Raw genomic sequence first — 57,671 nt, forward strand, 5'->3', positions numbered from 1 at the left:
CACACGCTCACCGGACCCGATCTGGCGCCACGGCTGGTCGTTGCCTGTCCGCCAGCACAAACCGTAGCCGCTGGATCCCCACTGAACCTTGTCAGGATCGGCCAGAGCGGCACATTCGTCGTGATCGAACAGATCCCGATCGTCCATGCCGACGAGTTCATCGCCGAGCCGGTTGGCGGCTTCCCGTTTGGCCGGCACTGCGAATGGCTCCATCGCCCCCTGCGATAGCACCACCGGCACGGGCTCACCGTCGATGTACTCGTCCTCGAAGCAGGCTTCGTGTGCGCGAAGCAGCGCGGCGTCGCGATAGGCAGCGAACTCGGGACTGTCGGTATCGGCCTTGCCGTCAGGTCCGTACGGGATGTCCGGTAGGCCTTCGAGCGGTGGACCGTAGCGGTCGTCGAGGCACGTTTCGATGATGCCGTCGGCGTCTTCGGCGGTGGTGATCGGGATGTGTTGGTACATCCGATCGGACAGTTCCGATGCAGCGGCAAGGCCCGCGTCCGTCGCTCCTGCCTGGGCATGTGGCACGTCCCCTGTTGTTTGTAGGGAGTTGCGCCTGGCTTCGAGAATTGCGGGAGGGCACCGATGCGCCGCCCCGATGAACTGCCCGCACGCAGGGCAGCGTTCCCCTCCGCCCCGGATTTGGGGAGGCGTCCAGTTGTGTGCTCGCTCAGGATTTTCGGAGATGTCGGCTGCCCTGCGCTTCGCCATCCCTCGGATGACCAGTCGGCGTAGATCGCCCGCCCGATCGTGCTGTCCGCATTCCTCGAGAGCTTGCACCTCGAGCAGCAGGTTGTGAGCTCCGCGGGCAGTCGATGCGAACTCGATCTGGCGTTTCTGCAGCTGCCGGCGAGCAGTGGCCAGCTCTTCTGCTGCCTGGTTGATCCACGCCGGTGATACCGGTTGTTTCTGCGCGTAGGACAAGCGACTGTCGTACACCATTTGGAGGCGCTGAGCCTCTGCCTCGGCCCGGTCGAGCCGCTGTGCCGAATGCGGAAAGCACCGACGACCGACTCGGCACACGGCATCTCCCAACTCCTTGGCATCAATGACGCGGCTACCGTAGACAGCCCCGTTCCGGGGATATGAGGTCCCGCGCGCCATACAGAAGCGTCGGCACGTTGCGTGAGTATCCCTGCCGCACACGTCAGAACACGTTCGTACAGTGCCCACTATCGGAGATCACACACGTTAGGGACATCATGGCCAACCGCATCATTACTGCCCGCACCGTACGGAAACCGGAGGGAAACGTCCCAGGTGTTTTGACCCTGTCTCCGTTCGTCGCCATCGATGTCGAAACCACCGGCGTGAACTCGGCGACGGACCGAGTTATCGAAGTCGCCGCGGTGAAAATGAATCACCGCGGCGAGGTCCTGGACTCTTTCACGTCCCTGATGAACCCGGGTTACGACGTACCGCTCAACCCGTATACCCAACGAGTACACGGTATCTCCCCGAACATGGTGTGGTCGGCCCCACCCGCAGAGCAGGTGCTGGCAGCCTTGACGAAATTCGTCGGTTCCTGCGGGGTAGTCGCACACAACCTTTCGTTCGAAAGTCGTTTCCTCGGTGCCGAGTACGAGCGGCTCAGCGCACCAGCACCGTCATGGCAGGGAATCTGCACACTGGCTGCGGCGCGGGCTCATCTGATCGCACCCAACTACAAGCTTGAAACACTGCTCAAGCTGCTGGATCTACCGGCCGTCAACAGTCACCGTGCACACGAGGACGCTCGCGCTTGTGGTCTCCTGATGGCCGCCATGATCGAACGCGCCGGTGTCAGTGATCTGGTGCCGCTGAACGCTCCGACCATCTCACCGACATGTAGCGTACCGACAGCGGCCATCGACCTGACCGGCCGTGATGAACCCCAGGTCATCGACCAGAACGCCGTACGTACCGCGATGGGTGGCGTTGATCCGACAACCGAGCAGACGCGCATCCTGGACGCATTCAACTCTGGTGCCGAACTGGTGATCTGTGCCTTGGCGGGCACCGGAAAAACGTCGACGTTGAAGGGGATCGCGCGTCTTGAAGCGCAACGCCATCCCCGGCGTCATGGTCTGTATCTGGCATTCAACAGGTCGGTGGCGAACGAAGCGAAGTCGCAGTTCCCCGACCAGGTCCAAGCATCGACAGCACACGCCCTGGCACTCCGTCACCTACGCTCCACCGCATACGGACCGCTACTGGCCAAACTCAACGGTGGCCGGGCGACCTTCAGGGAGATCGCCACAGCCATTGATTCACGTTCGATCTACTTCGCGTCACGTGGTGACGGGCCAGCTCTCCTTGCCCAGTACCCGGTCACGCGTTTGGCTTTGGCCACTGTCGAGCGATTCTGCACGACAATGGACGAACAAATCGGGCCGGAGCATGTACCAGCACAGGCCGGCATCGAGGACGGGACCAACCACCGCGCTGAACTGGTCGAGCACATTGTTCCCCTCGCGCGTCGGGCCTGGGCCGCGATCTGTAGCCCACACACCTGGACCATCAAGTTCACCCCGACTCACATGCTCAAGCTCTGGGCCGACATGCACCCGACCATCGGCCGTGAAGGTGACTACTTGATGCTCGATGAGGCTCAGGATGCGAACCCTTTGATCGACAGCATTGTGCGCGATCAAACGCACCTACAGCGAGTCCGTGTCGGCGATCAGAACCAGGCCATCTACGGGTTCACCGGCGCGATCGACGCGATGTCGAACATCGCCGGTGCCACCTATCTGTCGCTGACACAATCGTGGCGCTTCGGTGCGGCCGTTGCGGACGTTGCGAACATTTACCTGCGCAAACTCGGCACCACCTTGCGGGTGGTCGGCAACGACCGGATCGACTCCCGACTGATCACCGATGCAGATCCTGTCGACGCCGTGCTCTGTCGAACAAACGGTGCGGCCCTGCGGGAGTTGATGGCAGCGCAGCACGCAGGGAAGAAGACAGCGTTGATCGGGGACACGCTCGCAGCCACCCGATTCTGCGAGTCCGCAGAACTGCTCAAGGCCGGGCAGTCGCCGCGTGATGCGGACTTGGCGGCTTTCACAACCTGGGGCGAGTTGCAGGACTACGTCGAACATGCGCCCGGGGCCTCCGACCTGAAGACTCTCGTCGAGTTGGTCGATACCTACGGTGTGGACGATGTTCGGTCCGCGATGGGTGCGGTGGTGTCTCCGGGGCGGGCCGAGATGATTGCCGCGACCTGCCACAAGACCAAAGGTCTCGATGATCCCTCCCGGCGTTTCCGGAGAGCTCATGGTGTGAGCGCTTCCTCCGGATTGAGGGTGCGCATGCGATCGTAGTGGAGTTGCTCTGCCCGGTCGGGGGTGAGGTCGTGGCAGTAGCTGTGTGGTCGTTCTCGGTTGTAGAACGCCACCCATTCGGCGGTGCCCAGCGACAACTCAGTGGCTCCATGGAACAGGGGCTGGTTGTCGACCAGTTCGTTCTTGTAGTCCGAGTTCACCGATTCGGCCAGGGCATTGTCGAAACTGTCCCCGACGGTGCCGATAGAGGCCGCGATCCCTTCCTCGGCCAATCGCTGCCCGAACACGATGGCAGTATACTGCGATCCGGCGTCGCTATGATGGACGAGTTTGCTCAAATCGACTACCCCGCAACGTTTTCTGTTGTCGATCGCATTGTTGATCGCATCGGTCACCAAGTTCACCGTCATCTCCGTGGCCACCTTCCAGCCGACGATCTTGCGGGCGAACACGTCAGTCACGAAGGCTGTGTACGCCCAACCGGATTCGGTGCGGCAGTAGGTGAAATCGGCCACCCACAGGCGGTTGGGTGCCGCGGCATAAAACTGCCGGTCGACCAGATCCGTCGGCCGCTTGGCCGCCGCGTCAGGGATGGTCGTGCGCACCCGTTTCTTCTTGATCGCGCCGTGCCATCCCATCTCCCGCATGACCCGTTCAACCGTGCAACGGGCGACATCTAATCCGTTGCTGCGCAGCATTATCCATGTCTTTCGTGAGCCCAGAACGCGGGTCAGGGGTTTGTTCTTGCGGAGCATGAAGATCGCATCGATGACCTGCGCGTCAGCGAGCATACGGGCGCTCGGCCCGCGGTTGATGTGGTCGTAGTATGTGGACGGGGCGATGCGCCAGCCGTGCTCAGAGAGCACGGCGCACATCGAATCGACACCCCAGATAAGACCATCCGCACCCACCCGATGTCCCTGGTGGGTGCGGATGAAGTCCACAATTACCGGTGTGGCCGGTCGATTTCGGCCGCGAAGAAAACCGACGCCGCTTTCAGGATGCCGTTGGCCCGTTTGAGTTCGGCGACCTCCTGTTTGAGCCTGCGGATCTCCTCGTTGTCGGCCCTCGAGGCGCCTTCCGCATCAGCGGCCGGGGCCTTACGAACCCACTGACGGACAGTCTCCGCCGAGGTCACCCCCAACAGATCTGCGGTCTTGCGCATCGCCGGCCACTCCGCCGACCCGTGGGCCACCAACTGGGCCACCATGTCCACGGCGTCTCGCTTCAACTCAGCCGAGTACCGCTTCGATCCTGCTGCCATAGGTTTCATCCTCCCTTGAGAGGAGCCCTCCGGAAATCCCGGGAGGGATCATCCCCACCCAGCCCTGGCGGTATGACCCAGCGGTCGGACCCAAGGAAAGCCTCATCGCTGAGGTGCTCGGCGCGCTGAGTAAGGAGTTCACCGACACTGACCCTGCGGGAAAGGTGGCACTCGAGGGAATCAAAAAACTTGTACGCAAAGTAAACTGGTCGAAGGCAGTCAAGCTCGCCACCAAGACCGCGGTGACGATGCAGATTCCCACACTCGACGATGTTTTCAGCTTGGTCAGTGATGACCCTGAGAGTCTCGACAGCGATAAGGGGATGGCCGGCTTCCGTGAAGCCTTCGAGGAATTGTTGTCGGAACCGGCGCTTGCGCATGTGTCGCGCATTGTGGTGTTGGTCGACGATCTGGACCGCTGCCTGCCGGACACGGTGGTTGACACTTTGGAGGCAATCAGGCTCTTCCTCTCGGCTAAAGGCATGTCGTTCGTCATCGCGGCAGATGAGGATCGGGTTGCCGAGGCGATCCAGCAGAAGTTCAAAACGCCGCCTGCGGCGGGTGAGGAGAATGAGGCTCCGGCCAAGCTGTACCTGCACAAGATCGTGCAGACCACTATCCCACTGCCTGGGCTGAGCCGGTTCGATACGCATGCCTACCTATTCCTATTGCTGGTCCGGAGCGAGCTTGATTCGGAGGACACTTTCACTGCCCTTGTCGAGCAGTGCGACGAGCTCCGCCGTGCCGGTGACAGCATCGATGACCTCGAGCTGCCTCAAGGTTCGGACCTGACGCAGCACCTGGCCACGGCAGCCCGGTTGACCCCGATCCTGTACGAGAAGTTTCACGGCAACCCCCGCCGGATCAAGCGCTTTCTCAATGATCTGAACGTTCGCCAGGCGGTCGCCGGTCGGCGTGGCATCACACTCGAGTCCGATGCCATCGCCAAGCTCATGGTGCTGGAGCGTTTGCTTGCAGATGACTTCGAGACAGTTCTCGACTGGTTGGCAACCAACCAGTTGAGGGATCGTCTGGAGGCTCTCGATGCTCTGGCCAATCAGGTACCGCTGGAGACACCCGTCACTGATACAGACCTCGGCGGCGAGGCGAACGCTGAGGGAACGACGGGGCAACCCGGCCCGGTGACCACACCCGAATCAGAACCCACCACGGAGGCATCGTTCAGCGACACTTTGGTCCGGTGGGCCAAGCTCCCGCCGACACTCGACGCCACCACAATCTCCGGCTATCTCTACCTGGCAGCGTCGTTCGCCAAGATCGAGGTCATCGACACCGGACTGCCAGAGCGGCTCCGCGATCTGGCCGCGGCACTCAGCTCGAGTCTCAAGGTCGAGCGCGCCGGCATCAGCGACCAGATGCTCAGTGGTCTGCCCGAGTCCGACGCTCGGATGCTCGTGAGTCACCTCGGTCGCCGTACACGGGACCAGCCGAGCATTCAGAAGTTCACGGTCGACAGCATGCTCCGCATTGCATACGTTCACCCCGGCACCCAGGCGGGTGTGGTCACTGCGCTTCAAGCCATCCCGGTCGCCGACGTCGAACCCGTGACGGCACTCAAGCTTCGCGCTCTCGATGCCACGACCTACGAACCGGTCCTTGACGTATGGGAAGGTGGCCAGCCGAGCCCTGACTTGAGGAGAACCATCGGGCTTGTCCGCACCAACTGGGGGACCCGTGGGAACTAGTGGATCCTTCGGCGGCAGCGCAGGTCGTGACGCCGCCGACCTTCGGGACTCGATTGCGGACTGGATCGACGGTTTCGATGAGCCCGCGGAGCCGACCGGCAATGCACCGGCTGACGGCACGTCCGGGGATCTCAGCCCTGGCGAGGAGCGCCCGGATTCCGCGCATGGACACCAGATCGACCTGACACCAGCACTGGGGTTGCTGCTGCGTCCGCGCGGCAGTTCCGGTCGTGCTGACGGCCCAGGCAGCGGTAGCGGCGGTGGAGGAACCGTCGGTGGTGGCGGTGGGGGTCGTTCAACCGGAGGCGTCAGCCGCTCAGTCGGCCGGGTCTCGCGTGCGGCCGGGCGCGCCGGACGGCTCGCCGTGGCGTACTCCACCGGGGACCGCGAAACACTCATTCAGGCCGGCCTGAACTACGACGAGCTACGGTCCCTCGGTGACCCCCTGTCGGTCGGAATCAAGATCGTCGAGGCTGCCTTCGAGACACAAGCCGACAGCACCCTCGATGACTCCGAGACACGCGACATCGTGGCCGGGGTTGTGGAGTGGATCCTCGAACACCCTGACGGGCAGGCACCCACCCCAGAGGACATCGTGCGCAAATCGATCGAGATCACAATCGCTGAGGTCGCTCTGACGGAGGTTGCCGCCCGCATCTACGAGACCGGCGCAACCGCCGAGCGGCGACGCGAGACCGAGCAGGCCATCCGTGACCTGGCGGCCGAGATGGCGAGCCAGGCATCGCTGACACCCACTGGGGCCACCGAACAGGAGATGGCGACCGCCATCGAGAACGGTGTCCGGGACCTCGGCGTCATCTACGGGGTGACGTCATGATCCGGTGCCTACTGACCATTTCGGAGCAGGACGCTGCCGACGCGATGACCGGCACCGTGTTCGACGAGGTTTTCCTCTGGTCCCGTTCGGCCAAGTCCACGTTCACCGGCACTCTCAGCCCGTACCTTGAGTGCCTCGGCAAGGTCAACCCACGAAACGTCGACCTCGTGCGGATCGCTCTCGGTGTGCTCGCCGCGGACAGATCCGTGCAGCGGGAAGGCGGCGGAGCATCCTGGAACACCCGCTCCTTCGAGTTACATGTCGAGGTAGGCGACCCAGACATCTGGGCGCGGGAGGCGAGCAACCTGGCGACCTTGGTCGGTTTCCTGACCGGTGACCGGTGGAGTTTCGAGTTCAAGCAGGCAGTGGCAGACGACCTCGACCCACCGCAAATCGAGGAGCTCGACTTCCAACGAACAGTTCTCCTCAGCGGTGGCGCAGACTCCGCAACAGGCGCGCTGATCTCGGCGCTCGAACTCGCGGACGATACCTCGCAAGCACTTGTCTCACAGTATAGTTCGACGGCGCTCTCACCGATTCAACAGGGGCTTGTCGAGGCTATCGTCGGCCATGCGCCCAAGATCCGTGAGGTTCACCACCAATTCCACCTCAACCGTGGCACCCGGCGCCTCGACGGCACGACATTCCGCAACGAGACGTCGACGCGCTCCCGATCGCTGCTGTTTCTGGCACTGGGCCTCGCGGTGGCACAACCTGCCGCCGTCCCGCTGTTGATTCCTGAAAACGGCTTCGCCTCACTCAACCCGCCACTCGGAGCCGACCGTCGCGGCGCACTTTCCACCCACACCACGCACCCGCGATTCCTGCGTGACCTTCAGGCGCTCGTCGAGCGTATCGGTGGTCACGGACGAATCAGCAATCCGTTCGAACGTATGACAAAGGGGGAGATGTTCACTCGGCTTAGAGACGGCATCGGTCGCGGCCCGGCGTCGGTCTACCTCAGCGCTACCAACTCTTGTTCGCACACTGATGCCCGCTACAGCGGTGCTCCGCCGGGGAGTTCCTGTGGTGTCTGTTTCGGATGCCTGGTCCGGCGTGCATCCTTTGCCGCAGCGGATATCCCGGATGCCACCGAGTATCTCTGTGATGACACCACAGGCCGGTTCTCGGGCTTCGTGCGCCAGAAGTCGGTCGTCGAGCCCATGAGAGATTTCGCGGACCGCGGGATCCGCGCGAGGGACATCATGGTCATGTCGTTGCCACCTGACTATCCGGCTAGCGACGCTCTCGATGTATGCCGGCGCGGCATCAGCGAACTACGGAGCTTCCTCTCATGAGACGAGAACTCCCCCCGCTTGATATGCACGCGCACATCGAAACCGGAATCGCGCCGTATGAGCTCGAACGGCTTGGAGCTGTGGTATTCGTAGCCACGCGAGATGCCGACGATTTTGAACATACCCTGAATCGTTCGGATCGGGTGACAGTGTGGGGTCTAGGGTGTCATCCAGGCGTGGCCTCTGCGCTGGCCGGGTTTAATGTCGAGCGCTACACCGAGCTGATTCAGCGGACGCCCTATCTAGGGGAGGTAGGGCTCGACGGTGCCGCAAAGACTGACATGAAGGTCCAGACAAAGACCTTCCGGTCGATCCTCGTTCTCGCAGCACAGACGCCCCGATTGGTGTCGGTACACAGCAAACGTGCCACGGCGCCAGTTCTCGACATCATCGCCGAATGTGGTGCATCGGGTGTCATCCTGCACTGGTGGCTCGGAACGGTTGATCAAACCGCGGAGGCCCTGCAGCTCGGCTGCCATTTCTCGGTGAACCGCAGCATGGACTGTCGCCGCCTTCGCAATGCAGGAGTTCCGCTGACGCGGCTGCTGCCAGAGACAGACCATCCGGCCGGCAATCGAGGAGGGAGTGGTCTTCGGCAGCCTGGGTGGACGTCCGACGTTGAGGTGGCTGTGGCCGAAGCCTATGGAGTCTCCCCAGGAGAGGTCCGGGCCCAGTTTTGGGCCACTTTGGCGGCACTGTCGTGTTCGCTAGGGCTCGACGATTTCTTTCCTCGTCCTGTAAGGGCGATGCTCGCGGTCGCGCGGGGTAGGGGAAGGTAAGGCCGCAGTTGCGGCAGTAGTAAGTCGCGGGCGCGGTTATGGGAAGGTGGCTGCGCGGCAGGGTTTGCGAAACAAGGTCGAAGCTCCACGGGCAGTACCTCTACGGATGGTCGGTGTGGTGACACCCGGCGGCGCGAAGTAGGAGCCGCACCGAACTGGGTGGTGGGCTTGTACTTCGCGCTCGCCGGTCATCGCGCAGCGGCTACTTCCTGCGGGTTTGCTTGGCGACGGTCAAACCGGTCAGACACAGCACCGCAGACGACAGTGCGGTCAACCACAGGCCCCACCCGATTTGTACTCCGACTGTCCGGTCGAAGACCTCGGTGGTCATCGAACTGACGTCCACGATGTCCACGATCGACGTCACCAAGCAGACGACACCGATAGCAACACCGAGCCACCGGTCACCGATGCGGGACTTTCCACCGCGGGCAAGAATCGAGAACAGGGCAATGGCGGAGACGATCCCCAGTACCAAGGTGACCGCGCCGTCCCCGTCGATACCGTTCTTCGACACGGCCATGAACGTTGCCCAGGGGCCGATACTGCCGATGACGATCCCGACGCTCGCGGCAATAGCGGCGATGAGGTTGGGTAGGTAGTTGGTCGTCGACGTCGGTGGCTGTCCGCTGCCGGCGATCTGGGCCGGGGGAGGGGCGAACGGCTGCGCGGTGGCGAACGGATCCGGGTGCGTGGGAATGCTCATGGTGGTGAGCGGGTCGGCCTGGGTTGAAGCAGCTGGAGCTGGGGCAGGGGTGGTCTTCTCAGTCCAGTTCTGCCCGTCCCACCATCGCAATTGTGCAGGGGTAGCGGGATCGGGATACCAACCAGGGGGAGTGTTCATCGGGCATCGGTGCTTTCTCTTGGTTCTGCATTCCTGCATCGAGCAGCACTACCTACCGCGTTACTCCTGTAACCGGACGTAACGGGCATTCTGCAGGTGCGGTCGCCGCAGGATGAGACATCTGTCCACCACCGAACCATCGTCACCACCACAAGCACGCCCGCCCGCAAATTGCCGTGCTGCACCACTTCTCGCGCTGCGAGACCTTTGCTGCGTAAGAAATCGGAACGCAACGAAAGAGGTACCGACATGACGGTAGCGAGAGCTGAAGGATTCGGATCGGTCATCGCCATGATTCCCGCAATGTTCGGGTTCGTGCCGGAGGAATCGATCATCGCCGCAGCCCTCAACGAGGAAAGCCGCGTCGTCTGCACGTACCGGCTCGACATCCACCTCATCGACGACCCCGAGCGACGTCACCAGCTCGTCAACACCTTGGCGCGCGCAGCCACGGTCGATGGACTGGATTCCGTCGTTGTCGTCGCAGTGGGAACCGAAGTCGACGCCCGCCAAGCTCGGCTGAGCCGCGCTGTCGAAACCATCGAACAGCACGGTTACCCCGTCAAGATGGCTGCGCACATCGCCGCCGTCGGCGAAGGCGAACTATGGTGCGAGACCCGTACCGGTACGACCGGACTGCTCGAAGATCCCGCTGTGCACGAACTGGCAGTGGTCCGAGCAGTGGAAGGCGGCACAGTTGCACCGTCCCGAGACGAGCTGACCCGCACGCTCGCCGCATCCGGTGAGGGACTGGATGCTGATGCCCGTCCCGACGACGAGGACATCCTCGCAGCAGTGATGGTCATGTACGACGCGGTCGACACGTGCGCCGCCGGGAAACCTGTGGACAGCAGCGATGTGCAGGCCGTAGCCGGGGCAATCCTCAACCCGAAAGTGCGCGACCTAGCCCTGGGCATGGGGTCCGGCGACCGATCGCACGCAGCAATCGATCTGTTCGCCGACGTGGCGCGACGCACACGGGGACAGGGCCGCGTCGAAGCTCTCGCAGTGGTTGCAGCCCTGACGTACATGACGGGCAACGGCCCGCTTGCAGGGATCGCAATCGCCATGGTCAAACGGCGCAACCCCTTGCACCGACTGGTGGATCTGCTCGATATCGCGTTGCAGAACGGCATCCAGCCCTCGCAGATCAACGAAGTACTCACCGCAGGAGCGACGCAGACCGCGGCGCAACTCGGCATCGACTTCATCAGCTGATCGACGCAGATTGCCCCGCTCAGGCGGGGTCATCACCGCTCCGCATGGACTGTCCGAGATCCCGAGTGGTGACAACCCCGCCGAAGCAGCCCGGGCCAGCGCACCCCCAGCACCATCCCCGGCAGGGGGTCGACACCCTGTCCGACAAGAGCGCCCATCGCCCGTCCTGGGCCAGCGGAAACCCAACTGACCTGCACGTATTCGTGCCCTGCTCACGGCTGAGCGTTCCTACGTTGCGGTGGCATCCAACCCCTTGATCTCGTAGGAGACACCGTTGATCGCAGAGACGCTCCCACTGTTCGACAGCCCCCGAGCACGCATTCCAGGACTCGATGGCCTCAATCACGACGAGTCGATCCCCAAAGTTGTGCTCGGATTCGGAATGGGCGTAGATAGCTGCGCAATCCTCCTACGCTGGCTCACCGACCCCACCAGCCGGAACTTTGATCTCGACGACCTCGCGGTCGTCACCGCTCAGACCGGCGACGAAAAAGCCACCGCGCGTACTGAAATCGAGAAGCTCGTGCTTCCCCTGATGCGAGCGCACCGAATCCGGCTCATTCAGGTAGCCCGATCAGAACGCTATGCCACCTCCACAGGAAAGGGCATCGTCGTACTCTCGGACACGCGTAGCCCCGACCGAATGTTCACCGAAGGCCGCTACAAGCTCTCCGACGAAATGCTCTCGGCAGGAACAGTTCCGCAAGCTGGTGGTGCACGTCTATGAATAGTTGACTGCACCAATCGCCGTTGGCCCAAGATGGCCGACATCCTGGATAGAAGGAGTTGGTGCATGTCGAAACTACGAAGGCAGTTGATGGAGGGCCAGGTCGACTGCGATCGGATCGGCGTGGTGTCCGCGGCTGAGACGAGATTTCCGCCGTACGTCGTGGTGGACCGTGCTGGTGCGGAGGTCGAGCCGATCACCCAGTACCTGCGTGATCTGGCGCTGAGTGATGTGAGCCCGTTGACCTGCCGGAGCTACGGCTATGACCTGTTGCGGTGGTTCCGCCTGCTGTGGATGCTCGACGTCGAGTGGGACCGAGCAACGGGGAGCGAGGTCGATATTCTCGTCGGTTGGCTGAAGTCCGCGCCCAATCCTCAACGGCAACGGCTGCGACGCTCTGGATCGGTTCCCGGAACCGTCAACGCTCGAACTGGGAAACCAGTACTGGGGGAGGGCTATTCGCCCAGAACGATCAACCATGCGTTGAGCGTGGTCCACGGCTTCTATGCGTTCCATACGCATTGTGGGCGGGGGCCAGTCGTCAATCCGGTGCCCTCGTCGCGGTCACGTCGTTCGGCGCTCGCCCACCGCAGTCCGCTCGAGGTCACGCCGCAGATCAGGCGTGCCAGATTGCGACAACGGGTCGTTCAGGCCCCGCCGCGTGCGATTCCGGACGCTCTGTGGGACGAGTTGGTTGCGGCGATGACGTGTGATCGCGATCGCGCACTCCTGCTGGCCTACGTCTCGAGCGGTGCCCGGGCCAGTGAACTTCTCGGCGTCGGAGTCGCCGATGTAGATTGGGCAGCCAGCCAGATGTATGTGACGTCCAAGGGGACACGGATCCGGCAGTCTGTTCCTGTCTCTGCGGAAGCGTTGCGCTACCTGGCCAAGTATCTGGACGCCGACGGGATCCCGGCTGCCGGCGAGCCATTGTGGCGGACCCGTCGAGGTGACAAGCGCGCACTGTCGTACTGGGCAATGCGGCGTGTACTACAGCGGGCCAACGACAAGCTCGGCACCAACTGGACGCTGCACGACCTACGGCACACAGCCGCAACAAGAATGGCCAACGACCCGGGCCTGACTTTGACAGATGTGCAAGCAGTGCTGCGGCACGCCAGCATCGAGACCACCGGACGCTATACCGCCGTGAGGGTAGAGGATATCTTCGACAAACTGCAGGAGCACTACAATCGGCCCCGGCCAACGCCGGCGTACTCCGCGGGATACGCGGAAGAGGACATCAAGGCGGTGTTCGGTGGCTGAGAGCTACACCATGCGCAATCGGCGGTCTCCGTCGGTCCGGGCCGATGACGCAGACCGTGCGAGACGATCGCGCTTCGCCGTCGACACAACCTCCCCGAGCCCATCGACGCCGTCCGGTCCAGTGCTCCCATTCGGAGACCTCGCCCAGGCGTCGATCGAGGAACTCGTCGAGTTGGCCGGGTCTCCAACGTTCGGAGCGATGGGCAAATCGCTCGGTAAGCGTCGCCGAGGCACCAGGAGATTGCTGAACCACCTCTCCGAGTTCACCGGCGAGACCTGGCAACAACGATGGGAGGCCAGCGGGCTGAACGACCTCCCACGACCGGTCTCCGACCTCGCCGACAACAAGTACCACGGCTACGACATGACCTACGGACTCAAATCACTGCTGCTGATGCGACTGATCAAGCCATCGCTGCCGGCATTGCGCGCCAACAAGTTCGTCGACTACGCCACGCTCTTTCGTCGATCACAGCAAGATCCGTTGCTGGACAAGTTCTTCGATCAGGCTCGACAGACACGATCCGGTACACGCCACCAGGACCGAGCGTTGTTCGACGTGTGCTGCGCACTGACCACCCAGGGCATCTCCCTGACGGATCTGACACCAGAAGGGCTGCTCCACTACGCGAACGAATGCCGTCGACATGACCTCGTCGTCGGCGCCCGCACCGGCAGCAACCGCTTCGCCGGCCTACTGGCCTGGGAGATCCTGCACCAGATGGGACACTTCCCGCCGGACACACCGCCCACGCTGCGGAGCTTCATCTACAAGGGGCAACGCACCCCGGAGCAGATGGTCGACCACTACGGCGTCCGCGACCCAGAAATCCGGCAACTGATCATCGACTACCTGCTGCGCAGGCAAAATGACACCGACTACAACACCCGAGACGGGCTCGCTCGCGCGATCGCCGGACGCTTCTGGGCCACGATCGAACGACTCTCACCAGGACACCGAAGCCTGACGATCCCACCCGAACTCTACGACCAGTGGCGAACCCACACCCGTCTGCGCCGTGACGGCACCCCTCGGATCGATGGCGGTCAGAGCGTCCTGTTGCCGGTGCGCGCGTTCTACCTGGATATCCAGAGCTGGGCTCTCGAGGAACCGGAACGCTGGGGGAGATGGGCGGCACCGTGCCCCATCCCTCCGTCGGACCTCCGAGGAATGGGGGCTCAACGACGACGAATCAAAGAACGCATGACAGACCGGACCCGCCAGCGCCAACCACTGCTTCCGGCGCTCATCGCGCACCTCGACGACCGGTACGTCGACATTCGCAAACTCTACGAGACCGCGCGAGATACCCCACTCGGCGCGAACTTCACCCACGCAGGCCGGGCATACACCCGCCCGGACGAACGCCAAGACCGGCAGACCAAGGACGACACCTTCCCGATCGTGCGCGGCCGCGACCACGCAACCGGGCGCATCCGCAAGATCCACGAAGAAGAAGAATCCGCCTTCTGGGACTGGGCGCACGTCGAGGTACTACGCCACACGGGCATCCGCGTCGAAGAGCTAGTCGAACTCGCACACACCAGCATCCGCCAATACCAACGCCCCAACGGCGAAGTCATCGCGCTGCTCGTCATCGTGCCATCCAAGACCGACCGCGAACGGGTCCTCCCCATGTCCGCCGAGCTGTTCCACGTCATCGCGAAAATCATCACCCGCCAGACCGCGCAGGGGCCGATCCCATCACTCCCGCGGTACGACGGACACGAACGACTCTGGACGCCGCCGATGCCGTACCTGTTCCAACGCCAGATCGGAGAAGTCCGCAGGGTAACCAGCCCGGCAACCGTCCTCAACAACATCAGGAAGCAGTGCCAACTCCTCGCCGGGACCAACCCAGCCTTCCAAGACCTCCACTTCACCCCGCACGACTTCAGGCGACTGTTCGTAACCGATCTCGTCAACAACGGCCTTCCAATCCACATCGGCGCGGCGCTACTCGGTCACCTCAACCTCCAAACCACACAGGGGTACGTCGCCGTCTTCGAGGACCACGTGATCCAACACGTCCAACAGTTCCTTGACCGCCGACGCACCCTGCGTCCCCAGGTGGAATACCGTCCCACGACCGATGAGGAATGGGCGGAGTTCGAAGAACACTTCGACAAGCGCAAGGTCGAACTCGGATCCTGCGGACGCCCCTACGGAACTAGCTGCCAGCACGAACACGCGTGCCTGCGATGTAGCCAACTGCACGTCAACCCGAAGATGGTTGGCCGCCTCGACGAACTCGAAGCTGACCTGCTCGCCCGCAAACAACGCGCCATCGACGAGCACTGGCTGGGCGAAATCGAGGGGATTGATCGCACTCTGACGTGCCTACGCGGCAAGCGCGATGACGCCCGACGACTCGCGCACGGTAGTCGGATTGTCGCTCTGGGGATCCCTACACGCCTTTCTGGATCGTGATGTTGGGCCGAGCTGACCACTGGTGAATTCTCTTCAGCCTGAAGGTCTCCGCCTGTTGGATCGTCAAGCTGGATAGCGATCTTCACGGATAGATGGCGAGGCTGTGGTGATGGAAGGTCGCGCCGCCTCCCTTGCCGGGTTTGCCGGCTCGTCGAGCTTGACCGGGCACGCGAGGAGTCACCTACCCTCGGACAGGTTGAGTTGAGATTCCAGAGTCGCCGCGAGATGAGCCAACGCAGCGAGGACCTTGTTCCGGTCCTGCCCCAGCCCCGCCAGCAGTCGTGTGTGTGCCTCGAGCTCACGGGGGAACACGTCGTCGACGGCGCTCATTCCTGCATCCGACAGTGCGATCAGTGCTGACCGTCGGTCGGCAGGGTTGGTTGTGCGACTGATCATTCCCCTGCGCTCGAGGTTGGCGAGGGTCTTGCTCACTCCTGCCCGCGACATGCCGAGGAGTTCGGCGAGACGGATGGCCGTGACCGCTTCGTCTGCGTAGCGCAGCGGAACAAGGAGTTCCACCTCCGCGGCGGTAAGCACGGCTTCGGCGTAGACCGGTTCGACGGCGACCTCGAGCAGTGAGGAGATGTGTTTGATCTGGGCCACGATCTCCATCGGGGAGGTGTTCAGCGCGGGGTTGTGCTCACGCCATAGCGCGATCGTCTGTGCTCGAAGCGAAGGATCGAACATCCCGCCCCCTTTGTTAACCAGTGAACAAATCTGTTACGTTGCGAGCCTACCCACGGTTCCGGACCGTGACCGCGTCGGCCTCGTGTAGTTCTCCGACACGTGCCGGGTGGGATGTGCTGAGCCCTGGTGGGTGCGCTGCCGTGAACGCTGTCCGGAAAGCAGTGGGCGTCAACGTTTATCGGCCTAGCTGCTCTGGTCGAAGCGCGGCTACGGGGTCCTGGGAATTCTCGAGGGGAGTTGCAGTGGAAGACGATGTCGTGGTGATCGGCGGGGGAGCGGCGGGGCTCAGTGCCGCGTCGGTGTTGGCGCGTGCCCGCCGCAAGGTGACCGTGCTCGATGTCGGCGAGCCTCGGAACGCCCCTGCCCAGCATGTTCACGGCTTCTTGTCCAGGGACGGGATGGCGCCGGCGCAGATGCTCGCAATCGGTAGGGGCGAGCTAGTCGGGTACGGCGGGCAGGTGGTGCAGGCTCGGGCGGCGGCGATCGAGCAACTCGAAGGCCGAGGGTTCGTCGTGCGGTGTGACGGGAGCCCCGATCTCACAGCGCGTGGCGTTGTCGTGGCGACGGGCTTGCGTGACGAGTTGCCCGCGATCCCTGGCCTGCGTCAGCAGTGGGGCGTCGACGTTTTGCACTGCCCGTACTGTCACGGATATGAGGTGCGGGACATGCCGCTCGCGGTGCTCGGTGGCGACAACCGGCCGTTCACGCTGCACCAGGCGTCGCTGGTGCGGCAGTGGTCCTCGGACGTGGTCTTCTTCCCGAATCGGATCGTCCTGACCTCCGAGGAACGTACTCGGCTGACCTCCCGAGGGATACGTATCGTCGAAGGCGCGGTTGCCGGCCTGGTGGTGAAGGACAACCGGTTGAGCGGTGTCGAGCTTGCCGACGGCCAGATCGTGCCGAGGTCGGTTGTGTTCGTCGGTCCGCGGTTCGTGCCCCGCGACGAGCTGCTGACCGGCCTGGGTTGTGAAGCGGGCGAGGACGGGTGGATGCGCACCGATCCCACTGGTCACACGAGCGTGCCCGGGGTGTGGGCAGTGGGCAACGTCGTTGATTCGCCTGCTCAGTTGATCAATGCCGCAGGTGCAGGCACGAAAGCTGCGATTGCGCTCAACCACTTCCTCCTCGAGCAGGACGTGCAGCAAGCCGTCACAGCGATTCCCAGCGATCACAGGTGACCGAGCAGGCAACCCTGCTTCTCGGGCTGCCCGGCGTCCGGGGTCGTCGGCGTCAATCACGAGGCGGACGGGGCTCGGGGGCTCGAGCCAGCGACCGACGAGGAGTGGAGGGGCCGACCGGTGGGTAGCCGGGGCTCCATGTCCGACACAGTCTGGACTGCGCTCGCCGACGAACACGATCGCGGCATCAACCGTCCACGCACCTCGGGCCTCACGCCGGCAGAGGAACTCGCACTACTTGCCGCCGTTTAACCTGGATCGACCGATCGCGGTCCTATCTGCATCTTCGCCTGCTAGAGATGTCATGCAGTACAACGGCTCTCTTCGGTAGACGTTGACCGGCGGACGCACCTCTGAGGTGCGCGGCGATCAACGCGTGAACAATGCACGATCTGCTTCTGGCATCCACAGGGTGGTGGCTGCGCTGGCGTCGCAGCTGGTGGCGATGAAGTCGAGCAGTGCGGCGAGCTGCGGATGGTTGGCGGCGGTGTTTCGCCACAGCAGTGCCATGGGGTAGGCGGGTGTGGGGTCGACGATGGGGATGCGGCGAATGTTCGGATGCCACGGTGTCGTGGTTCCCTCACCGCCGAAGGTGACCAGCGTCGTCGAGTCAGCGATGCGGTCGAGAATGTTCGTGAACCCGATGCCGCCGGGGTGCCGCTCGGTAGTGATGGTGATGCCGCAGCTGTCGCTGAGCCGACGGTAGAAGTCGCCGACTTCGGAGTCGAATCCGGCACCGGGCACCCACGCAGTGAGGCCGTCGAGATCGTCGAATTCGACATGGTCGCGGCTCGCGAGTGAATGGCCTGTGCCGACGAGTAGATGCAGAGCGTCGAGGTAGGCGGGCACCGCGGTGACATGAGCCGGCAATGGGCGGGTGCCCCAGTGTTCGCGGGCGAAGGCAACGTCTACCCGACCGTCGATCACGGCGTCCCGTGATGTCGTCGATGGGCCCATCATGATGAGTTCGACCTCCGCGTTCGGGTGCTTCTCGAGGTAGAACCGCATCAGATTCGCATCGGCGATATCGGCGCCGTGCACCGCGACGCGAAGTACCTGCGAATCGAGCACCGCAGCCACTGCAGCGTCGGCAGTGGCGAGGACCGAGCGCGCGTGCGGAAAGAACCGGGCGCCGTGGGCGGTCAATGCGATGTTGCCGGCACGTCGCTCGAACAGTCGGGTGCCGAGTTGGCCCTCGAGCTTGGCGATTCGTTTGGACACCGCCTGCTGGCTGATGCCCAGTACCGACGCGGCCAGGCCGAATTGGCCCTCGTCACTGACAGCGACCATTGCGCGTACCGCGGACAGATCGAGATCCAAGCCCACCACCTGCCTCCACATCCATTGGTTGTTCGCGAGAGCGTGTCGCTTGTTCGACGAGCAGGCACTTTAGCTGGTCGTATACCTCCCGGGATGGCGGGGACTGGCATCACCCTGACAACCGATTGACGTTGCGGCAGTGATGGGTGGTTGGTGATGAGTCGGTCTTCGTTTGTGCATCTTCACAATCACACCGAATATTCGATGCTCGACGGGGCGGCGAAGGTCGGGCCGTTGTTCGACGAGGCGGAGCGGTTGGGGATGACGGCGGTCGGGATGACCGACCACGGCAACATGTACGGGGCGAGCGAGTTCTACAACTCGGCGAAGAAGCACGGGATCAAGCCGATCATCGGGATCGAGGCGTATGTCGCGCCGGAGTCGCGGTTCAACACCAAGCGTGTGTTGTGGGGTGATCCGAGTCAGAAGTCGGACGACGTGTCGGGTTCCGGTGCGTACACGCACATGACGATGGTCGCGGAGAACTCGACGGGTCTGCGGAATCTGTTCAAGTTGTCGTCGCTGGCGTCGATCGAGGGCCAGTTGGGTAAGTGGCCGCGGATGGACGCGGAGCTCATCGCCGCGCATGCGGAGGGGATCATCGCCACGACTGGGTGCCCGTCGGGGGAGATTCAGACGCGGTTGCGGCTGGGTCACGACCGGGAGGCCCTCGAGGCGGCCGCGAAGTGGCAGGAGATCTGGGGCAAGGACAATTTCTTCCTCGAGTTGATGGATCACGGGCTCTCGATCGAACGTCGGGTCCGTGAGGGTCTGCTCGAGATCGGCAACAAGCTCGGTATCCCGCCGCTGGCCACGAACGACTGTCACTACGTGACGAAGGACGCCGCGGAGAACCACGAGGCGTTGCTGTGTATCCAGACCGGTAAGACGTTGTCGGATCCGACGCGGTTCAAGTTCGACGGCGACGGCTACTACCTGAAGTCGGCCGCGGAGATGCGGGCGATCTGGGATGCGGAGGTTCCCGATGCGTGTGACAACACGGTGCTCATCGGGGAGCGGGTACAGCTGTACGAGGACGTGTGGGAGCACCGGGACCGGATGCCGATCTTCCCGGTCCCCGAGGGACACACGCAGCAGTCGTTCCTGCATCACGAGGTGATGCGGGGTCTGCGGGAGACCCGGTTCCCGCACGGTCCGGTGCCGGACGAGTACATCACTCGTGCGGAGTACGAGATCAGTGTCATCAACGAGATGGGGTTCCCGGCCTACTTCCTGGTGGTCGGTGACCTCATCAACCACGCCAAGGAGGTCGGTATCCGCGTCGGCCCGGGTCGTGGTTCGGCGGCCGGGTCGCTCGTGGCGTACGCGATGGGCATCACGAACATCGACCCGATTCCGCACGGCCTGCTGTTCGAGCGGTTCCTCAACCCCGAGCGCGTGTCGATGCCCGATATCGATATCGACTTCGATGATCGCCGCCGCGGTGAGATGGTGCGTTACGCGACGGAGAAGTGGGGCAGCGACAAGGTCGCCCAGGTCATCACGTTCGGCACCATCAAGACGAAGGCCGCGATCAAGGACTCCGCGCGAGTCCAGTTCGGCCAGCCCGGGTTCGCGATCGCCGACCAGATCACCAAGGCGTTGCCGCCGCCGATCATGGCGAAGGACATCTCGGTGTCCGGTATCACCGACCCGAACCACGAGCGGTACAAGGAGGCCGCCGAGGTCCGGTCGCTGATCGAGTCGAATCCGGACGTCGCGAAGATCTACCAGACCGCGAAGGGTCTCGAGGGTCTGATCCGCAACGCGGGTGTCCACGCGTGCGCGGTGATCATGTCGTCCGAGCCGCTCACCGACGCGATCCCGGTGTGGAAGCGCGCGCAGGACGGCGCGATCATCACCGGCTGGGACTATCCGTCGTGTGAGGCCATCGGCCTGCTGAAGATGGACTTCCTCGGTCTGCGCAACCTCACCGTGCTCGGTGACGCGATCGAGAACCTCAAGAACAACCGCGGCATCGACATCGACCTCGACACCCTCGCGCTGGACGACGAAGCGACTTATGCGATGCTCGCGCGCGGCGACAATCTTGGTGTCTTCCAGCTCGATTCGGCGGGCATGCGCGAACTTCTGCTCCGCATGGCGCCAACCGAGTTCAACGACCTCATCGCATCGAACGCCCTCTACCGGCCCGGGCCGATGGGCGTCGGCGCCCATTGGGCATACGCGGACCGCAAGAACGGCCGTGAGGCCGTGACACCGATCCATCCCGAACTCGACGAACCGCTCCACGAGATCCTGGGCGAGACGTACGCGCTGATCGTCTACCAGGAGCAGATCATGCAGATCGCGCAGAAGGTGGCCGGGTATTCGCTCGGACAGGCCGACCTGCTCCGCCGCGCCATGGGCAAGAAGAAACCAGAAGTCCTCGCCGCCGAGTTCGAGAACTTCCACAGCGGTATGCGCGCCAACGGCTACAGCGACGAAGCAGGCACGGCCCTGTGGGAGGCCGTCCTGCCGTTCGCCGGCTACGCCTACAACAAATCACACGCCGCCGGCTACAGCCTGGTCATGTACTGGACCGCCTACCTCAAGGCCAACTACCCCGCCGAGTACATGGCCGGACTGCTCACCTCCGTCGGCGACGACAAGGACAAGACCGCCATCTACCTGTCCGACTGCAGAAAGAGGGGCATCACCGTCCTACCCCCCGACGTCAACGCCTCCCGCGTCGACTTCGCCTCGGTCGGCGAGGACATCCGCTTCGGCCTCGGCGCGGTCCGCAACGTCGGCACCAACGTCGTGGCGTCGATCATCGCCGCGCGTGAGGAGAAGGGCAGCTTCACCGACTTCTCCGACTACCTCAACAAGATCGATGCATTGGCGTGTTCGAAGAAGGTCACCGAATCCCTCATCAAGGCAGGCGGATTCGACTCCCTCGAGCATCCCCGCAAGGGTCTGCTGCTGGTGCACGCCGACGCGATCGACGCCGTGATGGGCACCAAGAAGGCCGAGGCGATGGGCCAGTTCGACCTGTTCGGCGGCGACGACGCCGACGAGTCGATCACCTCGGTGTTCAACGTCAGGGTGCCCGACGAGGAGTGGGAGCAGAAGCACAAGCTCGCCCTCGAACGGGAGATGCTCGGTCTGTACGTGTCGGGGCATCCCCTCGACGGTATTGCCGGCGCGCTCTCGGCACTCACGGACACCTCGATCGCCGCTGTGCATGCCGGGAAGGTCCGTCACGGCCAGAAGATTGTGATCGGCGGCATCGTCTCCGCTGTCGACCGCCGCGTGAACAAGAAGGGCGAGCCGTGGGCGATCGTGGAGATCGCCGACCTCGACGCTGCCACCGAGGTGCTCGTCTTCTCTTCGACCTACACCGGCTTCCAGCACGCTCTCACTGAGGACTCCGTATTGCTCGTCACCGCGAACGTCAACATCCGCGAGGGCAGGACGTCAGTCGTCGCAGTCGACATCTCCACGCCCGCCCTCGGAGACGGTGCAGCATCCTCAGCCCCGATGACCCTCACGATCGCGGTGCACGCGTGCACACGACCCAACATCGAAGCCCTTCGTGACGTCCTACAGCGTCACCCCGGGGACACCGACGTGCACATCGTGCTGACCGGCACGACGACGACACGGTGGGCAACCGACCCGAGATTCCGGATCCACAAGACGCCGGCCCTACTGGGAGATCTCAAGGAACTGTTCGGGGCCAGTTGCCTTACAACAGCTTCCGCTGCCACGAACGCGTAGGTCGGGTCAGCGGGCTGTCAGCCGAGTCGTCTTCGACGATCCCAATCTGATCAGCACAGCGGGGCTGGTACCGGCAATGGCTTTGGCCTGGACTGAGTGGATCCTGACCGCACTGTGCACAAACCGCCGGTCGGCCCCGCCTGCTGCAGTAGACTACAACGTAAACCACTCATTATCTGCGGCTACTTGCTCTAGTGGCTCGTTGCCGGCATCTTGAGATACTCGTCGTTCAGCGGCGAGGACCCACTCCAATGGGAAGTCCGCCGGGCTGCAGAGGATTCCGCTGTCGTACACCGTGGCTCGTGGGATCGCTAGGGATGGCAGGACTGAGGCAGCGCCGTGTGCCCGAATGCCTTCCAACACTTCCTCTGAAGGGCTCGCAATCATTCTCATCGACAGCGCACGGAGCGCAGGCCACCCACTCGTCCCGTACTTGCCCACGTCACCGAGTGCTTGGGTCGTGAACTGGGGAAGATCGGCAGGGCGCTCAACCGCAGTGGCGTGATGTGCGACCAGAAGGCCGATGACCGGCGAGATGTCCACTCCCGCAGCCAAAACTCCGTCCGCAAGTCTCCGTGTCAGCCCGGAGGCACCCAATCGGCTGGAAGCCTCGACCATGGTGCGAAACAAGCGGTCCGACAAGGTCTCGGCGACGGTGTCGAGGTTGGAGAGATTGGACAGCACGACTTTGTCTGTCGCTCCAGCCAGCAGTGCCAACGCCCACGTCGCTCTTGAGAGCGGATCATCATGTGCTACAAATTTCTCGGCCCACCACTCCGGTTTCGAGCGGTTGAAGCGAATATCTTGAAGTAGCCGCCCGTAGTCGGCTGCCTCCCCAAATGGCTCGGAACCCGGCGTGATATCAACCCCGGTCCTGAACCTGTCGGTTGGCAAGGACGCGCCGATGATCGCGATCTCCGCGGCAAGCCAGCATGGCCCGTAGATGTCGCTTAACGCGCGGGCAGTGTTGCCCCACGGTGAGCTTGTTCCGGATTGCCCCTTGTTGAAGCGGAGGGCTCGCTGCAAGTGGTCGAATCTTGAGTCGCGTTCCTTGAGCCGTCTCATGGCTGTCTGTCGGGTGCTGCCGGAAACCGGGGTATCTCGGTGTCCTACGTCTGCTTGGTAGGCCTGTTCGTCCTCGAATGCCCGACGTAGGTGGTGCTGTGGGGCACAAAGCTTCAGGAGGTCAGCCGCGATGCTCCAACCTGCTCCCTCAGACTCTGAACACTGGCCGTCGAGAACGGCCTGGATCATCCGATCCTCGAGTGGGGAACCATGATCAGGCATTATTCCCGCACCAACCGCTGCCACGACAGCGCTGTTTTCCGAGAGTTCAAGTTTCGCAACCCCGTCGGGGGCCACATTGACCCCTGCCTTGACGGAGGCTCCGAGTTGAAGCCATGCAACCTGCCTTCGCCCACTGTCGGCGAACAATCGTGCCTGCCACCAGGAATTGAAGGTTTCCCGGTCCTGAAGTTGCTTCACGATCGCGACACGCTCAAAAGTGAGCGCCGAGTCGGGATCAGATGCTAACTGCTCCTTCAAGCGTTCAGCCAGTTCCTCACCTCCCCGGTCAGGTGCGAGAACTGGTGTTTCAGAGTCGGATACGAGCGTGTGGGCCAGCAGTCGGACACTCAGGTCATCGCTGATGAGGTCCACTGCATTCCGTTGAGTACGTGTACGGGCACTGAACACGCCGTCTGCCAACAACATCCAGGCGGCTAGTCTCACCTGCAGAGGTCTGACGCCCTCTTCGAGTTCCTCTTCCAGTGCCTCCACAAGTCCTGCGAGTTCGTTGGGTTTAGCGAAGCCCGCATAGAACCTACTGGTGTTCAGCCAGTACGGTCGGCGTACCAGCGCTCGGAGAACTGTTGACTTGTCGAAGGCTCTGACGTCGGCACCGGCGAAATCGTTGAGGAACCGAGCGGCGAAGTACTCTCGCAGCGGTTGAACGTCGAACTCGAAAGTTCCCTGCACTTTGCTAGTAAGCGCCCAAACCCGGTCCGTGACGGCAGTGAACAGCGCGTCGACGAGGTCGACCTGCTTCTCCACGCCGAAGAGGTAGTCGAGGATCGCCTTCCGCAGTGCCTTCGTTGCGAGTTGACCGTTTCGACCGGCCGATTCTGCGAGCGACTGAAGGTGCCACCCCAGGTAGGCCGTCACCTCTTCCAAATCGACCCGATACTCGTCTACTGCAGGCGTCTTCGCGGCCTCCCGATCGAGGAAGGTCTCCATGTAGGAGGTGTACAGCTCGGTGCGTGCGGCCGGAACCGAGTTGCCCCGTTTGCGCATGAGGTACAGCAAGATCGTCAGCTGCATGGGGTTATCCGCGAGCTGGACGATGTGCGGCTCCGCCGACCTTTGCCGGAAAGTACGTTCGAGGTCGCGGCGATCTCGACCACGAATGGAATGAGCTTCAGCCCACTTGCGCAGGTACTCAGTTCGAAGCGACGGACTCAGCCGCGTGAGCGCGATCGCTTCGAACGTATCCATCGATGGTTCGGCCATACCAGAAGCATTCGGTCTCGTCGTCACCACAACCTGTGGGACGTTCAAGCTGTTCACACCGAGTCGAGCAGCGAACTGGTCGATTTCCTTTACCGCGCGCGTGCGCGTCTGGATCTGTGCCATCTCGTCGAGACCGTCGAGCACAATCAGCATCGGGAATCGGAGAAGGACATCCCGAACCATCTCGACCGTGGCCGACAACCCGCCACTTCGAGCCGAGAGAAACTCAGCCAGGTAGACCTCAAGAGAGCCCTGCTTGCGAGCTCGACGCGCCTTCTTCCGCGGATCCTCGTCAAAGTCGCTGAACGGATCCTCGCCGCCAAGCCACGCAGCGTAATCGCGGAGATCCAGCCGCAGTGGCAGCCGAGGAAGCTGTGGTGTCGGCAGGTGGGTGTCTCCTGGCCTGTAGCCATCGTCAGGGAGGAACGCCGCACGATGCACCTGACAGAGGTACTGACCGAGCGTCGACTTACCTTGACCCGGCTCCCCCCGTACCAACGTGAGCGGCTTCTTCGTCGCCAATAGGTACGCCGCAGCACCGCCCAGGGCCTCGGAAGACTTCAGGTGCGAAAGCATGCCAGCTCGACCAGGTTGCGACACCTGCACTGCTTCGACGTCAATGAAAAGGTCTGTGAGACGGTGCGCCTCAAGTTCGGCCTGCTTGAACTTCACTTTCACGTCTTCTTGCCACTGGGTGGCGAGGACCGCTAGCAGCAGAGTTCGTAGTTCCTGGTCTTTCGCCGCCAGGCTGTCAGCCTCTCTGAGATAGCGGACAGCATCAACTCCGGCGAGCATCTCCTGGTAGGTCCATTTGAGCTCTGCGGGAGCCGCGTCGACTCTGGCATCGATGTCTGCCTGCCACCAGCAGTGCATCGGTATTCCGAATTCGGCGGAGTACTCCTCAAGGCGCTTGTCGAGTTTGTCCATCGTGCCCCGTAGCGGCACAGCGGTCCCAGCCACCGAGGTCATGAGGTAGTACTCCTCGGCGCCCTCCTCGACGAGCCGTCGGATGTCATCCGCTTCGCCGCGGATGGCCTCAGTTAGCCACGAGAGCGGGCTCTGGAGCGGTTTGCTGGTCCACTTGACCTGGTAGACGACGGATCGGCGACCAGTGCGGCGGACGGCATCTCGCCCACCGTCGCTGTGCCCTACGGGGTAACACGTCATTTCTGGAAAGCTGTGCGCAAGAAGGGAATTGCACAGCTGCTGAAATTGCTTCTCGCTGAGTCGGTTGTACAGGTATCGACCTGACTGCCCAGCATCACCTGCCATTCGGCGGTCGCTCCGTTCCCCTGGCGGCCCATGATACGAGCCGGCGACGACGTCAAGTCGCTGATTCTAGGCCTGCTTGACGGATCTGACGATGTCGCCCTCTGGTCAATGCTCAATATTCGGGGCTGCCCCATCGCAGCTCAAGCCCGCGCTTCTCGGAGCCCGGTTGACTAGTGCAGAGAAGCAGCGTCCACGCCAAGGGCGACTGCCTCGACCCGGTCATCGAACGCATCACCCGAGGCCGGCCATACCGGCACGTACTCGGGTTCGAGCTGCACGAACAGTCCAGGGCCCTCAAAGACACCCGTTTCAACACTGCTCTGAGAACCGGTGAGTACCCGCTGATCGACTGGCAGTGGACTCGCCAGGACTGCCAGGACTTCATCGTCGATGTCGTCGGTGAGCCCATCTCGAAATCAGCGTGCGTGTACTGCCCGTTCGCCCTGTCGAACAAGACATCCCGTATCGAAGCGCTACAGCGGTACGCAGAGCGACCCGATGAGGCCGCGCTGGCTCTGACGATGGAACACGTGGCGTTGGCGCTGAACGCCAACCAGGGACTCATCGCCGGAAAACGATTGATCGACCTGCTCGCCTCCAGCGGTCAGCATCACCACGTGCTCACCGCATTCACCGACGAACTCGACCGCACCGAGCACGCGCTCTACCGAGTACGACGCATCCTGCGGCCATCAAAGAGCGATCCCACCAAGATGGCGAACGCCGCCCGCGCGGTAGAACGGATCGCCACCGGCTCCCGCGGAGCCATGCTCACCCGACTTACCAGGGACTATGGAAGCGACGTCGAGGTCGACGGGCTGATCACCCGCGCCTACCTGCGACGTCGGGGCGACCAGTTCCCCGCTCTCGAAGAGCTCTACACCGTCGCGCCAGCCGTGGTAACCGACAAGCAACACCGCAATTTCGACGACTGGTGGTCAGATACTGCGCGTGCACTCGAGGTGCCAGCCGCAGCCTGACCGGCGAGCTGGGTGAAGCCTGACGCTTCACCCAGCGGCAACGCCGGCGCCCTGTCCGGCCCATCCGTGACTAGTCGCGAACGGTGCAGCAACGCCGGCGTCATCGTGCCGCAGTCCGATCTCCCGCCCGCCATTGTGTTGCCGTAACGCGATCACAGGAGGCAGAACATGGGCTATGACGTCTATTCATCCGCGTCGTTCACCGTTCCCGGCACCCCAGAAGGCCAGGAGAAGCTGCGACGAACCGCGAAAACCGTACTCGAACTACCGAACTGCCCGCTCGACCTCAGCGAACCAGAAGATCACCACGATGCAGTGCTTATCGTGGGTACGGCCCTGATGGAAGCACTCGGGGTGACAGATGGCACCTGCGCCGAAGGGAGAGTCGACCTGAGCGCCGACGAAACCGACACGGTGCTGTGGGCCAGTGGTGAGGGCCGCCATGACGACGATGACGTGAAACGTCTGCTCGGGGTGTTCGCCGCCGAAGGCATCGACGGAGAGATCATCTGCGAAGGCGAGGACTACAGTCGCTGGCGCTGGCGGGTCGCCGATGGAGAGGTGCACAACGACGACGGCACCACGGTCTATGACACCGACCCCGTGTGGATCGTGCAGATGCAGTCCGTCGACGATCACGGTCTCGACCACATCGCGGTGACACAAGACCGACGTAAATCCACCGCCATCCTGGCTGAATGGGCGAAGCAGGACGCGGCGAAGCTCGCAGCTTCCGGAGTGAGCGCCGCGAACGCATTCAATCCGGACGTAAGCGACGATGACATTCTCGTGCAATGGGCTGACATCGGAGGCGTCACGTGGGACGTGTACCAGCGTCCCCTCCTCAGTGTCTTCTGATCCTTCAAGCAACGTCGGTCTCGGGGTCGCAATCGTTCGACCCCGAGACCGGGTCGACGTGTAAACCTGTCCGGCATATGCGAGCTGTGACCGCCCTTCGCGCGCCTTCAGATCCCAGCTGCGCGGGCTTCGTCGCACGGCACCCCTGATCGTCATGTCTCCAGTCATGCCGCGCACCCGAACCTCGTCGGATGAGATGTGTGAGCGAACCAGAACAAGGCGAGGAGACGCGATGGACAACACCGCCACAATCGAGGGGTGCTCATGCGGCATGGCAGATTACGGGGCTCCGGGCCACGATGGTGAGCACGACGCGAGCAGAGCGTCCGACACGAGCGACAACGATGGGCTCGTGCGGACCCGAGTCTCAGGCGTCGACGCGCAGATTTACGCACACCGATCGAACACGGTGGCAGGTGCGCTTCTCGTAGGCGTGGACGCCCCTGAAGGACAACGCATCATGTTCGTCGTCAACGACGGTGATGTTCTCGACACCACGGTGGGTCTTCCTTCTATGCAGGTTGCGGGTGCGCACGATGGCGGAGAGCAAGCTCGTGCATCGACCGACCTGTGCCTGGCATGCTCCAAGGCTGCGTGCACCAATACCGAGCACGAATCGCTGCTCAGAGCGATTCGTCGTGGACGTGCCCTTGCAGAAGCCGCGGCGAGGCCCGGCCGCCGAAGTGACCCGATCACCGCTATCAGCGACACCATTGCGAACCTGCTGTTGTACACCGCTGATGCCTACGGCATCGACGCGGCACAGCAGGCCGTCGACGCTGCACAGATGCATTTCTATGGGGACTGGACCGACGCCGGGCGGCCCTGGGGCGCAGATGACCCCCAACCTGACCGCGCGCCCTGAACCACCTCCCTCCACCCCCTCGGGACACTGCGAGCCGGAGAATCCTGACGACGATTCTCCGGCTCGTTTCATTGCACTTGATGCCCTGTCCACATGCTCCACGGCCGCCGCGCCCCACACTCGCCCCTCCGAGACGCATCATTGCCCGACAAACCGGTCGCCGCGCACGAACAACCTCCGCAAGATGCCGCACCTTCCCAGCACACAGCCAAGATCGGACAGAACAAACCAGCAGACGTGAACCCGTCGACAGGCCAGATGGCATCTCGGACGAGGCGAATCAGCGTTCTCGCATGGAGTCACGGATGCGATCGAACTCAGCCGGAGCAAGTGGGACGCGAGTGTAGAGACGCCAATTCCATGTCTTGTCGGTCCAGTCCACCGTGTAGGCATGTCCGACCACGAGGAGGCGATCGAGCAAAGTCAGCGGGGAGCCGATGGGCCATCGGGCCAGAATCGGTGCGTCCTCGACGTCAAGGATCATAATCAGCTCCCCGGTGTCCGCGTCACCAGCATGCGGCGTGTAGCCGACCCCAGTGGGCCAGTAACGCGGTACGGCCACGGGAATGTCGCGCAGGCTCGACACATCGACGACCGATGACCGTTCGACCACCCGGGACCGTGCTGTCGGCCCATTCCAAGCGAACCTGTCATCGGGAATGCTCTCGTGGACACGCATCTCGATTATGGAGGCAGCAAGCATGCCCCCGAGGCCACGCAGTCCGAGCACCATCCCGGTTTCCTGATCGATGTCGATCTCGGCTGTCGTGTCGGTCGAAGGTCCTGGCACCTGAACGTGCCATGCCGCTCGTTCGGCGATTGTCGCTACTCCGATGACGTTCGGTGTCTGCGATTCGGTGTTCAGAGCGGACAGAATCGAAGCTGGACCGCCGAGGAACTGCATCGGGTTGATCGGCAACAACGAGACGAACCGTGTCTTGTCGGCATGAGTGGCGCGCATGCCATCATCAAACCGTGCATACGCCGTGCCGCCACGGCGGATATAGTGCACCGCTCCGGAACGCTCGATCCTCCACCTGTCATTTGGTCCATGCTGGAAACTCCACAGACCCTGGTCCAGCGATCCGTCGCGTTTGTTGTACCGATAGGACAGCGTCCCGGACACCCACAGTTCACTACTCCTGGTATGCAACTCCCGCAGTTCTAGCCATGTCGGCTCATGGAGGTTCATACTCGCGAACCTACACAGGAAACGTGGCGCGCAGGATATTCTCAGCAACCCTGCGCGCCACGTGCCAGTTACCCATCGGATCAGTCACGCTGCGCCGTCATAGGTGCACAACGACGTTGAACTTGCCGGGCAGGTAAACCGCGGCAACTCGTGGTTGAGGACGCCGGGATAGATGGACGCCGTGGCGTAATCCTCGATCACAATCTGTCGCTGGGTCATGAAATACCGTCCATTCCCATCTTCGATTGTGTACGAGAAATTACTCACATTTCCGTGCTGCCAGAGCGTTTCGTCCCACGTGTCAGAAGCGATTTCTTCATCCGGACCGAAAACATCCTTGCGGACGTCCCAACCCACCGTGACATCGATGGTTCGGTTCGACAGAGTGGTGTTCTTGATAGCAACTTCGTGGTTGTAACGATTCCTCAGAACGAGGCTCCATTCATAGGTCAGCCAATCTGACCACACGATCTCCAACGGAGCCCCGCCCATCCAGATGTACTCCCCGTAACACACCTGCATGTTCGCGCGCGCGCTCTGTTTCCCGGTGATGTAGTTGACGTCTTCGCCATCGCCGGGAAAGCACGGGTCTCCCACATCGAAGGGCACCATCTCTGGCGCTTCTTCACCCTCGGGAACCTGGATTGTGGGTATAGGTGCGACGCCGAGCTGGTCCAACTGGACCTTCCGCTCTGATTCCGCAGTCCCGGTAATCTCGATCGCCTGGCCAGTATCGATGTTGCCGAGAACCTGCTTCTGCGCACCCATCGAGTCATTCCCCGTCAAGGTAATTGCTCCCCCCGAGCACACGAAGGAACCTTTCGAGATCTGCTGTGCAGGAGCAAACCCGGCGGTGATCGATTTCAGTGCGCTTTCACAAGGAGTCCCTGAAACGACGGCGTTCCCCTGGGACATCATCGATGGCGGCGGCGAAGGAGACTCTGGAGGAGGCTGCGCCACGGCTGCACCTCCGAACAACGCGGATGTAACAGCTACCACCGATACGGCCACTAACGAAAATAAAGTCCGCTTCACAGGTTTTTCACCAGCCCCTCGTCAGTTCCCGATACGGAAATCGCCGATTACCGAGACACCGTCGTCCGCGTACAGCGGGATGGTCACCGAAGGCTGCGTGGCGACGACCGTGCCGTCGGGTTGGGCCACCTTCGGCAGATTGCGTACTTCGTCTTCTGTCGCCGGCGGTGCAGGGATATCGGCTGAACGGATGTAACCGAGCTGGCCTTCAGTTCCGTACGCAAGGACCAAGTCAGGAAGTTCGGCGTCGGACTGCGCATCTTCGCCCGATCCGATCGTCTGTCCCTGTTCGTTGGTTCGCAGTGCACGCTCAGATTCAGAAACCTCGACCGGGGCCGGAGTGTTGGTTTCCCAGTAGAGAGGATCCGTGGGGAAGGTGATCAGCTGTTGGAAGCCGTTCGTATCCTTGGCTAGGGCAAATCCGTGACTGTTGTACCAGCCGGGCCCACAGTCTCCGGACGTCGGATCGGTGATCGACGATGCAGGTGAGGTGTTGTACTTGGCGGGATTGATCGCGCAAAGTGCCCCGCTGAGAAAAAGCCTTGAGCGAACACCGAAGTAGTAGGCCGGAAGCGCACCTCCAAACGCGGTGTACATTCGGGTGTCGGCGTACAACGGCGTATTGCTGATTGTTGAATAGTGTAGGTAACTCTGGCCATTGACGTGAGCTGGGCCGATCCAGCCGCTTAGGCTTTGCGCGTTCGCCGATGGAATGCCCATTGTGATGCTCGCAGCTCCAGCACACGTAGCGATCAACGCCGCCCGAGCAATATTACGAAGTCCCATGATTGCCTCCCTCGATTCGACAAACTGCGGAATCGCATGGGGCATGGGTGGGTATCTCCCCCAAAAACGTCCGGGAATCCGAAATGAGAACGGACTAGCTCTGATTCAGAAGCTCCCCTTCTTCAAACGCCCTTTTCTTGAACGGATCCGTCCCTCCCCATGCGATCTTCGTGAGTTAAACACACGGACGTCTTTTTGTCCTGATTTTTGACATCCATGGTCGAATGCTCTACCTCGGTTAGGTGTCATCTCGTCTGCGCGATCAATTAATCCCGCATCGATCCATCTGCGAGTACGTCCGTGACCTCGGGCGATGCGCTAGGTAGTCATGCGGTGATGCGGCCCTGCGACTGACCAGATCAGTCGTGGGTCGCGCCCATCAGGTGCAGCAACTCGTGCACCGTCGTATCGATCAGGGTGTAGCGCACGGTGCGACCGATTCGCTCGTCACGGACCCATCCCTGTAACCGCAGTACGCGCAGTGCCTGTGACGCCGCAGTTTTCGTGATCTGCGCAGCTTCGGCGAGCTCGGTGACAGTGGCCGTACCGGGGCCGGCATGGTGCATCGCGGCCAGGAGACGCAGACGTGTCGGGTCTCCGAGGAGGTGGAACCGACTCGACCATTCGGGGATGTTGAGGCCCCATTCGGTGTGAGTGTGCATGGATCTGTCCTTAATTTTCGATGCGACGGCGCAGAGTCTGAACATGGCTCCTGATGCCGCGGCCCGACGACGCGCTCGGGCCACTTCACAGCTTGTTCGAGGTCGCCCCTGTCGTACGCCTTCACGCCGAGTGAACGGTATAGCGCCAGGTCGCCGTCACTGCTGCCGGAAAAGCGTGATGGCTTGTTCGCTGCGTTCCCCAGGCCCGGCGCCGGCTCGTCGCCACCTTCCGCAGTGGATAAGTTGTCTAGAGGCCCCCTGTCAGCCATGAACCCTCCGCATTGTGGCGACTACACGTCAGTTGCCAGGTGGAGGGCAATATATCGCCCCTGTCTCTGGCTCTTCACCTCTACATGTGTTCAACTGGACACATCGGAGATGTACAACCACAAGGACACTGAATGCGTTCACGCGCCCGCATCTACACGCGCGCCGCGATTGCAGGGCTTGCAGCCCTCACCGCGGCCTGCTCCACGGCAACCAGCAGCCCGACAAGCGACAGATCTGACATGTTGGTCCTTGCCGACGCGCAACCGCTGGGGGAGTACAACCCCATCAACGGCTACGGAGAACTCGGGGTCTCCCCGCTCTATGACGGGCTGTTGCGCCCACAATCACAGTCGGACAACACGATTCCAGAACTGGTCCCAGCTCTGGCTGCATCACAGCCGATCAGCAACCCGGACCACACCGTGTGGGACGTTGCGCTGCGCGAAGGAGTGAACTTTCACGACGGCACTCCGCTCGATGCAGGCGACGTCGTGGCCACCTACCGCTCAGTGCTCGACCAGGGGACCGGATCGGAGATTGCAGCGTCCTACGACATGATCGACACTGTCACCGCCGTAGACGAGCTGCACGTCCAATTCGTACTCCGCTACCCCTACGCCGACTTCCCCGCTCGACTCCTCCTCGGAATCGCGCCATCCGAACTCATCGCCGACGGCCCCGCCCGCGACTCGCAGCTCAACACTCAACCAGTCGGTACCGGCCCGTACATCCTGACCGAGTTGCGGCCCGACCAAGCCGTATTCAAAGCGAACCCCAACTACTGGGCCGGAGAACCCGAAGTCACCAACTTGGTCCTCACCTACGAACCGGACGACAACACCCGTGCGCAGCACATGCGATCCGGTGCCCTATCAGGCACGGTGATCCCACCGTTGCTGGCGTCGTCGTTCACTGACCCCGCGGTGTCGATTGTTGCGGTTCGAACCGCGGACTGGCGAGGCGTTTCGCTCCCCTCAACCAACCCGTTCACCAGCGACGAACGTGCCCGCATCGCTCTGAACATCGGAGTCGACCGAGACTCGATCATCGAGCACGTCCTCGCCGGGTACGGAGAACCCGCATCGACGCCGTTCAACGACGTCTACGGCGACTCCTACAATCCCCATGCCGTATTCGACTACGCGCCAGAGGAAGCCAAGCGCATTCTTGACGACGCAGGCTGGATCTCTGCCGCCGACGGTATCCGCACCAAAGGCAGCCATCGCGCCGAGTTCACCCTGATGTACCCCGCCTCGGACACCACCCGCCGAGACCTCGCACACGCCTTCGCCTCCGCTGTCCAACCGCTGGGCATCGACGTATCCCTGCACGGTGCCACCTGGGACGAGATCGAAAGACACGCACAATCCGCAGCCATCCTGCTCGGAGGCGGAGACAAGCCGTACAGCATCGACACCCAGGTCTACGAGACGTTGCACTCACGCAGCCCCAACACCCCCACCTACTCGAACCCCGCCAACTTCACCATCCCCGGCGTCGACGAAGCCCTCGAATCGGCGCGCCGCAGCACCGACCCGCACGTGCGGACAGCGGCATACCAGCAGGTGCAGGACGCATACATCCAGCACCCCACCCATGTGTTCCTTGCGTTCCTCGACCACACCTACGCCACCACCGACAACATGTCAAGTCCCGAGTTTTGTTGAGGCTGAGCGTGTTTTCAAATACTCAGGCCGCAGAAGCGGCCGGCGGTTGTGCGTAGTAGGCGGTCTCGACCTCGGCTGGGGTGCGATAGTCGAGCATGCCGTGGACCCGTTCGGTATTGAACCAATGCACCCATTGCGCGGTGGCCGCTTCGACGTCCTCCCGGCCGGTCCAGGGACCGTCGAGGAAGATCAACTCGGCCTTGTACAGCGAGTTCAGCGCTTCGGCCATGGCATTATCGAACGAGTCGCCTTTCGATCCGACGGAGGCGACCGCGGCGGCCTGGTCCAGGGTCTGGGCGTAGCGCAGCGCTCGGTATTGCACGCCGCGGTCGCTGTGATGGACCAGTCCGGTGACGTCGCGGCCTGCGCGTCGTCGTGCCCACAGGCCCATCTTCAACGCGTCGAGCGCCAGGTCGGTGTACATCCGGGTCGAGGTCTGCCACCCGACGATCATGCGGGAGAACGCATCCAGGACGAACGCGACATAGACCCACCCGGACTGCGTCCGCACATACGTCAGATCGGCCACCCACAGCTGGTTCGGCGCAGTGGCCGTGAAATCTCGTTCTACCAGGTCACGGGGCCTGTCGGTTTCCGGTGCCGGTCTCGTCGTGCGCGGCCACTTCCCGCGCACGGTGCCGCGCACACCGAGTTCGCGGCAGAGCCGCTCGATGGTGCAACGGGCCACCTCGTGACCCTCCCGGACCAGTTGGGCATGGATCTTGCGGATGCCGTAGACCCGCATCCGTGGGTGGGTGTGGATGCGCATGATGTGCTCTTTGAGGACGGCGTCGCGGCGCGCTCGAGCACTGGGGGCGCGGCCGATGTAGGCGTAGTAGGTGCCCGGGGCGATCTTGACCTCGGTGTTCTCCGACAGAACGCGACAGATCGGTTCGATCCCCCAGCGGTGTTTGTGTTCGTCGATGAACGCGACGATCACTTCAGTCGGCGGTCGAACTCCGCCTTCGCGAAAAACGCTGTGGCAGAGCGAAGTATCTCCATCGACTGCCGCAGCTCACGGTTCTCCTTCTCCAGACGACGGATGCGCGCTTCGGCATCGACGGGCTCGGTCGGGAGTTCGGCGTCTTCGGCTTTGCGCACCCAGGTCCGCAAGGCCTCCTTGTGGACGCCGGTCTGCTCGGCGATCCGGTTGATGGCGCCGGTGCGGGTGTCGGGGTCGCGGCGGGCTTCGACGGCGAGTCGGGTCGCTCGCTCGCGCAGTTCCTGAGGGTACTTGTAGTTCGCCATGATGAGTCTGGGTGATCCTTCCGGGATATCTGGCTCACCCTCAATGAAACCAGGGACGATTCAACACGTGGGACACCGGAGCTCTGGTACTCGAACCGCACACCCACGGCACCACCTGGGGACCATGGTGGAACGTCGCCAGGTGGCAGCGATGACCACTCTGACGTCCGGCCCCTCACCCGCCATCGACAGCACCCCGGCCCTAACCTGTACCCCGACCGGACGATGGCAGCGCCGCCGCCGCGACCTCTGCCACCTCATACTCCGCCGAATCGCGATCAGCATCCCGCTACTGCTGGCGGTATCAGCTGGGGTGTTCTTCTTGGCCAACCGGTCACCGTTCAACCCACTAACGGCATATCTGGGGGATCGCTATCAGGCAACCAGCACAGCAGACCGCGCCAGCATCAGCGCTGCACTCAACCTCGACGCACCCTGGTGGAACCTGTGGTGGCAGTGGCTCACTGCCGGCGCCCGGGGGGATCTAGGGCAATCGCGGATCTACACGCAGCCGGTGACCTCCGTATTCGCCGAACGACTGCCGTGGACCTTGCTACTGTCCGCCACCGCACTGGCACTCGCCGCATTGATTGCCTTGCTGCTCGGCACCCTCGCCGGTCTGCGTCCTGGATCGTGGTCTGACCGGCTGTGCGTGGCCGTATCGGTAGTAGTCCAGGCCGTGCCACCCTTTGTTCTCGCTCTCGCGTCCGTGCTGGTCTTCGCGGTACTGATGCGTTGGGCACCGGTCTCCGGCGCCACCGATCCAGGAGCGGCCTACAGCGTCGGACAAGTCGGCCGGCACCTCGTGCTCCCCGCCGTGACCCTGGCGGTCATGCAGGTGCCATGGCTATTACTGGCGGTGCGGTCGGCCGTCGCCGAGACGGTGGGTTCTGCGGCAGTGCGCGGCGCGCGAACCCGTGGGCTGACCCGCTCCACGGTGATCAGTAAGCACGTCCTGCCCATGTCGCTGACCCCGCTGGTGACGTTGATCGGAGCCCGCCTCCCGGAGTTGATTGTCGGCGCTGTCCTCATCGAGGAGGTCTTCGCATGGCCAGGATTGGCGGCCGCCGTCGTGGACTCAGCGAAGGCGATGGACTTCCCGTTGCTCGCAGCATTGACAGTCGCGACGACGGCAGTCGTACTCGCCGGATCACTGCTGGCTGACGTGCTGTATCTGCTCATCGATCCGAGGATCACCGCTGATGTCTGATCTCACACCCACCAAGGGACATGCCATCACCACAGGTCAACGTGTTGGTGTAGCACTTCTGGTGATCATGATCGGCTACGCCGTACTCACCCCCTGGATCGCCGGACCGCAGGCCGCCGACTTCACCGCATCCCGGACTGCACCAAGCACAACGCACTGGTTCGGCACCGACCACTTCGGTTACGACCTGTTCGTCCGCACCGCCGAAGGATTGCGAATCTCCCTGGCCATCGCCGCGCTCTGCGCAATCACCTCCACCTTGATCGGCGTGAGCATCGGTGCCGCCGCAGCAACCCTCGGAGGCAGGCTCGACGCTGTCCTGATGCGCGGAACCGACACAGTCAACGCCCTCCCACATCTGCTGCTCGGCATCGTCATCGTGGCCATGTTTCCCGGCTCCTTACCTGCGATCATTGCCTCAATCGCACTTACCCATTGGCCGCAAGTCGCCCGACTCGTACGTGGACAAATTCTTGCTGTGCGCTGCGCCGAATACGTCGAGGCCGCCTACCTGTGGGGTGCCAGCCGCACACACGTGATGCGCCAGCACCTATTGCCAGCCGCCGCCGGGCAGGCACTCATCGCAGTGCTGATGCTGCTTCCCCACGCCATCTGTGATCCCTCCCGGGATTTCCGGAGGGCTCCTCTCAAGGGAGGATGAAACCTATGGCAGCAGGATCGAAGCGGTACTCGGCTGAGTTGAAGCGAGACGCCGTGGACATGGTGGCCCAGTTGGTGGCCCACGGGTCGGCGGAGTGGCCGGCGATGCGCAAGACCGCAGATCTGTTGGGGGTGACCTCGGCGGAGACTGTCCGTCAGTGGGTTCGTAAGGCCCCGGCCGCTGATGCGGAAGGCGCCTCGAGGGCCGACAACGAGGAGATCCGCAGGCTCAAACAGGAGGTCGCCGAACTCAAACGGGCCAACGGCATCCTGAAAGCGGCGTCGGTTTTCTTCGCGGCCGAAATCGACCGGCCACACCGGTAATTGTGGACTTCATCCGCACCCACCAGGGACATCGGGTGGGTGCGGATGGTCTTATCTGGGGTGTCGATTCGATGTGCGCCGTGCTCTCTGAGCACGGCTGGCGCATCGCCCCGTCCACATACTACGACCACATCAACCGCGGGCCGAGCGCCCGTATGCTCGCTGACGCGCAGGTCATCGATGCGATCTTCATGCTCCGCAAGAACAAACCCCTGACCCGCGTTCTGGGCTCACGAAAGACATGGATAATGCTGCGCAGCAACGGATTAGATGTCGCCCGTTGCACGGTTGAACGGGTCATGCGGGAGATGGGATGGCACGGCGCGATCAAGAAGAAACGGGTGCGCACGACCATCCCTGACGCGGCGGCCAAGCGGCCGACGGATCTGGTCGACCGGCAGTTTTATGCCGCGGCACCCAACCGCCTGTGGGTGGCCGATTTCACCTACTGCCGCACCGAATCCGGTTGGGCGTACACAGCCTTCGTGACTGACGTGTTCGCCCGCAAGATCGTCGGCTGGAAGGTGGCCACGGAGATGACGGTGAACTTGGTGACCGATGCGATCAACAATGCGATCGACAACAGAAAACGTTGCGGGGTAGTCGATTTGAGCAAACTCGTCCATCATAGCGACGCCGGATCGCAGTATACTGCCATCGTGTTCGGGCAGCGATTGGCCGAGGAAGGGATCGCGGCCTCTATCGGCACCGTCGGGGACAGTTTCGACAATGCCCTGGCCGAATCGGTGAACTCGGACTACAAGAACGAACTGGTCGACAACCAGCCCCTGTTCCATGGAGCCACTGAGTTGTCGCTGGGCACCGCCGAATGGGTGGCGTTCTACAACCGAGAACGACCACACAGCTACTGCCACGACCTCACCCCCGACCGGGCAGAGCAACTCCACTACGATCGCATGCGCACCCTCAATCCGGAGGAAGCGCTCACACCATGAGCTCTCCGGAAACGCCGGGAGGGATCACTGGCACGAATCGACGCTGAGCTTTCTCGGCTTCGGACTCTCCCCAGACCGACCGAGCATAGGAACGTTGCTGGAACAGGCTCGCGGAGATCTCCTGACCGGCGCATGGTGGACCCTGGCAGCCCCAGCCGGTGCACTCGTCGTCACAACCTTGGCGGTCGCAGCGCTGACCACCTCCCGCCGCGTCGCCACCGACACTCAGGAGGTAGCCCGATGATCAGCACAACCCCAGTGGCACTCGTCGACGACCTCACGGTACGGATCCATACCCGCGCGGGCGTGGTTCACGCCGCCACTGAGGTGTCCTTGGCTCTAGCATCAGGCACGATCACCGCACTGGTCGGTGAATCCGGTTGCGGCAAGTCCATCCTCGCTTCCGCCTTGAGCGGGCTACTTCCTGCAGGAAGCCTGCGCCGAGGCACCATCATCGTCGACGGCCGCGATATGAGCCGCGCACGCGAGCGCCACTGGCAGACCCTGCGCGGCCGCACCGTCGGCTTCGCCCCGCAATCAGCCGCTGCCTCGTTCAGCCCCATCCGCACGATCGGCCGGCAACTGACGGAAACCATCTCAGCATTGGACACGGCCACAACCGTCGAAGCGCTACTCGGGCACGTTGGCCTGCCACCGCACCTTCAACACTCGTATCCGCACGAACTGTCCGGGGGCATGGCGCAGCGGATTGGGTTGGCGGCAGCACTGTGCGCCGACCCGCCACTGCTCCTCGCAGACGAACCCACAGCCGGACTCGACCCGCAGGCTACCGCACATGTACTACGGCTGTTACGCGCGCATGCCGACCGCGGCGCCGCAGTCCTGCTGATCACCCACGACGTGCAGGCACTCGAAAACCTGGGAGTAGCTGACGACATCGCGGTCATGTACGCCGGCCGAATCGTTGAAGCCGGTCCCGCAACAACGGTACTCAACCAGCCAAGCCACGATTACAGTCGCGCGTTACTCGCAGCTCTCCCGTCGCGAGGACTGCACCCCATCCCGGGACTACCGCCGGAGTTGACCAACCTCGATCCGACCTACACCTTCGCCGACCGCGCAGCGACCGGAAGGCCCACGCAATGACCCTCACCGCGTCCAACATCACCTGCGGATACGACACGTCCCCACAGCGGATCCTCCACGACGTCAGCATTACGCTTACCCCCGGCCGCATCGTCGGCCTCACCGGTCCCTCCGGCAGCGGAAAAACAACCCTCGCACGGATCCTCGCCGGGTTACACATTCCCGACTCCGGCACCGTCACCTGCGACGGACAGCCCGTCATCACCCGGCGTGGCCGCATGTCGGGAGCGATCGGACTCTTGCACCAATCGCCCCGCGCCGCGACAAATCCACGGCTGACACTGGGTCAGATCATCTCCGAACCCCTACGCAGCGGTCCCCACCACACGGTGATCGAACTAGCCCAGCGCGTCGGCCTCACCGCGGACCTCCTCGACCGCACACCCGGACAGGTCTCCGACGGACAACTCCAACGAGCCTGCCTCGCCCGTGCGTTGGCCGCCCGACCCGCCTACCTGCTCTGCGACGAAGCAACAGCGATGCTCGACCCCGCAACCACCGCAACCCTCACCCACGTGCTGTCCACCTACGCCAACACCGGAGCGGGCCTCCTTGCGATCAGCCATGACCAAGCACTGCTCGACGCCTGGGCAGACACCCGCGTGGACATCACCGACTTGCACCCACATCCGGTGTGAACCACATCGGCTCGCTGCGTCCAGGCACCATCCCAACGATCCACACGAGGGAAAACAGAACCTTGCCGACCATGGTGCTCAGAATCCACACGCGTGGTGCCGCAACCCAGTCCGGCGGAACCGATGCTTGCGGTCAAGAAACCCGCACAGAAGGACATCCCCTCCCATGACGCTCCTCGACGACCGCATTCGAAGTGACCGCGACCGCGCAGCCCACATCGCTCGACTCGTACAGATGGCTTCCCACGCCGCGGCCGCCACTCATACACACGTCACCCGCACCCGGCAGTGCAGCACCGCGAACTCTGCCGTAGACGCCGCAGCCAAAGCAGGACACGCAGCTCGCACCGCGAACGTTTACGCACAAGCCGCGGCCGAACTTGCTGGCGAAGCCGGGCAGGCGGCCACCACACCGTTGATGAAGCGCGCCGCGATCACCCTCTTGCGTCAGGCGCATCACTCGGGTTCTTCCGCAAGAGCGGCTGAGCGGGCTGCCGCCGATGCGGCTACCTTCGCTGCAAACTGGTACACCGGAAGCACCTTCGGTGCCGAGCATCATGAAAACCGCCGGACACCAAGTGCGACGGCACCCGAAGTCGACGCGGCTCGTCTCGAAGCATCATCGAGTGGTACGACGCGAACCACCATCCCCGACAACCAGGAACGTCCGCTGCGCCGATCCTGGCGCGCAGTCCACACCAGGATCGCTTCGATCGTCGCCAAGTCAGCCCGCGCATTCATGCGGAACTAGGCGGAAGGGTTCATACGCCAGCTGCTCTCAACGTCCCGTCGAGTGTTGCGTCAAGACGGACGCAGAATGCCATATTTGAGTGCGGCCGCGGCGCCTGCATGGCCGATGTGGATCTCGACGAAGACTCGGGCAGCGAGGTCGATTTGGACGTAGCGGAACTCGGTGGGAACGGCACGCGCGATGCGCTGCGTGCGGAAACGATGGGGGCCGTCGCCGCCGACAACAACTACGTCGATCTCACCGGCGTAGCCGACGACCACGAGGCCTGCCTGTTCCTCTGACTGCCCGAGCATCACACGAAGTGACGAGGTTACGGCGGCACGGTGAATAGACCAACACCCCGAAGTCTGGAGACGACTAGTAGGACTTTGTTAGGTCGGGAAGGTGTGGTGGCAGGTCGGGCAGGTACCGATCCAATAGGCCAGTGCGCGTTGGAGTTCGCGCACGATGCCGTAGAGGGTCAGTCCCGCCCGGTCGCTTTTGGGTCGGTCAGTCGCAGTGACGTCAGGAACAGGTGCGCGGCGGTGACGAGGGTGACGTGATGGTGCCAGCCGAGCCAGGAACGCCCTTCGAAATGATCGAGTCCGAGACCGGTTTTCAGTTCCCGGTAGTCGTGTTCGATGCGCCAACGGATCTTGGCCAGGCGCACCAACTCCGACAGCGGGGTGTCATCAGGCAGGGTGGCGAGCCAGAAGTCGGTAGGGGCGGCCGTTCCGATCGGCCATTCGGCGAGCAGCCAGGCCTGCGGCAGCACACCGTCCTCATCGCGGGGAATCGTGCGGTTGGCCGGGCGTATGCGCAGCGCCACGAAGCGTGAGCGCATCGCCGCGGCCGGATTGGCCGGGCCGGTCTTGGTGCCGCAGCGCCAGTTGATCTCGGTCAGTGCTTCGACGCCTGCCCCCAAGACGAGATCTTTGCAGGTCACCGCCGCCGGGTAGCGCCGGGTCGGCGGCCGCCCGCGCCCGGAATACGCGGCGGCGACCGGCACCGCATCACCCGGGTGGGCGAGGGTCGCGCCCTTGACCGCCACGACGTAGACCAGGTCGCGGTCGGTCAGACCCTGACGGAAGGTGGCCGAGTCACCGTAGCCGGCGTCGGCGACGATCACCGGCGGGGTCCGGCCCCACGAGATCAGCTCGTCGAGCATCTCGAGAGCCATGACCGCCTTGGAGCGGTACCGCTCCTCGTCCGGGATCGCATTGCGTCGCCGGCGAGCGGTGATCACCGCGGCCGTCTCCGGATCGTCGCACCGCTGATCGTCCCAGCTCTCGGGCAGATACAGCCGCCAATCCAACGGCGCGGACGCGGAATCGGTGGCGGCGTGCACACTGACCGCGACCTGGCAGTTCCCGACCTTGCCCAAGGTGCCCGAATACTGCCGGGCCACGCATGGGGAGGCGTCGCCGTCCTTGGCGAATCCGGTGTCGTCGATCACCCACGCATCCGGGACGATCAGATCACACGCCCTGCGGGACAGCGTTTTCCGGACCGGTACCGGATCCCATGGTGAGGTGGTGACGAACTGCTGCAGGCGTTGGTGATCGATCCCGAGCCGGTCGGCCATCGGTTGCATCGACTTGCGGCGCCCGTCGAGCATCAATCCCCGCGCATATACCCCTGCCGTTGCTCGCTGGTCCTTGCGTTTGAGCGAGGAGAACACCTCGTCGACGAACACGTCGAGACGTTCACCGACATCGATCAGGGCTGCGGCATCCACCCGGTCATCGTCTCGGACATCCCGCCGAAACTCGAGGCCCCGCAACAAGAAGTGGTGAACCTAACAAAGTACTACTAGGGCATGTCTGACAATTCGCGCGTCCAAGCGATGACCGCGTTGAGGACGGCGGCTGCGCGGTAGACGATCGCCAGTTTGTCGTAGCGGGTGGCCATTCCTCGCCACTGCTTCAAGTGGGAGAAGCGTCGTTCGGCGACGTTGCGGCCGCGGTAGTCGACAGCGTCGAATGCCGGCGGTCGGCCACCGCGCGTTCCGCGACGACGACGGTGACCGGCCTGATCGGATGGCTCGGCAATCACAGCGCCGATCCTGCGGCGGCGCAGCAACTCCCGGTTCACGCGGGACGAGTACGCCTTGTCGCCGCGGACCCGGTCCGGTCGGGTCCGCGGCCGTCCACTCCCGATCCGGGGAACGCGCAACTGGTCGAGCAGGTGCGGAAACGCGGGACTATCACCGGACTGACCGGGCGAGACAAGCACCACGAGGGGCAGCCCGTGACCGTCGACGAGGTGATGGATCTTCGTCGACAGGCCACCGCGGGACCGGCCGATCGCATGGTCAGGCGGCTCGACCGAAGGATTCGTGTAATTCGGTGTATCCCCCTGTGTGGCGGGTGGTGTTCGTGGCGTGCTGATGAGCGCGGACTATGGTCGAGTCCACCGACACTGCCCAGTCGACGATCCTGGCCGCGTCAGCGTGGGCGAGTAGTCGTTCGAGGACCCGGTCCCAGGTGCCGTCGCCTGCGAGGCCGCGGTGCCAGGTCCAGATGGTCTACCACGGCCCGAACACCTCCGGCACGTCCCGCCACGCAATGCCGCACCGGTAGCGGTAAACGATGCCCTCGACCATTGCCCGAGCGTCGGAGAATGGCCGGCCGCACCGACCCGTCCGCACCGGCAGCAGGTCCGCGATCATCGCCCACTGATCATCCGATAACACCCTCCGCCTCGCCCTTGGAACAGATTCACTCGCAACGGCTCTCATTACAGGTCACGCCACTTCAGATCGGGAAGTCGACGACACCCACACCTTGGCGTAGGTGTCGACGTACCCTTGTCCTGTACGGGACCGGATCGCAGCCATCAGGGCCTCCGTGGCTGCGCGCACGTCGTCGCCCTTCGCGTTCCGGAAGGGTGCCAGATCCAACGGTTCGAGGATCTCGACCACCACCCGGCGACGCCACCATGGCACACCGCGATCGGGCTTGGTGCCGGTGATCGCGACCGGCACGAGCGGTGCGCCGGTGTCCATCGCGACGCGGACCGCACCCGTTCGTCCTCGATAGAGGCGACCGTCCGGTGACCGGGTCCCCTCCGGGTGGATACCCCAGACGCCTCCGTGCTCGACAATTCGGGTCGCGGCCTCGAGTGCCAATGACGCTGCGCTCCCGCCCCGACGGTCGACCGGGATCTGACCGACCGCGGTGAAGAACCAGCGTTGAAGCCGACCGGTGAGCCCGCCGCGGTCGAAGTAGTCACCTTTCGCCAGGAACGTGATCTGCCTCCTCGCTGCGAGGGTCAGATAGAAGGAGTCGAGGACCGCGAGATGGTTGGCCGCCACGATGACCGGCCCACGCCGCGGAAGATTGCGACGCCCGACGATCTTCGGACGTCCCAACAGATACAACGCCGGACCGATCACGACGTGTCGACACAGTCGATAGACGCACGCATTCCCAAGAGGCATAGACAGTGTCTACACAACTATCGGAGACACTGTCTACGTGACAGTGAATGACACGAGATCGGCACTGGTGCGAGCCGGCATCGACCTGCTCGAGGAGACCGGCTCAGCGGACATCGGCCTACGCGCAATCGCACGGCGGGCGGGTGTCTCCCATGGAGCGCCACGGCGATGGTTCCCGACTCACCGCAACCTTCTTGCCGCGATCGCAGAACAGGGTCTGCACGACCTCACCGACGCCCTGGCTGCCGCAGCAGAAACGTCAGAGCGCGCCATCACGGACGTGGCCCACGCCTACGTCGAATTCGCCCGCTGCCGGCCGGCGATGTTCACGCTGATCTTCCGACACGACCTGCTCGAAGGATCCGGGACTGAACTACGGACGGTGTCGAGGCCTCTGTTCTCCTGGCTCGTCGACCTGGTTCAGCAGTCAACGGCCACGTCGGACCCGGCGGGTGCAGCCGCCGCCCTGTGGGTGGGCATCCACGGAATCGCGATGCTCTCGTCGACCGGGTCACTGCAACTCGCGACCTCCGGGGTGAACGAGAACGAGTTGATCGAGCGTGTTGTGGACGACAGCCTCCGGTGATCGCTCGCGGCTACGGTGGCCCCAGGACATTTGATGCGTTCATTAGCGAGGGTTGGTCGCCTCGACCAGCCTGTCGGCGGCGACACATTGTCAGACACGCCCTAGTAGGACTTTGTTAGGTCGGGAAGGTGTGATGGCAGGTCGGGCAGGTACCGATCCAATAGGCCAGTGCGCGTTGGAGTTCGCGCACAATGCCGTAGAGGGTCAGTCCTGCCCGACCGCTTTTGGGTCGGTCAGCCGCAGGGTGGTCAGGAACAGATGCGCGGCGGTGACGAGGGTGACGTGGTGGTGCCAGCCGAGCTAGGAGCGGCCCTCGAAGTGGTCGAGGCCGAGACCGGTTTTCAGTTCCCGGTAGTCGTGTTCGATGCGCCAGCGGATCTTGGCCAGACGCACCAACTCCGACAGGGGTGTGTCCTCGTGCAGGGTGGACAGCCAGAAATCGGTGGGCTGCTCCGCCCCGGCCGGCCATTCGGCGAGCAGCCAGGCCTGGGGCAGGACACCGTCCTCGTCGCGGGGGATGGTGCGATTGGCCGGGCGGATCCGCAGCGCCACGAATCTCGAACGCATCACCGCGGCCGGATTGGCCGGCCCGGTCTTGGTGCCGTGGCGCCAGGTGATCTCGGTCAGCGCCGCGGTTCCGGCCGCCAGGACAAGATCCTTGCAGGTGGCCGCCGTCGGGTAGCGGCGGGTCGGAGGCCGCCCGCGCCCGGAATATGCGGCGGTGGCCGGGACCGCATCGCCCGGGTGCGCGAGGGTGGCGCCCTTGACCGCCACGACGTAGACCAGATCGCGATCGGTCAGACCCTGCCGGAAGGTGGCCGAATCGCCGTAGCCGGCGTCGGCGACGATCACCGGTGGGGTCCGGCCCCACGAGGCGAGTTGGTCGAGCATCTCGAGAGCCATCGCCGCCTTCGAGCGATACCGCTCCTCGTCGGGAATCGCGTTGCGTCGCCGTCGAGCGGTGATCGCCGCGGCCGTCGCCGGATCGTCGCACCGCTGATCGTCCCAGCTCTCGGGTAGGTACAGCCGCCAATCCAGGGGTGCGGACGCGGAGTCGGTGGCGGCGTGCACGCTGACCGCGACCTGGCAGTTCCCGACCTTGCCCAAGGTGCCGGAATACTGCCGGGCCACGCACGGGGAGGCGTCACCGTCCTTGGCGAATCCGGTGTCGTCGATGACCCACGCCTCCGGTGAGATCAGATCACACGCTTTGCGGGACAGTGTTTTCCGGACCGGAACCGGATCCCACGGTGAGGTGGTGACGAACTGCTGCAGGCGTTGGTGATCGACTCCGAGCCGGTCGGCCATCGGCTGCATCGACTTGCGGCGCCCGTCGAGCATCAACCCCCGCGCATATACCCCGGCCGTCGCCCGCTGATCCTTGCGTTTGAGCGAGGAGAACACCTCGTCGACGAACGCATCGAGACGTTCACCGATATCGGTCAGGGCAGCGGAATCCACCCGGCCATCGTCTCGGAAACCTCACCTAAACTCGAGGCCCCGCAACAAGAAGTGGTGAACCTAACAAAGTCCTACTAGGCGGAACGCTTGATCCACCGTTCCGCTGCGAGGACCCGCAGGGTGGATGGATCGAGGATCGCACTCCAGTGGTTGTCCGGATCGCCGCTCATCAGAGAGAATCGGAAGTCCAGTACCTGGCCTTCCTTACCGTGCGTGGCGAAGAAATCCTCGTAGCTGTCGTGGCCGTACACATCCCAGTACTTCAGGTACGCCGAAATGGGAGGCTGCGATTTGCTCGTGTAGACGCTTTGGGTATCGGTGAGGGTGGCGAACACGCGAAATCCCGCCCGGGCGCGGTACTCGAGCAGGCCCGGCGGAATTCTTCGAGCGATCCCGGCCACGGACCATCGCCCATCGCGTCGAAGATCTCCTCGACCTGGATGGTGCGCCTCTGCGTCTCGGTGCGCTGCGGAAGGGTTGCTCGGTAGACCCCGTCCGGGTCGGCCCCAGCGAGGTAGTCCTCGATATCGAGGTTGCTGATCCACAGGTTGGCGACCACGTCCGAGACCGTGTGCACTGCGATCGGCAGTCTGTGCGGAGGACTGGTGGCGGTGACGAGGGTGAACGGGTGGTCCGTCTCGGTAAGGGTGGCCGCATCGGCGACGACGAGGAATCGGTATCCCGGGTCGTCTTCGTTGAGGTGGGCGAGGAGTTCATCGATGTCGATGCCGTCGAACTCGGGGTCGTCGACGATGGTCAGTGGATCGGTGCGTTCGGACTCCTCACCGAGAGCTGCGCGCAGGACGTTGTTCCATGCCTGCTCATTGCTGTAGTCGAGCCGGAACAGCAGTATGTCGACGTCAGGGAAGGTCACTGATTTCTCCTATCGCGACCGGGCGAATCGTTGATGAGGCTCAGCGAAGGTGCTCGCTTGTGCTCGTCGAAAGTGCCCACTCGTGGGCGGGTTCACTGTAGCGGTTGCCGGGTGCCGGTGGTGGCTTGACGGAGCTTTTCCGACCGGGCGTGGTGATCACGCAGCCGGTAGGAATCCCCGTCGAGGTTGAGTACCACCGATCGGTGCAGAAGCCGGTCGAGCATCGCGGCGGCGACGGTCGTATCGCCGAGGACCTCACCCCACTCTCCGACACCCCGGTTGGTGGTGATGATGATCGAGGTCTTCAGATAGCGTTGCGCGACAACCTGAAACAGTGCGGAGGCGGCCTCGCCGGGCAGGGGTAGGTAGCCGAGTTCGTCGATCACCAGCAGCGTCGGGCCGGCGTAGAACCGCATCGTCGTCGCCCACCGGCCTTCGATCGCAGCGCGATGGCAGCGGGCGGCCAGATCGGCGGCGGTGGTGAAGTAGGTGCGATAACCGGCATGCGCGGCCGCCCGCGCCAAGCCCACCGACAGGTGGGTCTTTCCGACCCCCGGCGGCCCGATGAGCAGGACGTTCGTCGCGGTTTCGAGGAACCGGCAGGTGCCCAACTCGGCGATCAATGCCCGATCGAGGCCGGGGGCGGCGTCGAAGTCGAAGTCCTCGAGACAGGCCGGGGTGGGCAGGCACGCGAACCGCAACCGCCCGGCGAGGCGGCGGGCTTCGGTGGCGTCGACCTCGATCGACAGCAGCTGTTCGAGCGCTGCGGTCATCGACAGACCGTCCTTCTGGGCTCGGTCGAGCACCGACGGCAGCGCTTCGGCAGCGTCGTGCAACTTGAGCGTCGCCAAGTGTCCTCGCAGACGCTGATAAAGACTTGCCGAGGTCGCGGTGGTGTCGGGGGTGGTGGTCATACGAGGGTGTTCCTTCCGCGGGCTGCGCGCTCGTAGGCGGCCAGGTCGACCACCGTCGATCGCGGTGTCGTCGACGGTGGGTGGCGGTCCGTGGTGTTGGTGCGCAATGCTGCTGCCGCAGTGAGCGCCTCGGGTCCGGGTGGGATGCGTTCTTTGCGGCGGTGCGGTCGGCCTCCGGCCGCGGCACCGGCCATCGCGGCCTGTTCAAGGGCGTGAACGTGGCCGTGATCGCGCACCACGGCGCCGGCCCCGTCCGGCGCCAACCGGTGGCGGGCGACGGTGATCTGCGAGGCGGTGACGATGTCGATCACCTCGTCGCCGAGCTGCCGGGTGACGGTGACCTGCGCTGCGGCCAGTTCCGGGGGCACCGAGTAGCGGTTGCCGCGGTAGGCCACCAACGCCTGCCTCGAGACGGTGCGCGGTTCGCTGAGCACCACCGGATACGGACTGCTCGGCATCGACGTCAACGGTTCCCGGTCGGCGACGGTGCGCACCGGGGCCTTGCCGTCGGCGGTGGCCCGCATCCGGGCATCGGCGCGTCGACTACAGAATTTGTCCACGCTCGCCTGGGCCTGCTCGACGGTGAGCTCGTCCGCCACGGTGCGCCACCATCGCTGGGCCGCAGTGTGATTGGACTTCTCGACGACACCCTTGCGATTGCCGGACCGCGGTGGGCAGATCGCCACCAACACGCCGTAATACTTGGCGACCCCGGCGAAGGAGGCAGTGACTTTTCCGCTGTCGGGGTAACAGACCGTCGACATTCGATCGAATCGCCAGGTGTGGGTCAGGCCGCCGAGTTTTCGGCAGATCCGGTCGAGGCCGTCGATCAGATGCGGCTGGGTCATGGCCGGGGCGAGCACCCCGCGCCACCGACCCGAATGCGCGAGCGATCCGACCAGCAGATATGCGGTCTTACCCCAGCCCCACGAGGCGGGTGGGTTCGGCAGCTCGACCCAGTCCCACTGGGTTTCCGCCCCCGCCGGATGGTCGATGACCGCGTTGGGGCGGTCGGTCGCGCACGCGCAGGCTTGGCAGACGGGCCGGAGCTTGCGTTGCCGGATCTGGCGGGTCAGCGTCTGATACGAGGCGGTGTAGCCGAGGTCTTCGAGTTCGTCGCACAAGGTCCGTGCCCACAGATGCGGATCCTCGGTCAGACGAGCGGTGACGTAGTCGACGAACGGTTCGAACGGATCCTCACCAGCGGGTTTACGGATGCCGGGGGTGGTGGTGCCGTTCAGATAGTTGCGGATCGTGCGCCGGTTTCGGCCGGTGTGCCGGGCGATCGCCGAGATCGTCCAGCCTCGTTTGTGCAGTGCGTGGATCTCCACGTCTTCCTCCCATGTCAACATGAGAAAGCGGTCTCCTTCGGGGTGCTGGTGCGTGGTCAGAGACCACCAGCATCGAAGGAGACCCGCCCTCATCGGCGGAGCCACACGGGTGAGCACTTTCGGTGAGCAGGTCTGAGCAGGATCAAAGAGCGCCATCATCGTGGTCATGTTGCGGAGCGGGACTCGCAACACTGACCGCCACCGTGAGGCGACACATACCGGTTCTATCAGGCGGTAGGGCGAATCTGGGGGTGCGACCGACACGGATTTGTGACAGTCGCGCCTTGCTGCCGGTGTCGTCTCTGGCCTTCCGGTGTTGGGTAGCGCCGACGCGTCTGGGACACGGAGGCCTGTCCCAGCATAGGACCGATGAGAGGTGCGCCGCCCCGCGGTCGCGGGGCGGCGCACATACGTGAACTGACGTAGCGCAGTCAGGAGAGCGAGAAGGCTGACCAGTCCACGCTCAGCACACCAGAACTGCCGAGGAATCCCACCGCCAGCGCTGCGATACCGGCCGCTCCCCAAGGAAACCGTGGGGAGGGAACAGGGCCTCGGTCTACCTGGGGGAACACAACATGGCCGGCGTCGATGGCGTCGATCTCGTCGTGGAAATCGTCCGCAACTGTGATGGGGTCGCGACGGGACATAACCAAGGCGGTCGCGGTGCGGGTGCAGGCGCCGGTCAACCACCGTTGGGTTGTAGCGTGAGTATGCGACATCGTGAGCATCCAATCTGCGGGTCGTGCTCCCGCTCGGCGGTGCGAACGCCGAGCGGGAACTTGGGAACTGACCCACCTATCGTGGCTACCCCAGTTTGGGCATGCGGCACCGCAAGATATGCACGCTAAATGACTGCTGCAGAGAAGATTTCATGAACTAGATTGGCAGCAGCGGCTGTCCTGGCCGCGGACTTGGAGTTCTCGACCGCAGACGCCCGTAACCCCGCACATTCAACCTTCACGGTGAAGGTCGGAGCATGTGACGGCCCAGCTTGTTCGACGTCCCATCGCGGTGCCTCCAAGCCCCGAGTCTGCGCGAAACTGGTAACCCACGCGACAGGGTTCTTCAACGCCTTCACCAGTTTCGTATTGCATGCTGGCACTGCTGGCTCAATCTGCGGGGCAGGTGGCGCTGAATGCAGTATCACCGGCGGTGTCGTCGTGACCTTCGCTGGCTTCTGCGCAGCTTCCGGTGAAGAGGCCGGCCACGGGATTTCGTCGTCGTGATGCTCGATTCCCCGACTGCGTGCGTCGAGCATCGCCCACATCGCTTCCTGTTCCGTTGTCTTCTTCACCGACCCCACCACCCACGGCCCGACCACCTCGTTGAATCGGACACGTACCGCAAACAACGGCGCATGAGACGGGCCGCGCTGCTCCCAGTCGATCTCGGCGGGAGACACCTCAGGCTGCTGCTGGCACCACATGGACAGCACACTCGGCGCACCATCGCGATGTTCCGCTGACCAGCGCGAGCATAGGTCCGTCTGCAGCGGTTGCCACGTCCTATCCGCCGCCATCAGCACCGCGGCCACATCCGCAGCGTCCAAGATGTCCGCGGCAAGACGACGCCGAAGCTCTGCATCGAGGCGCGCCTCCAACGGACCGGTCGCTGCGCACTTGATGAGTTTGCGGAACCGCTTGGTGTCGAGCATGGACAAGTCCCCACCGGCAGCTCGCGCGGTTTCTCGCTGATCAGCGTCCTTGAAGAACGCCGACTTCTCCTCCCGTGCCTGCTGAATCCGTCTGTTGAGGTCGGCGCCGAGAGCCGCGATCTGCTCGGGCGTATAGGGGTAAGCACTGTCGTCGAGGGCAGCAAAGACAATGCGCTGGGTGATCAGATCCGCCACCCGTCTCAATGGTGACGTTGCATGCGTGTACGCCGCTACCCGCAGACCGTGATGCCCATGGACCGTCGCGTCGTACGTTGCGGGCCTCAGACCCGTCACCAGCCGCCGTCGGATCCGTTCGGTCATCTGTAGGTCACCGCGCGCAGCTTCAAGCTCTGCGACGAGCTCCCCGCCATCACCAATGACGGGGTTTGCACGGTGGTTGCGGTACAGAATGGGAAGGCCCTGACGAATGCTCCATGAGGCCACAGCCTCGTTTGCGGCGATCATCATTTCCTGCACGATGACATAGGCGTTGGTGCGTAGTTCCTCCGCCAACCGTACGAGGGTGCCCTCTTCAGTTGCCACCAATCCACCGGCCAGGTCGTAGTAGACGAATGCGTCGTTGGAGCGCCGAGCTGCCAGCAATGCTTGCGCCGCGTCGTTGGCGGCACACAACGTCTCGTGCAATGGCGTCGTCGGGTCTGTCAGGATCGACGCCACTTCGCGGTAACTGACCTCGGCACAGCGACCTGCTCGCACCACCGAACGAGAGAGGTCAACATCCTCGACCAACCCTGACTCGGTGATCGTGCCCGCGATACACAGACTCGGGCGATCCTCCGCTGTTGTCAGCGTCGCAGTCTGCTCCGTGGCGGTACCGAGCATCGGGAAGGTGCGGTCTGGCTTGTAACGCGTCGTGATGCGCTCGAACGCTCGCCGGTCCACCACAGAGCCGACCGGCACCACGTCGGCAACTGCGGCGATGTGTACCTCGAAGCGCCAACCACCGGAGGAAAGGATGTGCACTGTGAAAGCGTCGTCACGGTCTCGGGTTCCCTCGGTATCGATCATCAACAGGGGTGTTCCGAGTTCCAATGGGGATGGTCCTTCCTCGAGGTTTCTCACACCAGCGTAGAAGTCCATACCAGCTGGTGGGCCAAACAGCGGCCCAGGTGATTGGCTTCGGACGGGTTATTCCGCAGGTAGGCGCGCTGCCTGTTGCTGCTTGGCTCGCCACCCGCGTTGCCACATGATTGCCAGAAAGCGGCCTCGTTCAGACCTGTCCGCCAGGTATGGGCACGCACTCAACGGTGCGTTGGACATCAAGGCGGTAGCCCCTTCGGTTTGGGCTTTGACGATGTCGACGAAAGACGCTGGATAGCCCGACCTGGATACCTGTTCGTAGCGCCGCTGTTCAGACATGTGCCACATCCGCGAAGGTTTCGGCGTTGTAAGCCCCGTAGGCCGAAGTGCCTGTCCGAGGGGCGTGCAGCGCCCGGAAACGCGCGAAGCTCATGTGGCCACCGGTGGCTCCGATCGCAGCTTTGAACTCGTCGGACGCGTACGCATTCATCCGTTTGGAGTTGCCGAACATCAAAGACTGCGGATCGACCCCCAGGGCTTCGCCGCGCTTGTTCAACATATGGCCACGGCAACGCGCCTCAGCCTCGATGTACCGTTCGAACTGGTACTCGTGGTAGGCCTGAGACTCCCGCTCCTGGGCTTCCTTCGCCGTGACCTTCCCGATCTCTGTTCGGCTTCCGCTCGACCACAAGCTTGGGTCCGTCAGGATGCGGCGTTCGACTTCCTGATACTGGGCAGGGGAAAGATGGTTGTACGCCCACTCGAGTTCTTCGATGTCTTTCGAGGTGAGCTGGCTGACCTGATCGCCGGCCGTTGACGCCCGCCGATCCCACTCGCCTTCGATCTTCTCCTGCAGATCGCGGTGTTCATGCAGCTGCCCCCACATATCCTGCAGCTGTTCCTCGTCGAGTCCGCGGATGCAGTCCGGTGCGAGCGTCTCTTCCCACACTTCACGAAGCTCTGCGTCCTCCTGCTCGCGCCGCAACTCCTCCGCGGCCGCACGCCGATCCCACTCGGCCTCGATCAGCCGTTGTGCGCGAGGATCGACATGAAGTTCGTTCCAGAATCGTTCCAGCTCGTCGTCAGCCTGCGCCGCCAAAAATTCCTCGGTGAACTCCGCAGCTCTCGACGGTGGGGGCACCGCCTTCCACTGGGGATCCCACTCCGACCGCTCCGCCACATCCTCGACCGCGGACTCGAACAGTGAGAGGGCCTTGTCCAGCGCGGTTTGGTCCCCGGCCTCTTCCGCTGCTGCTGCGCGTCGCTCCCACCGGGACATACGTTGTACCGCCGACGCCAAACGGCGGAGCACCGGATTGGTATGGCTCGGGCACCGCCGCCCACCCTCGCACTGCTTACGACTTCTGCACATAGGGCAGACCCTAGAAATCGGCGTTCCGGCGAAGCCTGCTTACTCGGGCGCGTACCGCGACTCCGCGAGCGCATGTGCGATGCTCGCAGCATCGGAGATCACTACAACCCACTAAGGGGACCATCGTGGCCAAGACGCGCACCATCGACCTCAGGACGGTCATCGATGCACTCGATGTCGTGCAGACACTTCCAGCCGGCAACGACGGAGTGACGATCACATCCGGCAACGGAACGATCAGTTTCTCTGCGCAGGATCGCATGGGCACCACATGCTTCGTTGTCGCGCCCACCTTCGGCCACGCACAGGACACCACCCCCGCGTTCACCGCGCATGTCGCCGAGAAGGACCTGAGCGGAATGTCGATCCCGCGTCGGGCCATTCGGCGCACTCTCACATTCCATGACGGCATGCTCCGCTGCGGCGACCTCCTGACGCTGCCCGCCACCGCCAGCACGCCTGTTACCACTCGGGTGGACCAACCGAATGCGCACGCTTCAGTGCACGTCGACCCGGCATCATTCGCGCAAGCCCTCGCAGCAGTGGAGCCGAGTAAACGCGCCGTTCAGCCCCGCAACGAGGGCCACACTCGACTGACACTTACCCGGCACGGTCAGGTCAAAGTGTCCGTCGTCGGCGACTACTCAGCCGCCACCACCCGCATCAAAACCGTAGGGACTATCACTCCCACCGCCGACTGCCACGCTCACACCCGGATCGAAGTGTGGCTGCAAGCGCTGCGACTTCTCAACCAGTCCGCTGAACGCTGGACCGTCACGCTGATCGCTGGTGAGACATCCGATCAGGTCACGATTACAGACGGTGCCACCGCAATCACCGTAGTCACCCCGACCGCAAAGATCCCGAACTTCGAGGCTCACTTCACCCCACCCAAGGGCGTTCGCTACTGGGACCTCGAGATCACGGACATTGCACCCATCGTGGACTTCCTGTCGACACTGCCCCGATCATTCAGCGACGACTACGCCTTCGTGCAGATCCGCAACCATAGCGATGAAGACGGCCGCACCCACCCCATCGACATGGTCGCAAGACTCGGTAGTCAGCTGATCGCCGCAGGTCAGTCCTACCGAGGAACACAGCTCGCTTCCGTGACCACGACCAGCATCGATGAAGCCGAAGTTGACGTGACGCTGTCACAGCTGCGACAACTGATCGCCACAGCGACGCGGCTCGGAGCCCGTCGGGTAACCCTCCGCGGCTACACGCCGTACGAGTCCATGGCGCAGCTGTTCCTGATCTGCAACGACACCATCGCAGTGACCATCGGGCGTGTGCCCCAGCCACTGTGATCGCGTGTGCCGCATCCCCGAATCGGGATTGCTAGAAACAACACGTCCACGGCGTTCGACGCCACCTCACACTCCGACGGTGCACTTCCGTCGACAATCCGTAAGGGAGACAGCAGTAATGACGCTTCCCGCCCTCACTGCTGAACAGCGCGCCGCGAGCCTGGAGAAGGCCGCCCAGGTGCGTAAGGACCGGGCCGCTCTCAAAGCCAAGATCAAAGCCAATGAGATCGGCCTCAAGGAAGTTCTCGACCGCGCAGACACCGACGATCTCGTCGGCAAGATGCGCGTGATCCACCTGATCGAGTCCCTCCCCGGCCGAGGCCGGCAGGGAGCACTGACACTGATGGAGAAGCTCCAGATCGCAGACAACAAGAAGGTCCGAGGCTTAGGCATTCGTCAGCGGGAACAGCTCCTCGCAGCTCTCACCGACTGACACTGCAAAACCTCCAGCAACGGCTGTGGCGCCCCCAAGAACGGGGGCGACACAGCCGTCTCTAGAGCCTCCGCAACTCCCGCTCAGACCCGCCCTAGCAGGGAATCCTTTCTGTGGGCGCGCTAGTGTGACGCCGTACAACAATTGCGCCGGTGCGCCCGGTGCAGCGCACACGACACACCCCTGCACCCCTGGAGCACCGGATCTATGGCACTCACCCCACGGCGACGTGATACGCGTACCAGGCCCACCCCCTGGAAAAACCCGCCACGCCGCACAGGGGACTTCGCCATCATCGACATCGATGGGGTAATCGCCTCGATGGAAAAATACGAGCACCTCATCAAGACCGAGCGTTCCCGCGACCGTGACTGGCATACCTTTCACCGTTCGTACGGCTTCGCCAAACCCATTCGGTCGGGCCGCAAACTCATCGAGTCCCTGCAAGCCGTCAATGTCGGCATCGCATACTCCACAACCCGCCCCGAACAGTTCGCCCGCGCCACCTGGAACTGGATCGACAGAAACAACTTCCCACTAGGCCCCGTCATGTTCAGGCACTTCATCAAGGACGGACCCCGCCCCGAGAACGAAGTCAAAGTCCGACACTGGTGGTCCTGGTACGACAACTACGACGCCGATCATCGTCTCGTCGCCTGGTTCGACGACAACCAAAGCGCAACCAACGAGCTCCGCAAATACGGCTGTCCAGCCTGGATCCCGAAAGAGTTCCACAAGAAGGTGCGTGCCGCCGGTGGAACCGACGATGCCGTCATCAAAGTCCTCCGAGACGGTCCGCTCGATCTCGACTTGCTCGGAGAACGAGAGGAAACGTCCCGTGGCCCCTGGCAAGAGAAGGAAGACCAGTGGCAAGAGAAACAGAAGGCATGGTTCAAGAAACATCAGGCCGCTCTGAAGGACCGCAACCGTCGGCAGTGACGTAGGTCTACGACTCCGCGTTGCCGACAGACGGACGCCGCACGGTCTAATCACGCTTCCTACCCTGATCAGGCGATAACCGCCCGCAGATCAGGAGCCCAGGCGTGGAGTCACCAACACAACCTACCCACCGATTCCCCGGTGAGTTCCTCGACGAACTACGTACGCGGGTACGGCTCGAGCAGCTCGCCGAGGGCTACCTCGACCTAAAACCTGCGGGAGCGGGCCGCATCAAAGCGTTATGCCCCCTGCACTCGGAACGCACACCCTCCTTCACGATCAATATCGCGTGGGGGCGCTTCCACTGCTTCGGCTGCGGCGCCGACGGCGACGCCATCGACTTCCTGATGCAGGTCGACGGGATCAGCTTCGTCGAAGCGGTCACCGATCTCGCGCACCGTGCCGGTCTATCTCTCCCGGACAGCGCCAGCACCACCGATGACTACCCCAAGCGACAGCAGATCCGCGCCACATTAGACGCAGCCCAGTCCATCCTCCACCAATGGCTTTTCACACATCCCGCTGCACGCACTGCCCGTGACTTCCTGCGGTCCCGGAACTTTACAGCTGATCACGCCGCTCATTGGGGGATCGGCTACAACCCGCCGAATGGGAATGCACTGATCAATGCCCTGATCGAAGCCGGCCACCCCCTCGAACGCCAACTGGCGGCCGGGACGGCAAAGCAGAGCGAGCACCGCACGTACGACGCGTTCCGTGGGCGTCTGGTGTGGCCGGTCCACGATCCGCAAGGCCGCCTCGTCGGATTCACCGGCCGTGACCTGAGCGGACGCG

Annotated in this window: 47 protein-coding genes, 4 pseudogenes and 1 other annotated feature (2 of these 52 only partly in view); of the genes and pseudogenes, 28 read left to right on the forward strand and 23 right to left on the reverse strand. The window is 63.3% G+C overall.

Annotated elements, in window-relative coordinates:
* Nucleotides 1-1,107: the 5' portion of a hypothetical protein gene (locus BO226_RS27525; RefSeq protein ID WP_156895445.1), read on the reverse strand. It extends 591 nt beyond the left edge of the window; only the first 1,107 of its 1,698 coding nucleotides appear in the window; its start codon is at nucleotides 1,105-1,107; the stop codon falls past the left edge of the window.
* A 98-nt stretch (nucleotides 1,108-1,205) separates the two neighbouring features.
* Here BO226_RS27525 and BO226_RS26175 point away from each other — a divergent pair, with 98 nt between their 5' ends.
* Nucleotides 1,206-3,308, forward strand: coding sequence for an exonuclease domain-containing protein (locus BO226_RS26175; protein ID WP_198040686.1), 2,103 nt, complete (start codon nucleotides 1,206-1,208; stop codon nucleotides 3,306-3,308).
* Here BO226_RS26175 and BO226_RS26180 read toward each other — a convergent pair.
* Nucleotides 3,260-4,533, reverse strand: a protein-coding gene (locus BO226_RS26180; RefSeq protein WP_156354424.1) for an IS3 family transposase whose coding sequence is annotated in 2 segments (ribosomal slippage) — nucleotides 3,260-4,254 and nucleotides 4,254-4,533 — 1,275 coding nt in all. Because the reading frame shifts where the segments join, the coding sequence is not laid out codon by codon here. The genes BO226_RS26175 and BO226_RS26180 overlap by 49 nt on opposite strands.
* Before the next feature lie 50 nt (nucleotides 4,534-4,583).
* On the opposite strand from BO226_RS26180, the gene BO226_RS26190 reads away from it, so the two are divergent.
* Genes BO226_RS26190 through BO226_RS26205 form a run of 4 tightly spaced genes read left to right on the forward strand, consistent with a single transcriptional unit; the run spans nucleotide 4,584 to nucleotide 9,154 of the window.
* Nucleotides 4,584-6,239 carry a KAP family P-loop NTPase fold protein gene (locus BO226_RS26190; RefSeq protein ID WP_269666668.1) on the forward strand — a complete coding sequence of 552 codons (1,656 nt, stop codon included), beginning with the start codon at nucleotides 4,584-4,586 and terminating at the stop codon, nucleotides 6,237-6,239.
* Entirely contained in the window at nucleotides 6,205-7,077 is an 873-nt protein-coding gene (locus BO226_RS26195) for a hypothetical protein (RefSeq protein ID WP_232238158.1), read from the forward strand. The genes BO226_RS26190 and BO226_RS26195 overlap by 35 nt, the downstream gene beginning before the upstream one ends.
* Nucleotides 7,078-7,121: 44 nt before the next feature.
* Complete coding sequence (locus tag BO226_RS26200; protein ID WP_071936807.1) at nucleotides 7,122-8,375, forward strand: hypothetical protein; 1,254 nt, start codon at nucleotides 7,122-7,124, stop codon at nucleotides 8,373-8,375.
* A 23-nt stretch (nucleotides 8,376-8,398) separates the two neighbouring features.
* Nucleotides 8,399-9,154: a TatD family hydrolase gene (locus tag BO226_RS26205; RefSeq protein ID WP_071936746.1), complete on the forward strand. Its 756-nt coding sequence runs from the start codon at nucleotides 8,399-8,401 to the stop codon at nucleotides 9,152-9,154.
* 202 nt (nucleotides 9,155-9,356) lie between these two features.
* Here BO226_RS26205 and BO226_RS26210 read toward each other — a convergent pair whose 3' ends face one another.
* Nucleotides 9,357-9,860: a hypothetical protein gene (locus BO226_RS26210; protein WP_232238176.1), complete on the reverse strand. Its 504-nt coding sequence runs from the start codon at nucleotides 9,858-9,860 to the stop codon at nucleotides 9,357-9,359.
* Nucleotides 9,861-9,899: 39 nt separating this feature from the next.
* Nucleotides 9,900-10,037: pseudogene (locus BO226_RS28325) on the reverse strand (DUF2510 domain-containing protein); the annotation flags it as partial.
* Nucleotides 10,038-10,247: 210 nt separating this feature from the next.
* On the opposite strand from BO226_RS28325, the gene BO226_RS26220 reads away from it, so the two are divergent.
* The 4 genes from BO226_RS26220 to BO226_RS26235 all read left to right on the forward strand — a co-directional run bounded on the left by BO226_RS26220 (nucleotide 10,248) and on the right by BO226_RS26235 (nucleotide 15,640).
* The gene (locus BO226_RS26220) at nucleotides 10,248-11,216 is read left to right on the forward strand and encodes a DUF4192 domain-containing protein (protein WP_071936747.1); all 969 of its coding nucleotides are present in this window, start codon (nucleotides 10,248-10,250) and stop codon (nucleotides 11,214-11,216) included.
* Between the two features lie 274 nt (nucleotides 11,217-11,490).
* Complete coding sequence (locus BO226_RS26225) at nucleotides 11,491-11,943, forward strand: hypothetical protein (RefSeq protein WP_156895446.1); 453 nt, start codon at nucleotides 11,491-11,493, stop codon at nucleotides 11,941-11,943.
* A 66-nt stretch (nucleotides 11,944-12,009) separates the two neighbouring features.
* Nucleotides 12,010-13,209 carry a tyrosine-type recombinase/integrase gene (locus tag BO226_RS26230; protein WP_156895447.1) on the forward strand — a complete coding sequence of 400 codons (1,200 nt, stop codon included), beginning with the start codon at nucleotides 12,010-12,012 and terminating at the stop codon, nucleotides 13,207-13,209.
* A 121-nt stretch (nucleotides 13,210-13,330) separates the two neighbouring features.
* Nucleotides 13,331-15,640, forward strand: a complete 2,310-nt coding sequence (locus BO226_RS26235) for a tyrosine-type recombinase/integrase (protein ID WP_232238159.1) — start codon at nucleotides 13,331-13,333, stop codon at nucleotides 15,638-15,640.
* A gap of 177 nt (nucleotides 15,641-15,817) precedes the next feature.
* Here BO226_RS26235 and BO226_RS26240 read toward each other — a convergent pair whose 3' ends face one another.
* On the reverse strand, nucleotides 15,818-16,327 hold the full coding sequence (locus BO226_RS26240) for a MarR family winged helix-turn-helix transcriptional regulator (protein ID WP_071936750.1): 510 nt from the start codon (nucleotides 16,325-16,327) through the stop codon (nucleotides 15,818-15,820).
* 242 nt (nucleotides 16,328-16,569) lie between these two features.
* On the opposite strand from BO226_RS26240, the gene BO226_RS26245 reads away from it, so the two are divergent.
* Nucleotides 16,570-17,505, forward strand: a complete 936-nt coding sequence (locus BO226_RS26245) for an NAD(P)/FAD-dependent oxidoreductase (RefSeq protein ID WP_071936751.1) — start codon at nucleotides 16,570-16,572, stop codon at nucleotides 17,503-17,505.
* Nucleotides 17,506-17,874: 369 nt separating this feature from the next.
* Here BO226_RS26245 and BO226_RS26250 read toward each other — a convergent pair whose 3' ends face one another.
* On the reverse strand, nucleotides 17,875-18,831 hold the full coding sequence (locus tag BO226_RS26250) for a LysR family transcriptional regulator (protein ID WP_232238160.1): 957 nt from the start codon (nucleotides 18,829-18,831) through the stop codon (nucleotides 17,875-17,877).
* Nucleotides 18,832-18,981: 150 nt separating this feature from the next.
* Between BO226_RS26250 and dnaE the strand changes: the two genes are divergently transcribed.
* Complete coding sequence (gene dnaE, locus BO226_RS26255) at nucleotides 18,982-22,548, forward strand: DNA polymerase III subunit alpha (protein ID WP_071936753.1); 3,567 nt, start codon at nucleotides 18,982-18,984, stop codon at nucleotides 22,546-22,548.
* A 153-nt stretch (nucleotides 22,549-22,701) separates the two neighbouring features.
* Here dnaE and BO226_RS26260 read toward each other — a convergent pair whose 3' ends face one another.
* Nucleotides 22,702-26,328, reverse strand: coding sequence for an NACHT domain-containing protein (locus tag BO226_RS26260; RefSeq protein ID WP_071936754.1), 3,627 nt, complete (start codon nucleotides 26,326-26,328; stop codon nucleotides 22,702-22,704).
* Between the two features lie 173 nt (nucleotides 26,329-26,501).
* On the opposite strand from BO226_RS26260, the gene BO226_RS26265 reads away from it, so the two are divergent.
* From BO226_RS26265 to BO226_RS28330, 3 genes are all read left to right on the forward strand, one after another.
* Nucleotides 26,502-27,308 carry a hypothetical protein gene (locus BO226_RS26265; protein WP_071936755.1) on the forward strand — a complete coding sequence of 269 codons (807 nt, stop codon included), beginning with the start codon at nucleotides 26,502-26,504 and terminating at the stop codon, nucleotides 27,306-27,308.
* A 168-nt stretch (nucleotides 27,309-27,476) separates the two neighbouring features.
* Complete coding sequence (locus tag BO226_RS26270) at nucleotides 27,477-28,166, forward strand: hypothetical protein (RefSeq protein ID WP_071936756.1); 690 nt, start codon at nucleotides 27,477-27,479, stop codon at nucleotides 28,164-28,166.
* Between the two features lie 232 nt (nucleotides 28,167-28,398).
* Nucleotides 28,399-29,031 carry a hypothetical protein gene (locus BO226_RS28330; protein ID WP_232238161.1) on the forward strand — a complete coding sequence of 211 codons (633 nt, stop codon included), beginning with the start codon at nucleotides 28,399-28,401 and terminating at the stop codon, nucleotides 29,029-29,031.
* Nucleotides 29,032-29,311: 280 nt separating this feature from the next.
* Here the strand turns inward: BO226_RS28330 and BO226_RS26280 are convergent, their stop codons facing one another.
* The 4 genes from BO226_RS26280 to BO226_RS26295 all read right to left on the reverse strand — a co-directional run bounded on the left by BO226_RS26280 (nucleotide 29,312) and on the right by BO226_RS26295 (nucleotide 32,706).
* Nucleotides 29,312-30,223, reverse strand: coding sequence for a hypothetical protein (locus BO226_RS26280; protein WP_156895448.1), 912 nt, complete (start codon nucleotides 30,221-30,223; stop codon nucleotides 29,312-29,314).
* Between the two features lie 84 nt (nucleotides 30,224-30,307).
* Nucleotides 30,308-31,183, reverse strand: a complete 876-nt coding sequence (locus tag BO226_RS26285; RefSeq protein ID WP_156895449.1) for a hypothetical protein — start codon at nucleotides 31,181-31,183, stop codon at nucleotides 30,308-30,310.
* Nucleotides 31,184-31,279: 96 nt separating this feature from the next.
* A complete protein-coding gene (locus BO226_RS26290; protein WP_156895450.1) occupies nucleotides 31,280-32,089 on the reverse strand; it encodes a hypothetical protein in 810 nt (269 codons plus the stop codon).
* A gap of 314 nt (nucleotides 32,090-32,403) precedes the next feature.
* Complete coding sequence (locus BO226_RS26295) at nucleotides 32,404-32,706, reverse strand: ArsR/SmtB family transcription factor (RefSeq protein WP_071936760.1); 303 nt, start codon at nucleotides 32,704-32,706, stop codon at nucleotides 32,404-32,406.
* Between the two features lie 509 nt (nucleotides 32,707-33,215).
* Here BO226_RS26295 and BO226_RS26300 point away from each other — a divergent pair.
* The gene (locus tag BO226_RS26300; RefSeq protein ID WP_071936761.1) at nucleotides 33,216-34,643 is read left to right on the forward strand and encodes an ABC transporter substrate-binding protein; all 1,428 of its coding nucleotides are present in this window, start codon (nucleotides 33,216-33,218) and stop codon (nucleotides 34,641-34,643) included.
* Nucleotides 34,644-34,665: 22 nt separating this feature from the next.
* Here BO226_RS26300 and BO226_RS26305 read toward each other — a convergent pair.
* Nucleotides 34,666-35,891, reverse strand: a protein-coding gene (locus tag BO226_RS26305) for an IS3 family transposase (RefSeq protein ID WP_156895451.1) whose coding sequence is annotated in 2 segments (ribosomal slippage) — nucleotides 34,666-35,609 and nucleotides 35,609-35,891 — 1,227 coding nt in all. Because the reading frame shifts where the segments join, the coding sequence is not laid out codon by codon here.
* Nucleotides 35,488-35,622: a sequence feature (AL1L pseudoknot), on the reverse strand. (Overlaps the previous gene by 135 nt.)
* A 151-nt stretch (nucleotides 35,892-36,042) precedes the next feature.
* Here BO226_RS26305 and BO226_RS26315 point away from each other — a divergent pair.
* From BO226_RS26315 to BO226_RS27530, 8 genes and pseudogenes are all read left to right on the forward strand, one after another.
* Complete coding sequence (locus tag BO226_RS26315) at nucleotides 36,043-37,101, forward strand: ABC transporter permease (RefSeq protein ID WP_071936811.1); 1,059 nt, start codon at nucleotides 36,043-36,045, stop codon at nucleotides 37,099-37,101.
* Nucleotides 37,094-37,762, forward strand: coding sequence for an ABC transporter permease (locus BO226_RS26320; RefSeq protein ID WP_083543799.1), 669 nt, complete (start codon nucleotides 37,094-37,096; stop codon nucleotides 37,760-37,762). Before BO226_RS26315 ends, BO226_RS26320 begins: the two co-directional genes overlap by 8 nt.
* A gap of 5 nt (nucleotides 37,763-37,767) precedes the next feature.
* A protein-coding gene (locus BO226_RS26330) for an IS3 family transposase (RefSeq protein WP_156354424.1) occupies nucleotides 37,768-39,041 on the forward strand; the annotation gives its coding sequence in 2 pieces (ribosomal slippage) (nucleotides 37,768-38,047 and nucleotides 38,047-39,041; 1,275 coding nt in all).
* Between the two features lie 28 nt (nucleotides 39,042-39,069).
* Nucleotides 39,070-39,285 (forward strand): annotated as a pseudogene (locus BO226_RS28335) (ABC transporter permease); the annotation flags it as partial.
* A complete protein-coding gene (locus BO226_RS26340; protein ID WP_071936765.1) occupies nucleotides 39,282-40,148 on the forward strand; it encodes an ABC transporter ATP-binding protein in 867 nt (288 codons plus the stop codon). The pseudogene BO226_RS28335 and the gene BO226_RS26340, both read left to right, overlap by 4 nt.
* The gene (locus BO226_RS26345) at nucleotides 40,145-40,786 is read left to right on the forward strand and encodes an ABC transporter ATP-binding protein (RefSeq protein ID WP_071936766.1); all 642 of its coding nucleotides are present in this window, start codon (nucleotides 40,145-40,147) and stop codon (nucleotides 40,784-40,786) included. Before BO226_RS26340 ends, BO226_RS26345 begins: the two co-directional genes overlap by 4 nt.
* A gap of 166 nt (nucleotides 40,787-40,952) precedes the next feature.
* On the forward strand, nucleotides 40,953-41,537 hold the full coding sequence (locus BO226_RS26350) for a hypothetical protein (protein WP_071936767.1): 585 nt from the start codon (nucleotides 40,953-40,955) through the stop codon (nucleotides 41,535-41,537).
* Nucleotides 41,538-41,635: 98 nt separating this feature from the next.
* Nucleotides 41,636-41,818, forward strand: a complete 183-nt coding sequence (locus tag BO226_RS27530) for a hypothetical protein (RefSeq protein ID WP_156895452.1) — start codon at nucleotides 41,636-41,638, stop codon at nucleotides 41,816-41,818.
* 179 nt (nucleotides 41,819-41,997) lie between these two features.
* On the opposite strand, the gene BO226_RS26355 is transcribed toward BO226_RS27530, so the two are convergent.
* From BO226_RS26355 to BO226_RS26370, 3 genes and pseudogenes are all read right to left on the reverse strand, one after another.
* Nucleotides 41,998-43,254 carry an IS701 family transposase gene (locus BO226_RS26355; protein WP_039584526.1) on the reverse strand — a complete coding sequence of 419 codons (1,257 nt, stop codon included), beginning with the start codon at nucleotides 43,252-43,254 and terminating at the stop codon, nucleotides 41,998-42,000.
* Between the two features lie 74 nt (nucleotides 43,255-43,328).
* Nucleotides 43,329-44,256, reverse strand: a pseudogene (locus BO226_RS27535) (IS5 family transposase).
* A gap of 6 nt (nucleotides 44,257-44,262) precedes the next feature.
* A complete protein-coding gene (locus BO226_RS26370; RefSeq protein ID WP_071936769.1) occupies nucleotides 44,263-44,958 on the reverse strand; it encodes a lysophospholipid acyltransferase family protein in 696 nt (231 codons plus the stop codon).
* 37 nt (nucleotides 44,959-44,995) lie between these two features.
* On the opposite strand from BO226_RS26370, the gene BO226_RS26375 reads away from it, so the two are divergent.
* Nucleotides 44,996-45,544, forward strand: a complete 549-nt coding sequence (locus BO226_RS26375) for a TetR/AcrR family transcriptional regulator (RefSeq protein ID WP_071936770.1) — start codon at nucleotides 44,996-44,998, stop codon at nucleotides 45,542-45,544.
* Between the two features lie 204 nt (nucleotides 45,545-45,748).
* On the opposite strand, the pseudogene BO226_RS26380 reads toward BO226_RS26375, so the two are convergent.
* The 8 genes and pseudogenes from BO226_RS26380 to BO226_RS26410 all read right to left on the reverse strand — a co-directional run bounded on the left by BO226_RS26380 (nucleotide 45,749) and on the right by BO226_RS26410 (nucleotide 54,098).
* Nucleotides 45,749-47,005, reverse strand: a pseudogene (locus BO226_RS26380) (IS701 family transposase).
* Between the two features lie 74 nt (nucleotides 47,006-47,079).
* Nucleotides 47,080-47,256, reverse strand: a complete 177-nt coding sequence (locus tag BO226_RS27540) for a hypothetical protein (RefSeq protein ID WP_198040688.1) — start codon at nucleotides 47,254-47,256, stop codon at nucleotides 47,080-47,082.
* Between the two features lie 11 nt (nucleotides 47,257-47,267).
* Nucleotides 47,268-47,879, reverse strand: a complete 612-nt coding sequence (locus tag BO226_RS26385; RefSeq protein ID WP_071936771.1) for a DUF6924 domain-containing protein — start codon at nucleotides 47,877-47,879, stop codon at nucleotides 47,268-47,270.
* A 92-nt stretch (nucleotides 47,880-47,971) separates the two neighbouring features.
* Entirely contained in the window at nucleotides 47,972-48,793 is an 822-nt protein-coding gene (istB, locus tag BO226_RS26390) for an IS21-like element helper ATPase IstB (protein WP_068158116.1), read from the reverse strand.
* Nucleotides 48,790-50,145: a Mu transposase domain-containing protein gene (locus BO226_RS26395; RefSeq protein WP_068158111.1), complete on the reverse strand. Its 1,356-nt coding sequence runs from the start codon at nucleotides 50,143-50,145 to the stop codon at nucleotides 48,790-48,792. Before BO226_RS26395 ends, istB begins: the two co-directional genes overlap by 4 nt.
* An 823-nt stretch (nucleotides 50,146-50,968) precedes the next feature.
* Nucleotides 50,969-52,807: an RNB domain-containing ribonuclease gene (locus BO226_RS26405; RefSeq protein ID WP_071936773.1), complete on the reverse strand. Its 1,839-nt coding sequence runs from the start codon at nucleotides 52,805-52,807 to the stop codon at nucleotides 50,969-50,971.
* Between the two features lie 120 nt (nucleotides 52,808-52,927).
* Nucleotides 52,928-53,167: a ribosome modulation factor gene (locus BO226_RS28820; RefSeq protein WP_419150210.1), complete on the reverse strand. Its 240-nt coding sequence runs from the start codon at nucleotides 53,165-53,167 to the stop codon at nucleotides 52,928-52,930.
* Entirely contained in the window at nucleotides 53,151-54,098 is a 948-nt protein-coding gene (locus BO226_RS26410; RefSeq protein WP_071936774.1) for a hypothetical protein, read from the reverse strand. The genes BO226_RS28820 and BO226_RS26410 overlap by 17 nt, the downstream gene beginning before the upstream one ends.
* A 218-nt stretch (nucleotides 54,099-54,316) precedes the next feature.
* Between BO226_RS26410 and BO226_RS26415 the strand changes: the two genes are divergently transcribed.
* From BO226_RS26415 to dnaG, 4 genes are all read left to right on the forward strand, one after another.
* Complete coding sequence (locus BO226_RS26415) at nucleotides 54,317-55,504, forward strand: hypothetical protein (protein ID WP_071936775.1); 1,188 nt, start codon at nucleotides 54,317-54,319, stop codon at nucleotides 55,502-55,504.
* A gap of 118 nt (nucleotides 55,505-55,622) precedes the next feature.
* Nucleotides 55,623-55,937 carry an integration host factor, actinobacterial type gene (mihF, locus tag BO226_RS26420; protein ID WP_071936776.1) on the forward strand — a complete coding sequence of 105 codons (315 nt, stop codon included), beginning with the start codon at nucleotides 55,623-55,625 and terminating at the stop codon, nucleotides 55,935-55,937.
* Between the two features lie 207 nt (nucleotides 55,938-56,144).
* Nucleotides 56,145-56,876 carry a hypothetical protein gene (locus BO226_RS26425; protein ID WP_156895454.1) on the forward strand — a complete coding sequence of 244 codons (732 nt, stop codon included), beginning with the start codon at nucleotides 56,145-56,147 and terminating at the stop codon, nucleotides 56,874-56,876.
* A gap of 104 nt (nucleotides 56,877-56,980) precedes the next feature.
* On the forward strand, nucleotides 56,981-57,671 hold the 5' end (the start) of the coding sequence (dnaG, locus tag BO226_RS26430; protein ID WP_071936778.1) for a DNA primase. Its footprint extends 1,097 nt past the window's final position; the window shows 691 of its 1,788 coding nt (coding positions 1-691); its start codon is at nucleotides 56,981-56,983; its stop codon lies beyond the right edge, outside the window.

The sequence above is a fragment of the Rhodococcus sp. 2G genome (genome assembly GCF_001886355.1).
Classification (GTDB): domain Bacteria; phylum Actinomycetota; class Actinomycetes; order Mycobacteriales; family Mycobacteriaceae; genus Rhodococcus; species Rhodococcus pyridinivorans.

Coding starts and splice junctions, on each gene's coding strand:
- BO226_RS28330 (WP_232238161.1), top strand. CDS start 28,399: ATGGACAACACCGCCACAATCGAGGGGTGCTCATGCGGCATGGCAGAT.
- istB (WP_068158116.1), bottom strand. CDS start 48,793: ATGACCACCACCCCCGACACCACCGCGACCTCGGCAAGTCTTTATCAG.
- BO226_RS28820 (WP_419150210.1), bottom strand. CDS start 53,167: ATGTGGCACATGTCTGAACAGCGGCGCTACGAACAGGTATCCAGGTCG.
- BO226_RS26270 (WP_071936756.1), top strand. CDS start 27,477: ATGGGCTATGACGTCTATTCATCCGCGTCGTTCACCGTTCCCGGCACC.
- BO226_RS26345 (WP_071936766.1), top strand. CDS start 40,145: ATGACCCTCACCGCGTCCAACATCACCTGCGGATACGACACGTCCCCA.
- BO226_RS26410 (WP_071936774.1), bottom strand. CDS start 54,098: ATGTCCCGGTGGGAGCGACGCGCAGCAGCAGCGGAAGAGGCCGGGGAC.
- BO226_RS26220 (WP_071936747.1), top strand. CDS start 10,248: ATGACGGTAGCGAGAGCTGAAGGATTCGGATCGGTCATCGCCATGATT.
- BO226_RS26295 (WP_071936760.1), bottom strand. CDS start 32,706: ATGCACACTCACACCGAATGGGGCCTCAACATCCCCGAATGGTCGAGT.
- BO226_RS26240 (WP_071936750.1), bottom strand. CDS start 16,327: ATGTTCGATCCTTCGCTTCGAGCACAGACGATCGCGCTATGGCGTGAG.
- BO226_RS26200 (WP_071936807.1), top strand. CDS start 7,122: ATGACCGGCACCGTGTTCGACGAGGTTTTCCTCTGGTCCCGTTCGGCC.
- BO226_RS26230 (WP_156895447.1), top strand. CDS start 12,010: ATGTCGAAACTACGAAGGCAGTTGATGGAGGGCCAGGTCGACTGCGAT.
- BO226_RS26290 (WP_156895450.1), bottom strand. CDS start 32,089: ATGCCCCATGCGATTCCGCAGTTTGTCGAATCGAGGGAGGCAATCATG.
- BO226_RS26280 (WP_156895448.1), bottom strand. CDS start 30,223: ATGAACCTCCATGAGCCGACATGGCTAGAACTGCGGGAGTTGCATACC.
- BO226_RS27530 (WP_156895452.1), top strand. CDS start 41,636: ATGGCCGATGTGGATCTCGACGAAGACTCGGGCAGCGAGGTCGATTTG.
- BO226_RS26395 (WP_068158111.1), bottom strand. CDS start 50,145: ATGTTGACATGGGAGGAAGACGTGGAGATCCACGCACTGCACAAACGA.
- BO226_RS26175 (WP_198040686.1), top strand. CDS start 1,206: ATGGCCAACCGCATCATTACTGCCCGCACCGTACGGAAACCGGAGGGA.
- BO226_RS26300 (WP_071936761.1), top strand. CDS start 33,216: ATGTTGGTCCTTGCCGACGCGCAACCGCTGGGGGAGTACAACCCCATC.
- BO226_RS26340 (WP_071936765.1), top strand. CDS start 39,282: ATGATCAGCACAACCCCAGTGGCACTCGTCGACGACCTCACGGTACGG.
- BO226_RS26320 (WP_083543799.1), top strand. CDS start 37,094: ATGTCTGATCTCACACCCACCAAGGGACATGCCATCACCACAGGTCAA.
- mihF (WP_071936776.1), top strand. CDS start 55,623: ATGACGCTTCCCGCCCTCACTGCTGAACAGCGCGCCGCGAGCCTGGAG.
- dnaE (WP_071936753.1), top strand. CDS start 18,982: ATGAGTCGGTCTTCGTTTGTGCATCTTCACAATCACACCGAATATTCG.
- BO226_RS26210 (WP_232238176.1), bottom strand. CDS start 9,860: ATGAGCATTCCCACGCACCCGGATCCGTTCGCCACCGCGCAGCCGTTC.
- BO226_RS26315 (WP_071936811.1), top strand. CDS start 36,043: ATGACCACTCTGACGTCCGGCCCCTCACCCGCCATCGACAGCACCCCG.
- BO226_RS26425 (WP_156895454.1), top strand. CDS start 56,145: ATGGCACTCACCCCACGGCGACGTGATACGCGTACCAGGCCCACCCCC.
- BO226_RS26350 (WP_071936767.1), top strand. CDS start 40,953: ATGACGCTCCTCGACGACCGCATTCGAAGTGACCGCGACCGCGCAGCC.
- BO226_RS26370 (WP_071936769.1), bottom strand. CDS start 44,958: ATGCCTCTTGGGAATGCGTGCGTCTATCGACTGTGTCGACACGTCGTG.
- BO226_RS26260 (WP_071936754.1), bottom strand. CDS start 26,328: ATGGCAGGTGATGCTGGGCAGTCAGGTCGATACCTGTACAACCGACTC.
- BO226_RS26405 (WP_071936773.1), bottom strand. CDS start 52,807: ATGATCGATACCGAGGGAACCCGAGACCGTGACGACGCTTTCACAGTG.
- BO226_RS26205 (WP_071936746.1), top strand. CDS start 8,399: ATGCACGCGCACATCGAAACCGGAATCGCGCCGTATGAGCTCGAACGG.